Below are 57,671 nucleotides of genomic sequence, written 5' to 3' on the forward strand. Positions count from 1 at the left end.
ATGTATTAGGCACGCCGCCAGCGTTCATCCTGAGCCAGGATCAAACTCTCCAATAAAGTTAGTTTGTCTAGCATCTAAAATAAAAATTGACGTTTCACGTTGTTTGTTTCGTTTAGTTTTCAAAGTTCAATATCGCGTTTCAGCGACTTTTATAATATATCATACTATATTATTTTCGTCAACAAGTTTTTTCGATAAGTTGTATCTCTCATTTGCTGACTCTGCCTATTATATAGGCTTTCTCTTCCCTATGCAAGTATTATTATAAAAAAATAAAGAGAGGGAAAATCCCCTCTCTTATTCTTCTGAAGAAACCTCTTCACTCGTTTCTTCCCCTTCATCTTTTTGTGCTTTTGCTACCGTCGCTACCTCTTGGTCTTCCTCTAATCGAATTAGACGAACACCTTGTGTATTACGTCCCATTTGAGAGATTTGATCAACTGGCATACGAATAATAACGCCTGCCGCTGTAATTAACATAATATCTTCTTCACCTGTAACAGACTTAACAGCTACTAATTTACCGTTCTTATCTGTAATGTTACAAGTTTTCAGACCTTTACCACCGCGACTTTGCAGACGGTATTCATCAATCGGTGTACGCTTTCCGTAACCATTTTTCGTTACAATTAGAACATTTACATCCTCTTCGACAATTTCCATACCTACAACTTGGTCTTCATCGCCCAACGTAATAGCTTTAACACCTGCAGCATTACGTCCCATAGAACGAACATCTTGTTCATTGAAACGAATTAGCATACCGTTACTTGTCCCGACAATAATATCCTTATCACCCGATGTTAAACGTACAGATATTACTTCATCCTCTTCACGAAGAGAAATTGCAATTAAACCATTTGTACGTATATTTGCAAATGATGAAAGTGGTGTTCTCTTAGAAACCCCTTGTTTTGTCGTAAAGAATAAGAACTGATCGTCACCAAATTCACGAATCGGAATAATAGCGTTAATCCACTCACCCTTATCTACCCCTAATAGGTTAATAATTGGTAGTCCTTTTGCAGTACGACTATACTCTGGAATTTCATATCCTTTCGTACGGTATACTTTACCCTTGTTTGTAAAGAATAAAATATGATCATGAGTAGACGTTGTTAATAAATGTTCAACAAAGTCATCATCATTCGTACCCATTCCTTGCACACCACGTCCCCCACGGTTCTGTGTTTTGTACGTAGAAGCTGGTAACCTCTTAATATAACCGTTATGAGTTAACGTAATCGCAATGTTTTGTTCAGGAATTAAATCTTCATCTTCAATAAATTCCATACCGCCAATTGTAATTTCTGTTCGTCTCTTATCATTGAAACGCTCTTTTACTTCTGTTAATTCTTCACGAATAATCTCAAGAACTTTTTCTTCATCTGCTAAAATCGCTTTTAATTCAGCAATTAACTTCATTAAGTCTTGATATTCTTGCTCAATTTTTTCACGTTCTAATCCAGTTAAGCGTTGCAGACGCATATCTAAAATCGCTTGCGCTTGTTTCTCACTTAAACCAAAACGTTCCATTAAGCCTTGCTTTGCAATATCTGCCGTTTTTGAACTACGAATTAACGTAATAACTTCATCAAGATGATCTAAAGCAATTCGTAATCCTTCTAAAATATGAGCACGTGCTTCTGCTTTTTCTAATTCATAAGCAGTACGTCTACGAATTACTACCTTCTGATGCTCTAAATAATGATATAGATTTTGTTTTAAATTTAGTACTTGTGGCTCCCCATTTACAAGAGACAACATATTAATACCGAAACTTGTTTGAAGCGCTGTATGTTTATATAGATTGTTTAATAGTACATTTGCATTAGCATCACGACGTACTTCCATGACAATACGCATACCATTACGATCTGATTCATCACGTAAATCTGTAATACCTTCAATTTTCTTATCGCGAACTAATTCTGCGATTTTTTCAATTAATCGCGCCTTATTAACTTGATAAGGTAGTTCAGTTACGATAATAGATTGTTTACCGTTTGACTTCTCTTCAATTTCAACCCTAGCACGAAGCATAATGGAACCGCGACCTGTTTCATAAGCTCTTCGAATTCCACTTCTTCCTAAAATTAAACCTGCCGTCGGAAAGTCTGGACCAGGAATATATTCCATCAATTCTGCGATAGTAATATCAGGATTATGACTTAATGCCAGCACACCATCAATTACTTCGCCAAGCTGATGCGGCGGTATATTTGTTGCCATACCAACAGCAATACCTGTTGTACCGTTTACTAATAAATTAGGGAAACGCGCTGGTAGTACTATCGGTTCTCTTTCGGAACCATCATAGTTATCTTGATAATCAATTGTATTTTTTGAAATATCACGTATTAATTCCATAGAAATCTTAGACATTCTTGCCTCTGTATAACGCATTGCTGCTGCTGAATCTCCATCTACAGAACCGAAGTTACCATGCCCATCTACAAGCATATAACGTTGACTAAAATCTTGCGCCATACGTACCATTGTTTCATAAACGGCTGAATCACCATGAGGGTGATACTTACCAATTACTTCACCGACAATACGTGCTGATTTCTTATACGCTTTATCAGCTGTAATTCCTAAATCATTCATCGCATATAAAACCCTACGATGCACAGGTTTTAATCCATCACGAACATCTGGTAATGCACGAGATACGATAACACTCATTGCGTAATCTAAAAATGAGGTACGCATTTCATGACTAATATTAATTTCTCGAATTCGTGCTTGTTGTTGATTGTCTGACATCAACGAGCACCTCCTCTTACATTTCCGTTACACATACATTGATTTATATGTAGAAGACAGGAATACTTAGATTCCTGTCATTACTCATTTAAATATCAAGGTTCTTCACGTATTTTGCATTCTCTTGGATAAAGTTACGACGCGGTTCTACTTTATCACCCATTAAAATTTCAAACGTTTCGTCTGCTTCTATTGCATCTTGAAGAGAAACTTGAAGTAACGAACGTACTTCTGGATCCATTGTCGTCTCCCATAGCTGAGTTGGATTCATCTCCCCAAGACCTTTATAACGTTGAATTCCTGGTTTCGGCTGGGCTGGTAGCTCAGCTAAGATTTTTTCAAGTTCCTTATCGTTGTAAGCATATTGAATTTTTTTACCTTGTTGTATTTTAAACAATGGCGGCTGTGCAATATAGATATAACCACACTCAATTATTTGACGCATATAACGATAGAAGAACGTTAATAATAGGGTACGAATATGTGCACCATCAACATCGGCATCGGTCATAATAATAACTTTATGATAGCGTGCTTTTTCAATATCGAAGTCTCCACCAATATTTGTACCGATTGCCGTAATAATTGTACGAACTTCATCATTTGATAAAATCTTATCTAAGCGCGCCTTTTCCACATTAATAATTTTACCCTTCAGCGGTAAAATTGCTTGGAAATGACGATCGCGTCCTTGTTTTGCAGATCCACCCGCAGAGTCACCCTCTACGATGTAAATTTCACTAATTGCTGGATCTTTCGAAGAGCAATCAGCTAATTTACCAGGTAAACTTGAAACTTCTAACGCACTCTTTCGACGTGTCAATTCACGCGCTTTTTTCGCAGCTACACGTGCACGTGCAGCCATCGTACCTTTTTCTACAATTTTTCGCGCTACATTAGGATTTTCTAGTAAGAACTTTTCAAATGCCTCTGAGAATACAGACTCTGTAATTGTTCTCGCTTCACTATTCCCAAGTTTTGTCTTCGTTTGTCCTTCAAATTGTGGATTTGGATGCTTGATTGATACAATTGCTGTTAAACCTTCACGAACATCCTCACCAGTTAAATTACTGTCCGCATCTTTTAAAATGCTATTTTTACGACCATAGTCGTTGATTACACGAGTTAAAGCTGTTTTAAAACCTACCTCATGTGTACCACCTTCATACGTATGGATGTTATTCGTAAATGAGTAAATATTATTTGTGTATCCTTCGTTATATTGAAGAGAAACCTCAACCTGAATACCATCTTTTGAACCTTCTACGTACACAGGCTCTTCATGAATCGGTTGTTTTGAGCGATTTAAATGCTCAACGTATGATTTAATTCCACCTTCGTAATGGAATTCTTTCTTTTGCTTATGTTCACGTTTATCTTCAATTGTTAATTTAATATTACGATTTAAAAACGCTAATTCACGCATACGAGTTGCTAGCGTATCAAAATCGTATACTGTTGTTTCTTGGAAAATTTCCGGATCTGGTTTAAATCGAGTTATTGTTCCTGTTTGATCTGTGTCACCAATGACTTTTAAATCCGCAACCGGAATACCTCTTTCATATTTTTGGTAATGGATTTTACCTTCACGATGTACAAATACTTCTAATTCTGTTGATAGAGCATTTACAACCGATGCCCCAACACCATGTAAACCACCAGAAACTTTATAACCGCCACCGCCAAATTTACCACCGGCGTGGAGAACAGTCATAATAACTTCTACAGCTGGACGTCCCATTTTTTCTTGTATACCAACCGGAATACCACGCCCATTATCCGTTACACGAATACTATTATCTTCTTCGATACTAACATTAATTTCATCACAATAACCTGCAAGTGCTTCATCAATACTATTATCTACGATTTCCCAAACAAGATGGTGAAGCCCTTTTCCACTTGTAGATCCAATATACATACCAGGGCGTTTCCGAACTGCCTCTAGTCCTTCAAGCACCTGTATCTGACTTTCATCATATGCATTTTCTTGCATTTGCTTTTGTTCCATTGACACAAAGATCACCTACTTTTCCATTTAAACAGGGGTTATTCCCTATCTATTTCACAATCTACAGTGCCGTTCGTTACATGAATTGTTTTCGCTTCTTTTAATGTTTCGTGTTCAATTCCGTCGACACTCGTCGTTGTAACAAATGTTTGCACTTTTCCTTGAATTGTATTTAAAAGATGTGATTGACGATAATCATCTAATTCTGATAAAACATCATCCAACAAAAGGATTGGATATTCTTTAACCTCTGAATAAATCAATTCAATTTCAGCTAATTTTAGGGATAGTGCGGTCGTTCGTTGTTGTCCTTGCGAACCAAAGACTTGAACATTTTTACTATTAACGAAGAATTGTAAATCGTCACGATGAGGACCAATCAAAGTCGTACCACGGAAAATTTCACGTTGTTTCACAGATTGAAAACTTTCATAGTATACTTCTTTTATTTTCGACAAATCCATTGATTCTGATACATCTACACTTGGTTTATAGACAATTTCTAACTCTTCTAATCCACGGCTTATACCTCGATGAATTGGAGCTGCCCATTCCTGTAGCAAATGCAAAAATTCAAAACGTTTTTGCAGTATTTTCGCACCATGCTCAATTAGTTGAAGTGTAAATACATCCAACATCGTTTCCTCATTCTTACTATTCCCTTGCATTTTTTTCAACAAGTGATTTCGTTGCGTGAGCACCTTTTGATATTGACTTAATTCATACAAATATACAGGAGCTATTTGTCCTAATTCCATATCTAAAAAGCGTCTTCTTACTTGAGGGCTTCCTTTTACAAGATTTAAATCTTCTGGGGCAAACATGACAACGTTCATCACGCCAATATATTGACTTAACTTTTGTTGTTCAAGTTGATTTAATTTTGCCTTTTTACCTTTTTTCGAAATATTTAATTCCAAAGACAAAGAACTGTTTCTTTTTTGTAATTTCCCTTTTATTTGACCAAAATCTTCATCCCAGCGGATAAGTTCGCGATCATTAGAGGTTCTATGAGATTTCGCCATCGCTAAAACATAAATAGCTTCCATCAAATTTGTTTTCCCTTGCGCATTTTCGCCGATAATTACATTTACCTTATCTTCAAAGGAAAGCTCTAATTTTTCATAATTGCGATAGTTTTTTAATTGTATTTCTGAAATAAACAAAGGGCTCCCCCTTTATGCCTGAACTTGGAAAGTTCCGCTTCCTGGAATTTCAATAACATCATTCGCATATAGTTTGCGACCTCTTCTATTTTCAAGTTCGTTGTTCACGTACACTTCATATTCTTGTAAAAACCATTTTACAGCGCCACCTGTATCAATTACATCAGCTAACTTTAAAAATTGTCCTAGTGTAATATACTCTGTTGAAATTTTAATACGTTTCATAAAATCGCTCACTTTCTGAAAGTGTTCATTCTTTCATTGTACTAAATAAACTAGCATTAGGAAAGTAATACCCAAAAATCAAATAAGGGCCACTAGCATCTTTAAACTAGCAACCCTTATTCCTTACCTAGTAAGTACGAACAGGTAAAATTAATTGAATAATTGAATCATCATTTACTGTACGAATTAAGAACGGTCTCATCGCCCCAGTAAAGCTAACTTTAATCTCTGTACTATCCAAAGCTTTCAATGCATCCATCATATATTTTGCACTAAAAGATATTTTTAACTCTTCTCCATCTACTTTTTCGCATTGTACTTCTTCGACAACTTTTCCGATTTCTGGTGAATTCGAAGAAATCTCTAGCATTTCTTGCTCTAAAGTTGATAATTTAACAACGTTATTGCGGCCATCTCTTGCTAATAGTGAAGCGCGATCAATTGCTTGTAGGAATTCTTTTGTATTCACAAAAATATCCGTTTTACTCTCTGCCGGAATTAAACGTGTCGTATCAGGATAATTCCCTTCTAACAATCTTGAGAAGAATAATAAATGTTTTGTACGGAATAATACTTGATACTCCGTAATAACGATATCTACCATTTCTTCAGACTCATCTAAAATTTTACTTAATTCATTTAAGCTCTTACCTGGAATAACAACATTAGCTTGGAATTCATCTGCAATATTATGTCCTTCAATTTTTGCTTTTCGAAGTGCCAGCCTATGACTATCTGTTGCAATACAAGTTAACTCGCTGTTATATACCTTCCAGTTTACACCTGTCAAGATTGGTCTTGTTTCAGAAGTAGAAACTGCAAATACAGTTTGTCTGATCATATGTTTAAGTAAATCTGTTGGTATCTTAAATACATGATGTTCTTCAATCTGTGGCAATAACGGATATTCTGCAGAATCTAAACCATTTAAGTTAAACTCTGATTTTCCAGATTTTATTTTTGTCATAAAATGATTTTCTACAGAAATTTCGACAGTGTCTTTAGGTAGTTTTTTTACAATCTCACTAAAATATTTTGCCTGTAAAACAATGCTTCCTGATTGAGCTATTTCTACAATTTCTTTTCCATCTTCTTCGACTGGAATAAACGATTCAATAGAAATATCAGCATCGCTTCCTGTTAATGTAACTCCTTCTTCAGTTGCTACAACTTTAATTCCCGTAAGAATTGGGATTGTTGTACGAGAAGAAACTGCCTTCATTACATCTTGTACACCTCTTACAAGATAGTCTTTTTGTATTGTAAAACGCATAAAGAAAAACCTCCGGTAAGTATAAGATTTTATTTAATTAATAAAGATAAAAAGTAGTAGTAATAGTAATAGGGCTTGTGGATATGTGGATAACTCCGCTAAAGGATGTAAAAACAGTCTATCTACATGTGGATAGACTGTGCGTAAAACAAGGTAAGTTATTCACACTATTCAGCTACTACTTTAAAATACCATTAATTTCTTCAACTTGCTTTTGTAATTGCGTATCGGTTTTTAGTAGTTTAGAGATTTTTTCATGGGCATGGATAACTGTTGTATGATCACGTCCACCAAATTCTTCACCTATTTTTGGTAAAGAGGAATCTGTAAGCTCGCGCGATAAATACATTGCAATTTGGCGAGGAAACGCAACTGATTTTGTACGTTTTTTCGCTTTAAAATCTTCTAATTTCACTTGATAAACGTCCCCGACAGCTTTTTGAATATCATAAATAGAGATAATTTTCGGCTTAGAATTTGGAATAATATCTTTAAGTGCTTCAGCTGCTAAATCAGCATTAATATCTTTATTAATTAAAGATGAATAAGCTACAACTCGGATAAGTGCACCTTCTAATTCACGAATATTTGAATCAATTTGATTTGCGATATAAAGCATAACTTCATTTGGTATATCAAGCCCTTCAGCTTTTGCTTTTTTGCGTAAAATCGCAATTCGTGTCTCTAAATCTGGCGGCGTAATGTCTGTAATAAGTCCCCATTCAAAGCGGGAACGAAGACGATCTTCTAAAGTTGGAATTTCTTTTGGTGGTCGGTCACTAGAAATTACAATTTGTTTACTTTCTTCGTGTAATGCATTAAATGTATGGAAAAACTCTTCTTGAGTCTGTTCTTTTCCAGCAAGAAATTGAATATCATCTATCAATAAAACATCTACGTTGCGATATTTATTACGAAAATCAACAGCTTTATTATCACGAATAGAGTTAATAAATTCATTTGTAAATTTTTCTGATGATAAATATACAACTTTTGCATTTGGATTATGTTCAATTACATAATGACCAATTGCGTGCATTAAATGTGTCTTTCCAAGTCCAACTCCTCCGTAAATAAAGAGTGGATTATACGCTTTAGCTGGCGCCTCAGCTACAGCTAATGAAGCTGCATGGGCAAAACGGTTACCAGAGCCAATAACAAATGTATCGAATGTATATTTTGGATTTAACATGCTCTGTGGTAAATGAGCTGAATCATCTTGTGCTGGATTCGGCTTAACTGGAGGCAGATCAATGTCCTCTTCAGCTTGACTTTGGGGAATAATAAAGCGAATTGCTAATTTTGCCCCTGTTAAATCGTATAGTGTTTCTGAAATTAGTTCGGAGTAATGAGATTCTAGCCAGTCACGAGCAAATTCATTCGGAGCTGTAATCGTTAATACGTCTTTCTTCAAGTTATGAGCCGTTGTGGATTTTAACCATGTCTCATAACTAGGCTTGCTTACCTTTTTTTCTAATTCTTTTAAGGCACTATTCCATAAATCAGAGATATTTTCCAAAGGTGTCCCTCCTTTACTAAGTTGGTAAAAGAATAAGGTTGCGCAACAAATGTACAACCTAATAAATATAAAATGTATATTTATACGAAACGTATTTTAAAACCTAAAAACGTCGTTTGTATATGAGATAGGGTTTTCGACAAAAAAAGCAAATGTGGACAACTATTTACCCACATGTGATTAAAACTGTCCACATGTTATACACAAATTGTGGATAAGATAAAGATGTGGAAAACTTATTCAAAGTGAAAACACAACTATAATATCAAAAAAAAGTGGCTATAGCAATGAATTTAAGAAAGTTATCCACAAAATCAATACCTTGTGGAATAAACTTGTCCACAACACGATATACTGTGTAAAAGTGTGAAAAAAGTTTGTGGATATAAAAAACGCGAAAAAATATTTATCCACAAGGAAATATAGGTGCTGTGAAAAAGTATGTGAATAGGTTCAAAATGAATATTTGATGAAAATTTCTAGAACCATTGACATTTTCCTAGTTAATTAACTATAATTTATAGGACTGTCTTTAACAGATATTCCTCAGGGAGGTGTCATATAATGAAAAGAACTTACCAACCAAATAAACGTAAGCGCAGCAAAGTACATGGTTTCCGCAGCCGTATGAGCACAGCGAACGGACGTAAAGTGCTAGCAGCTCGTCGTCGTAAAGGAAGAAAAGTATTATCTGCGTAGACCACTGATCGTTCAGTGGTCTTTTTTTCTAATAATAGTGAATTTCCGCTGATGAAATACAGGAGTGTCAATTGATATGAAGAAAAAACATCGTATAAAGAAGAATGATGAATTCCAGGCGGTTTTTCAAAAAGGAAAATCAAATGCAAATCGTCAGTTTGTTGTATACCAATTAGATAAAGAAGAACAGCCAAACTTTCGCATCGGCCTTTCTGTTAGCAAGAAAATAGGAAATGCAGTAGTTCGTAATCGAATTAAGCGCATGGTCCGTCAGGCTATTACAGAGTTAAAAGATGAGATAGCTTCTGGAAAAGATTTTGTTATAATAGCAAGGAAGCCTTGTGCAGAGATGACATATGAAGAAGTAAAGAAAAGCTTAATTCATGTCTTTAAACGCTCTGGTATGAAAAGAATAAAAAAGTAGCGTAAGGAAATGAATTACACTATATACATACCGATACAAGGAGGAGTAGGCTTTGAAAAAGAAATTAGGTTTACTAGCCATGGTCGTTGCATTAATGGCGATTGCCACCGGTTGTAGTGAAACGGGTCAGCCGATTACATCGAAAAGTACTGGGATTTGGAATGAATATTTCGTATATCCGCTTTCTCAGTTAATCACGTATTTTGCCGAATTATTTAACAGTAATTACGGTTTAGCAATTGTTATTACAACTCTTATCATTCGTTTTGCATTATTACCATTAATGATTAAACAAACGAAGAGTACAAAGGCAATGCAAGCGTTACAACCAGAAATGGTGAAGTTAAAAGAGAAATATAGTTCTAAAGATCAAGCAACACAGCAAAAACTACAACAAGAAATGATGCAGTTATATCAAAAGAATGGTGTAAATCCATTGGCAGGATGTTTACCGATATTTGTTCAGATGCCTATTTTATTCGCGTTTTATCATGCGATTATGAGAACAACAGCAATTAGTGAACATACATTTTTATGGTTTGATTTAGGAAAGGCAGATCCGTTCTATATCTTACCAGTCGTTGCAGCAATTACGACATTTATTCAGCAAAAGCTTGCAATGGCAGGAACAGCTGGTCAAAATCCACAAATGGCAATGATGCTTTGGCTTATGCCGATTATGATTTTAATCTTTGCAATTAACTTCCCAGCTGCATTATCACTTTACTGGGTTGTTGGTAATATCTTTGGTATTGCTCAAATGTACTTTATTAAAGGGCCAGAGATTAAGGCTAGTAAGGCTGGTAAAGCTGGAGGCTCAAGCAAGTGAGTGTAATTACTGCTAAAGGACAAACAGTCGAGCTGGCAGTAGAGGATGCTTTAAGGCAATTAAATACATCAAAAGATCGAGTAGATATAAATATTGTCGATGAGGGTAAAAGGGGATTCTTAGGTTTATTTGGGAATCGCCCTGCAGTAGTAGAAGTTGTATTGAAGAAAGATCCAATTCAAGAATGTGAAGAATATTTAAGAAATGTTATTCACGATATGGGTGTGGAAGTCGAGATTAGTAAAATTGTAAAAGGACGCGAAATCGAATTCACAATTTCTGGTGATAATGTAGGTGTTTTAATTGGGAAAAGAGGTAATACATTGAACTCTTTACAGTATTTAACAAAACTTGTCGCGAATCGTAACACGAAGCAGTATATCGGTATTACACTAGATGCTGAAAATTATCGTAGTAAAAGAAAAAGTACGTTAGAATCACTTTCTTATCGATTAGCGAAACAAGTATTTAATACGAAAAAAAGAGTTATTTTAGAACCGATGCCATCTTTTGAACGAAAAATTATTCATCAGGCATTATCAAATCATCAAGGTATCAATACAACTTCTGAAGGAAATGAACCACATCGGCATGTTGTAATATCTCCTAAATGACCGGTTGCTCAAATGAGTGCCGGTTTTTTTGAGCGGAAAATAGATGTGGATAACTAAAAAACACTAAACTTATCCACTGTGAATAAGTTTAGTGTTTTTTACATGGGGATATAATAAAATGAGTTATTCTTCTTTTGTAGATAGGTTCGTTATGGTATCCTAATAATTTAGTGAAAGAAATAATCATGTTGAAATAGAGATAAATAAGCAAGTGAGGTGAAAGGACATGGAATTTGATACAATTGCTGCGATTTCCACAGCGCTTGGAGAGGGTGCAATTGCCATTGTTCGAGTAAGTGGGGATGATGCGGTTGAGAAAGTTGATCGTATTTTTAAGGGGAAGGATTTAACAGAGGTTCCTTCTCACACTATTCATTATGGTCATATTGTTGATTTAGATACAAATCAAGTTATTGAAGAAGTTATGGTGTCTATTATGCGCGCACCAAGGACTTTTACACGTGAAAATATAGTGGAAATTAACTGTCACGGTGGACTTGTTTCAGTAAATAAAGTATTGCAACTTATTCTAGCACAAGGAGTACGATTGGCAGAGCCGGGCGAATTTACAAAACGTGCTTTTTTAAATGGACGTATCGACTTATCACAAGCAGAAGCTGTTATGGATTTGATTCGAGCAAAAACAGATCGTGCGATGAATGTAGCAATTAATCAAATGGAAGGGCGATTATCTAAATTAATTGGTCTTTTGCGTCAAGAAATATTAGAAACATTAGCTCATGTTGAGGTAAATATAGATTATCCAGAATACGATGATGTAGAAGAGATGACACATAATATTTTAATTGAGAAAGCGACGCATGTTCGTTCGGAAATCGAAAAAATATTAGAAACATCAAAACAAGGGAAAATTTTACGTGAAGGTATTGCTACAGCAATTATCGGTAGACCTAACGTTGGGAAATCATCGTTATTAAATAGTCTTGTTCAGGAGAAAAAGGCAATTGTAACTGATATTGCAGGAACAACTCGTGATGTTATTGAAGAGTACGTTAACGTGCGTGGTGTACCTCTTAAACTTATAGATACAGCCGGTATTCGGGAGACAGAAGATGTTGTTGAACGAATTGGTGTGGAACGTTCAAAAGAAATGATGAGCCAAGCAGATTTAGTATTAGTTGTTGTCAACTATAGCGAGGCTTTAACAAATGAGGATGAAGATCTATTCCGTGCGGTACAAGGAAAAGACTTTATTGTTATTGTGAATAAGACTGATTTACCGCAAGCGATTGATATGGAACGTGTTACAGAGTTAGCCGCGGGAAATCGTGTTATTACAACATCCTTAATTGAGGAACAAGGAATAGATGAACTCGAAAAGGCAATAGCTGATTTATTCTTTGAAGGAACAATCGATTCTGCAGATATGACATATGTTTCTAATGCGAGACATATTGGATTATTAACACAAGCAGGAAAAACAATCGGTGATGCAGTTGAGGCGATTGAAAATGGTGTACCAATTGATATGGTACAAATTGATTTAACAAGAACGTGGGAAATACTTGGTGAAATTACTGGGGACACAGTGCATGAAAGCTTAATTGACCAGTTGTTCTCTCAATTTTGTTTAGGAAAATAATATAGTGAAGTTGTAGAAAGATAGAGATTATTAGGAGGAATAAACAATGGGATACAATGCCGGTTCATACGATGTCATAGTAATCGGTGCAGGTCATGCAGGATGTGAAGCTGGTCTTGCGGCAGCACGAATGGGCTCAAAAACATTAATGTTAACAATTAATTTGGATATGGTAGCATTCATGCCATGTAACCCTTCTGTTGGTGGACCAGCAAAAGGGATTGTTGTTCGTGAAATTGATGCATTAGGCGGAGAAATGGGACGTAATATTGATAAAACTCATATTCAAATGCGTATGCTAAATACAGGTAAGGGACCAGCCGTACGTGCACTTCGAGCGCAAGCTGATAAATTCGCTTACCAACATGAATTAAAGAAAACAATTGAAGAAACACCAAACTTAACGTTGTTCCAAGGAATGGTAGAGCGTTTAATCGTTGAAGAAGGTGTATGTAAAGGGGTAGTTACACAAGCTGGTGCAGAATATACAGCAAAAACCGTTGTAATTACAACTGGAACATTTTTACGCGGCGAGATTATCATGGGCGACTTAAAATATTCAAGCGGTCCAAATAATCAGCAACCGTCTATTACATTATCTGAGCATTTAGAAGAACTTGGATTTGATCTTGTTAGATTTAAAACAGGGACACCTCCGCGTGTAAACAGTAATACAATTGACTACAGTAAAACAGAAATTCAACCAGGTGATGATAAGCCACGTGCGTTCTCTTTTGAAACAACGAAATTTATTATGGATCAAATTCCATGTTGGTTGACATATACAAGTACAGAAACACACCGTTTAATAGATGAAAATTTACATCGTTCAGCTATGTATTCTGGTATGATTAAAGGAACAGGCCCTAGATACTGTCCTTCTATTGAAGACAAAGTAGTAAGATTTAATGATAAACCACGTCATCAAATTTTCTTAGAGCCAGAAGGGCGTAATACACAAGAAGTATATGTACAAGGTTTATCCACAAGCTTACCAGAAGATGTACAACGTGACATGCTTAGAACAATTCCAGGCCTAGAAAATGTTGAAATGATGCGTACAGGTTATGCAATTGAATATGATGCAATTGTGCCAACACAACTATGGCCAACACTTGAAACGAAAAAGATTAAAAATTTATATACAGCAGGACAAATTAATGGAACTTCTGGTTACGAAGAGGCGGCCGGACAAGGGCTTATGGCTGGAATTAATGCAGCATGCCGTTCTTTAGGTAAAAAAGAAGTTGTTTTAGGTCGCGAGGATGCTTATATTGGCGTCTTAATTGATGATCTTGTAACGAAAGGTACAAATGAACCATATCGTTTATTAACGTCTCGTGCAGAATACCGTCTATTATTACGCCACGATAATGCTGATCTTCGTTTAACTGAAGTTGGTCGTGAAATTGGACTAATTAAAGAAGAGCGCTATGAGCGATTTACAAATAAAAAATTACAAATTGAACAGGAAAAGGAACGTTTAAGCAGCATTATTATTAAACCACGTCCTGAAGTTCAAGAATTAATTCGCAATATTGGCGGAAGTGAATTGAAAGATGGAATACGTGCAAGTGACTTATTACGTCGTCCAGAGATGACATATGAGCATATTCATCTTTTAGTACCAAGTGAAGTAGAATTAAGTGATGAAGTTAAAGAACAAGTTGAAATTCAGATTAAGTATGAAGGGTATATTGAAAAATCTTTACAGCAAGTAGAGCGTATGAAGAAAATGGAGAGTAAAAAAATCCCTGTAGATATTGATTATGATGCGATTTCTAGCCTTGCTTCAGAAGCTAGACAGAAATTGAAAGATGTTCGTCCACTTTCAATGGGGCAGGCTTCACGTATTTCTGGCGTAAATCCAGCGGATATTTCCATTTTACTTGTGTATATAGAACAAGGAAAAATTGCACGCGTATCGAACCAATAAATAGTAAGGAGATATTGCTAGATGAACATAGAACAATTTCAATCTATGCTAGAAGAGAAGGGAATCACCCTCTCTTCTAGACAGTTAGAGCAGTTCAAAATCTACTTTGAAACATTAGTAGAGTGGAATGAAAAAATGAACTTAACGGCTATTACAGAAAAAGAAGAAGTATATTTAAAACACTTTTTTGATTCCATTACAGCTGCTTTTTATTATGATTTTTCAAAACCATTCTCAATTTGCGATGTTGGTGCAGGGGCTGGATTCCCAAGTATTCCTTTAAAAATTTGTTTCCCGCATTTAAAAGTAACAATTGTAGATTCGTTGCAAAAACGTATTAATTTCTTAAATCACTTAGCACAAAAGTTAGAATTAAGTGATGTTGCATTTTGTCACGATCGTGCTGAAACATTTGGGAAAAAAGAAGGTGTACGTGAATCATACGATATTGTAATGGCACGTGCAGTTGCGCGTCTTTCTGTATTAAGTGAGCTATGTTTACCGCTTGTAAAAGTTGGAGGAACATTCATTGCAATGAAAGGTGCAGCAGCAAACGAAGAAATTGAAAATGGCAAGTATGCTTTAGAGGTGCTAGGCGGAGAGTTGAAAGAGATGTCTACTTTCCAATTGCCGTTTGAAGAGAGTGAACGTAATATTTTATTAATCGAGAAAAAGCGCAAGACACCAAAGAAATATCCACGCAAACCGGGAACACCCAATAAATTACCTATTGAAAAATAAATCTTATTAGACGTAAGATTAAATTATATAAATGAAAACGTAAATGTTTCATAGGAAACATTTTATGGAGAATAGTCAATAGGCCTAAAAGGTGGTGGAATATGTATGAAAAATACGTTTTCTCGTTTATTTGGCTTTGGAGATAAAGAGAGCGAATTCGAATTACAAGACGAAAGCCATGAAGAGATAGATAAAAAGGTATATGAAGAAATACAAGAAATTCCGATAGTAAATATTACTCCTAACCGTTATCAACCAAGAACAGTTTTTGATGATGCGCGTATTGATGAGCTAGCATTAACAATTCGTACACATGGACTTATTCAACCGATTGTTGTAAGGCAATATGAGGATGATAAGTACGAGATTATTGCTGGAGAAAGACGTTTTCGCGCGGCAACAAAGTTAGGTTGGGAAAAGGTTCCTGCAATTATAAAGAATTTAAATGATACAGAGACAGCTTCTGTAGCTTTAATTGAAAACTTGCAACGTGAGGAACTAACGGCAATCGAGGAAGCTGTGGCATATCAAAAGCTGATTGAGTTACATAATTTAACACAAGAAGCATTGGCACAACGACTTGGAAAAGGACAATCTACAATCGCAAATAAGTTGCGCTTGTTAAAGTTGCCTGAAGAAATAAAAAGTGCATTATTAGAAAAAAGCATTACAGAACGTCATGCCCGCGCTCTCATTCCTTTAAAAAATGAGGAATTACAACTGAAGGTTTTACAGGAAATTGTGGAGAAACAACTAAATGTAAAGCAAACAGAAGAACGAATTGCGAAGTTACTAGAGGAAGCGAAACCGAAGCGTAAGGCAAAGCAAAAAGCAGTAAGTCGAGATACGAGGATTGCTATGAATACAATTAGACAATCTTTACAAATGGTTACTGAAAGTGGTTTGAATGTTAATTCTGAGGAAGAAGAATTTGATGAGTACTATCAAATTACAATTAAAATTCCAAAGAAAAAATAATAATGACGTGCTAGAGACCTTATCCTATTGGAGAGGTCTCTTTTACTATATTTTCTTGTTAAATGAAGAAGGAGTTTAGAAATAAATTTTGAAGTTTAATAAAGGACGTAAAAGAAAAAGTTTTATTTCATGTTACAATAAACGTAATTGTTACTAGAATAAGATAGAAAGGTTGAAAGTAGGTGACATCATGGGAAAAATCATTGCTATTGCTAATCAAAAAGGCGGTGTTGGAAAAACAACAACATCTGTTAATTTAGGGGCTGGATTGGCGCAAGTAGGTAAAAAAGTCCTTCTTGTAGATATTGATGCTCAAGGAAATGCAACGACTGGTGTGGGAATTGAAAAATCTGAATTAGATCAATGTATTTACAACGTTCTTGTGGAAGATGCAGATGTTCAAGGGGTTATACAGAAAACCGCAACTGAAAACTTAGATGTTCTACCCGCTACAATTCAATTGGCTGGTGCTGAAATTGAATTGGTACCGACTATTTCCCGGGAAGTACGTTTGCAAAGAGCATTACAGCCAGTTCGTGATAAATATGACTATATTATTATCGACTGTCCCCCATCTTTAGGGTTATTAACGATTAATGCATTAACAGCAGCAGATTCTGTTATTATTCCTGTACAGTGTGAATATTACGCACTAGAAGGGTTAAGTCAGCTATTAAATACAGTTCGACTTGTACAAAAACATTTAAATAAAAATTTAGCAATTCAAGGTGTATTGTTAACAATGTTGGATGCCCGTACAAATTTAGGGATTCAAGTTATAGATGAAGTGAAAAAGTATTTTAGGGATAAAGTATATCGCTCGATTATTCCGCGTAATGTACGCTTGAGCGAGGCTCCAAGTCATGGGAAACCTATTATGCAGTATGACGCTAAATCAAGAGGAGCAGAAGTGTATATAGATTTAGCAGAGGAAGTGATTGCAGGTGGCTAAAGGATTAGGAAGAGGAATTAATGTGTTTTTTCCTGATTTAGATGTGAAAGAAGAGGAAACAATTCAGGAGATTCTTGTAACTGAATTAAGGCCGAATCCATATCAACCGCGTAAACACTTTAATAAAGAGGCGATTCAGGAATTAGCAATTTCGATTAAGGAACACGGTATTCTACAACCATTAATTGCTAGGAAGAGTATTAAAGGATATGAAATTGTTGCAGGTGAAAGACGATTTCGTGCTGCAAAAGAGGCTGGTTTAGAAAAAGTACCTGCGGTTGTAAGACAATTAACTGAACAGCAAATGATGGAATTTGCGTTGTTAGAAAACTTACAACGAGAAGATTTAAATCCTATGGAAGAGGCAATGGCATACCAGATGTTAATGAATGAGCTAAATGTAACGCAAGAACAATTAGCGAAACGTCTTGGTAAAAGCAGACCTTACATTGCAAATTATACTCGGTTATTAAGCCTACCTTCTTTCGTACAAGATATGATTGCAAATGGTCAACTTTCAATGGCTCATGGGAGAACTTTACTTACGATAAAAGATGAAGAACAATTGAAGTCCTTATTGAAACGCATTGAAAAAGAAGGATTAAATGTTCGTCAATTAGAGAAAATCGTCCAAGAGATTAATCAACACGTTTCACGTGAAACAAAAAAAGTGAAAAAAGAGCGAAATATATTTTTCGTGGAACGTGAAACGTTCTTAAGAGAAAAGTTTGGCACAGATGTGAAAATTAAAGAGACGAAAAAAGAAAAAGGTAAAATCGAAATTGAATTTTTTAATAAAGAAGATTTAAATCGTATTTTAGAACTATTAGCACAGAAAAATTAAAAAGCAAACCATCTTATTATTTATAGATGGTTTGCTTTTTTTAATGCGGATAATTTTTGATCCGTCTCTTTTATACTTTTTGCGATTACATCAGCCATTTTCATGACTAAACTTAATCTTGTATTTTGAAGAACGAAAAACTCCATAAACCCATTTAGATTGACGATACCGTGTATGTGCAAATCACCAACTGCAGGTAATTTCTTATTCATAGCAGCTCCAGGTTTACTAGGTCCCTTTCCAGTAGTGATTGATCCGATATTTTGGGACTTTCCTAAACATGCATCAACAGCAATTATAAATGCAGTAGGATATTCTTTCTGTATATTCTGAATTTTCTCTTCTAAATTTAGCGCATGTACTGGCTCATCTAGTGTACCGAATACTTGGAGGTTTTGGATGTCTATTTGTTCAAGTTTTGTACCAACTAATGGGCCGAGTGCGTCACCTGTAGAGCGATCTGTGCCGATACAAACGAGAATGAGTGGTATATTAGTTTTAATAGGAATATGGGTAAGTAAGAAATTACTGATTATCTCAGAGGCTTCTAGATCTTGGTGCATAACGTTTTGAGTTTCTTTCTCAAAAAATGGTAAGCGAAAACTTCCAATATTCATGAAGCACCCATCCTTTTAATAAATTTTCAATATATGTTATATGGTGAGGAAAATGGAAAGTTATAAGTGCGTAATTTTTGCAAAATGTGAATGAAAACGGAAATAATAGTACTAGTATATATATATTCGTTCCATTTTATACCTGGATGTCGGGGATAAAATAGGATTAAAATCATAAAATTTTTTCAGCAATTAGGGGACTTCTGATACAATAATAAGGGTAACTAAAAAGAAATTTTAGCTAGAGAGGTAGAGGTACATGGATTTATTAGCGAATTGGTTTAATTCTATGAAACAGTATTTATTAGATGCTGATCGTTGGGCTCATATTGGAGTTGCGACATTAAAAATATGTATTATTTTAACAATTGGTGCAGTTGTTGTGCGAATTGCAAGGGCGGTTGTACGAAATGCGTTTCGTATGGGGAGTCGTTCTCCAATTCAAATTTCAGAACGTCGTACAGTTACAGTAGCGAAATTACTTGAAAATATTGTAGCGTACGTTGTTATGTTCATTATGCTAATTGCGATTTTAGGTGTGTTTGATATTAATGCATCAGGTTTATTAGCGGGTGCTGGGGTAATTGGTTTAGCAGTCGGATTTGGTGCTCAAAGTTTAGTGAAAGACGTTATTACAGGTTTATTTATTTTGTTAGAAGATCAGTTTTCAGTTGGCGATTATGTTAAAATCGGTCAATTTGAAGGAGTCGTTTTAGAAATTGGACTTCGTACAACGAAAGTAAAGAGTTGGACAGGTGAAATTCATACTTTACCAAATGGAAGTATTATTCAAGTTACTAACTACTCAGTTAGTAATAGTGTAGCGTTTGTTGATGTATCTATTTCATATGAGGCTGATATTGCGAAAGCAGAGCAAGTTATTGAAGATTTATTAGTAGAATTACCTTCAAAGTACGAAAAAATGGTAACAACGCCTCAATTATTAGGTGTGCAAACATTAGCAGCATCAGAAGTTATATTACGTGTTATTGCTGAAGTAGAACCGATGCAACATGCAGTTATTGCAAGGGCACTTCGTAAAGAGATTAAAAATCGTCTTGATTTACATGGAATTGAAATTCCATATCCACGTATGGTTTTATATAATCGTGAAGAATTAGTTAGTGGAAAAGCAATTTAGTATGGAGAGGAGTTTGGAGAATGGAGCAAAAGGAATATAACTTGTATGATGTTGTGGAAATGAAGAAAGCCCATCCATGTGGCGAGAATCGTTGGAAAATTATTCGTATGGGAATGGATATCCGCATTAAGTGCGAGGGGTGTGACCATTCAGTAATGATTCCTCGAAGAGAGTTTGATCGTAAGGTGAAAAAAATACTTGTGAAGCACGAAGAATAGAGGGAGAGTAACAGTTACAGTAGGTAACTGTTACTTTTTTTCGTTTGGCGGAAACTTGTCATTTTTTTCGTTACTATCTATAATGATGAAAGATTGAGACATAGGAGTGAAAAATATGGGATTAACGGCTGGGATTGTTGGATTACCTAACGTAGGGAAGTCCACTTTATTTAATGCAATTACACAAGCAGGAGCAGAATCTGCGAACTATCCATTCTGTACAATTGATCCAAACGTAGGGATTGTAGAAGTACCAGATGAGCGTTTAAATAAATTAACGGAATTAGTAGAACCGAAAAAGACTGTTCCGACTGTATTCGAGTTTACTGATATTGCAGGTATCGTAAAAGGTGCTAGTAAAGGTGAAGGTTTAGGAAATAAATTCTTATCTCACATTCGTCAAGTAGATGCAATTTGCCAAGTTGTTCGTTGTTTTGAAGACGAAAATATTACGCACGTTTCAGGGAAAGTAGATCCAATTGATGATATTGAAACAATCAATTTAGAGCTAATTTTAGCGGACTTAGAGTCTGTTGATAAGCGTATCGAGCGTGTTGCGAAATTAGCAAGACAAAAAGATAAAGAAGCGGTATATGAGCATGAAATTTTAGTTCGTTTAAAAGAAGCTTTTGAAGAGGGAAAACCAGCTCGTACTGTTGAATTTACAGAAGAGCAGATGAAGATTGTTAAAGGCCTTCATTTACTTACAACAAAAGAAATGTTATACGTAGCGAATGTAAGTGAAGACGATATTATCGATCCTTCGGAAAATAAATACGTACAAATGGTAAAAGAATTTGCAGCAAATGAAAATTCTCAAGTGATCGTTGTATGTGCAAAAATCGAATCAGAAATCGCTGAATTAGACGAAGAAGAGAAAAAAGTATTCCTTGAAGAATTAGGAATTGAAGAGTCTGGTTTAGATCAATTAATTCGTGCAGCATATGACCTATTAGGACTTGCTACGTACTTTACAGCTGGCGTTCAAGAAGTACGTGCTTGGACATTTAAACAAGGAATGAAGGCACCACAATGTGCTGGTGTTATTCATACAGACTTTGAGCGTGGATTTATTCGTGCAGAAACAGTTTCTTACGATGATTTAATGACAAACGGTTCTATGACAGCTGCAAAAGAAGCTGGAAAAGTACGTTTAGAAGGAAAAGAATATATCGTAAAAGACGGAGATGTTATGCACTTCCGTTTTAACGTTTAATTTAATATTTCCTAGGAAAAATAAAGATATGAACTTGGCAAATATATTATATGTTTGCCAAGTTTTTTATGTATTGGTGAGTTGATTCATATAACTTACTATGATATAATCTAAACTCGTGAGTAATTACTATAAATTAATTGCTCCTTGCCCATTACGGGCCGTTTAGACCAAAAGGAGGTGAAAGTGTAATGAGAAAGTACGAAATTATGTACATCATTCGTCCTGGCGTTGAAGAAGAAGCTCAAAAAGCTTTAGTTGAACGTTTTGCAGGTGTTTTAACAAACAATGGTGCAGAAATCATTAACACGAAAGAGTGGGGTAAGCGTCGTTTAGCTTACGAAATCAACGACTTACGTGAAGGTTTCTACATGATCTTAAACGTGAAATCTAACGCAGAAGCGATTAACGAATTCGACCGTTTAGCTAAGATCAACGAAGACATCCTTCGTCATATCGTTGTTAAAGAAGAAGAAAAATAATTGATATATAAGGGAGAGTGGTTCGATTGATGAATCGTGTTATCCTCGTTGGTCGTTTAACTAAGGACCCTGACTTACGTTACACGCCCAATGGTGTCGCAGTAGCTACTTTTACGTTAGCTGTGAATCGCGCATTTGCCAATCAGCAAGGTGAGCGTGAAGCTGACTTTATTAATTGTGTAATATGGCGTAAACAAGCAGAAAACGTAGCAAATTATTTGAAAAAAGGTAGCTTAGCAGGCGTAGATGGACGTCTTCAAACTCGTAATTACGAGGGACAAGATGGTAAACGTGTATACGTAACAGAAGTTCTTGCGGAAAGCGTGCAATTTTTAGAGCCGCGTAATGGCGGTGGGGAGCAACGTGGTTCATTTAATCAGCAACCATCAGGAGCTGGTTTCGGTAACCAAGGCTCTAACCCATTTGGTCAATCTAGTAATTCAGGTAACCAAGGTAACTCTGGATTTACGAAGAATGACGATCCATTTTCAAATGTAGGTCAACCGATCGACATTTCCGACGACGATTTACCGTTCTAATACAGTAAATTTGTTAGTTTTAACAAAGAATGGAGGGAAATAGACATGGCAGGACGCAAAGGTGGACGTGCGAAACGTCGTAAGGTGTGTTTCTTCACAGCTAACGGCATCACTCGCATTGACTATAAAGATGTTGATTTATTAAAACGTTTCGTTTCTGAGCGTGGTAAAATTTTACCTCGTCGTGTAACAGGAACAAGCGCAAAATACCAACGCAAACTTACAGTTGCAATTAAACGTGCTCGTCAAATGGCACTTTTACCATATGTTGGTGAATAATAGCGTATGAAATGCACAGTAGAGTCGGACTCTACTGTGCATTTTGCTATGCTTTTCTTTTTGAAAGAGAGGTTAAAATGTGAAACAAACAAAGTTTATTACAGAAGGTGCAGCATTATTAGCTATATATGCAATTTTATTGCTTATATCTATGTATGTTCCGATTTTGGGTACAGTTGTAACTTTTGCGTTGCCGTTACCATTTATACTATTAATGATAAGACATAAACTATCTAATGTGCTCGTGGTTTTTGTAGCAGCACTTTTTGTTACTATTATTGTGAGTCAACCGCTGAATTTAGTGAAGACAATTATGTTTGGATTGATAGGGATTGTTTTAGGATATATGTATAAAACAAGAAAAAAGCCAGTTGAAATCTTAATAGCGGGGACGCTTGCATACTTAATTGGTTTTGTACTTATTTATGTTGCGAGTATAAAGTTTTTCAACATAGATATAATGAAGCAAATGCAAAGTATGTTTAGTGAAAGTATGGCGAAAAGCGAAAAGATAGTAAGTGCTACAGGTATGCCGATTAGTAAGGAACAAAAAGAGCTACTTGCACAAATGAATGATATATTACAATCGTTACTTCCAAGTATACTTGTGCTAGTTTCAGTATGTTTTTCTTGGATTACAGTGATAATATCAGGTAGTGTTTTGAAAAAGTTAAAACATGAAGTTATATCTTGGCCTAAATTTAAAGATATACAATTACCAAAGAGTATCATTTGGTATTACGTTATATTTATTTTGTTAGCAACTTTTATAAAAGTAGAACCAACATCATATTTACATATGGTATTTTCTAACCTAAATGTCATATTTGCACTATTGCTTGTACTGCAAGGTCTGACATTTATCGCCTTTTTAGCGTATAGAAAAGGTTTTACTAAAGGGGTTCCTATTATTAGTTTTATTGCATGCATGTTTATTCCGATGCTGTTTCCTCTTGTGACGATCTTAGGTATAATTGACTTAGGGATTTCATTGCGTTCTAAAATAGGGGGATAAAATAATATTCCTTATACTATTTTAATCTGTTTAACTAACTGGAAGGTAAGTTAGTTTTACTTTATAGGAGTTGTATACATGCCTGAATTTGATAAGAAACAGTGGTTTTTATATCCTGTTTATGTATTGGCATTTTTTGTGTTTGTGCTCATTTCAATTCTCTGTTATTTTCATTTAATTATGGGTATAGCTGCTTTTGTCATTTTTTGTATCGTATTCTTTATCGTTATACGATTTGAACTTAATTTTCAAAGGAATTTCGAAAAGCATACGACAGATATGATTACAAGAGTAAAGAAAGTAAGTAATGAAGCATTTAACCAAATGCCGATTGGTATTTTGTTATACAATAAGGATTATGGGATTGATTGGGCAAATCCTTATTTATCTTCATGTCTGGGACAGCACGCATTAGCTGGATGGCACCTTTACGATGTATCAGAAACATTACTTCTTTTCATTAAAGGAGAAACTTCTGATGATATAGTCTCTTTAAATAATCGAAAGTTTCGCGTTTTTGTAAGGAAAGAAGAAAAGTTAATTTATTTCTTTGATGTAACGGAACAAACAGAAATCGAAAAGATGTACGAGGATCAAAGGACTGTTTTAGCTGTCATCTATTTGGATAATTATGATGAAGTTACACAAGGATTAGATGATCAATTACGTACGAATATAACAAGTCTTGTGACATCGCGACTAAATGAATGGGCACTTAAGTATGGTGCTTATTTAAAACGTGCATCTTCAGAAAGATTCTTCGTTGTGCTAAATGAAAGTATTTTGACGCAGATGGAGAAAGGGAAATTTAGCATTTTAGATCAGGTGCGTGAAGAAACATCTAAAAGGAATATACCACTTACATTAAGTGTGGGTGTCGGATCAGGTGATTTACCTTTATCAGAGCTTGGAGCAATGGCTCAATCTGGTTTAGATCTTGCGCTTGGGCGTGGGGGAGACCAAGTAGCTATTAAACAAGCGACAGGTAAAGTTAAGTTCTATGGAGGTAAGACAAATCCGGTTGAAAAACGTACCCGTGTACGCGCCAGGGTCATTTCGCATGCGTTAAAGGATTTAGTATTAGAAAGTAGTAATGTCATTATTATGGGGCATAGGGCTCCCGATATGGACGCAATTGGTGCTGCGATTGGTATTTTAAAAGTGGCTCAATTAAATGAGCGTAAAGGATATATTGTGTTAGATGAAAATGATTCCGATAAAGGAATTAAGCGTTTGATGGACAAAGTGAAACAAAATGAGGAGTTATGGTCTCATTTTATTACTCCAGAGCAAGCGATGGAATTTGCAAATGATGAGTCGTTACTTGTTGTTGTCGATACACATAAACCTTCTATGGTGATGGAGCAAAAACTGTTACATAAAATTGAAAATGTAGTAGTTATTGATCATCATCGCCGTGGAGAAGATTTTATTGAAGACCCATTGCTAGTTTATATGGAACCATATGCTTCTTCAACGGCAGAATTGGTTACAGAATTACTTGAGTATCAACCTAAAAATTTAAAGATGACAATGTTAGAAGCGACGGCATTGTTAGCGGGTATTATTGTCGACACGAAAAGTTTCACATTCCGGACAGGGGCTCGTACATTTGATGCTGCTTCTTATTTACGCTCACATGGTGCAGATACTGTACTTGTACAAGAACTTTTAAAGGAAGATATGGATCAGTATTTACGGGTTGCAAAAGCTATAAAAAATGCGTACATTTATAAAAATGGAATTGCGATTGCTAAAGTTGATAGTGATGATTACTACGATCAAGTGCTTATTGCGCAATCGGCAGACACGTTATTAACAATGACAGGGATTATTGCATCATTTGTTGTTGCGAAACGTGGCGAGAATCTCATTGGAATTAGCAGCAGGTCTTTAGGTGAAGTGAATGTGCAGCTAATTATGGAAAACTTAGGCGGTGGCGGGCATTTGACGAATGCAGCCACACAGATGAAAAATGTTACAGTAGATGAAGCTGAGGAGAAGCTTCGATTTGTTATTGATGACTATTTACAGGGAGGCACACAATCATGAAAGTAATTTTTCTAAAAGACGTAAAAGGTAAAGGTAAAAAAGGAGAAGTAAAAAACGTACCAGATGGCTATGCAAATAACTTCTTACTAAAACAAGGATTAGCTGCTGAAGCAACAAATAGCAGTATGAAAACTTTAGAAGCTCAAAAGCGTAAAGAAGAAAAAGATGCAGCAGCAGAGCTTGAAAATGCAAAAGAGTTAAAAGAGACTTTAGAGAAATTAACTGTAGAATTAAAGGCGAAATCTGGAGAAGGTGGCCGTTTATTTGGTTCTATCACCAGCAAACAAATCGTAGATGCAATGCAAAAATCACACAAGATTAAACTTGATAAACGTAAATTTGAAATGGACGATGCAATCCGCGCGTTAGGTTATACAAACGTTACTGTGAAATTGCATCCACAAGTAACAGCAACAGTAAAAGTTCATGTTAGTGAACAATAAAAATAAATTAAGCAAGGAGGATTGCGTATGAGTGATGTACTTGCTGATCGTACCCCTCCGCATAATATAGAGGCTGAGCAGGCGGTTTTAGGGGCCATATTGATTGATCAAGATGCGTTAACTTCAGCATCAGAGTTATTGGTACCTGATTCGTTCTATCGAACGAAACATCAAAAGATTTTTGAAGTCATGCTTGGGCTATCTGATAAGGGAGAGCCGATTGACTTAGTAATGATGACATCAGCAATGGCTGATCAAGGATTACTAGAAGAGGTTGGTGGGGTTTCTTACTTAGCAGAGTTAGCAGAAGTTGTGCCAACTGCAGCTAACGTAGAATATTACGCACGCATCATCGCTGAAAAGGCGCTTTTACGTCGTTTAATTCGCACGGCGACTCATATTGTATCGGATGGATACGAGAGAGAAGATGATGTGGATGGTCTTTTAAACGAGGCTGAGAAAAAAATATTAGAAGTATCCCATCAAACGAATGCAAAAGCATTCCAAAACATTAAAGATGTTCTTGTAGATGCTTATGACAAAATTGAACTTTTGCATAATCAAAAGGGTGAAGTTACTGGGATACCAACTGGGTTTACTGAATTAGATAAGATGACAGCAGGTTTCCAACGAAATGATTTAATTATCGTGGCAGCACGTCCATCAGTAGGGAAAACGGCATTTTCATTAAATATTGCACAAAACGTAGCGACGAAAACGGATGAAAATGTAGCGATTTTTAGTTTGGAGATGGGTGCTGATCAGCTTGTTATGCGTATGCTTTGTGCAGAAGGGAATATTGATGCACAAAGACTTCGTACTGGTTCATTAACTTCCGATGATTGGGCAAAATTAACAATGGCAATGGGGAGTCTCTCAAATGCTGGTATATATATTGATGATACGCCAGGTATTAAAGTAAATGAGATTCGAGCAAAATGTCGTAGATTAAAGCAAGAACAAGGTCTTGGTATGATTTTGATTGACTATTTGCAGCTTATTCAAGGAAGTGGGAAATCAGGAGAAAACCGTCAGCAGGAAGTATCTGAGATTTCTCGTACCTTAAAAGGGATTGCGCGTGAATTGCAAGTGCCTGTTATTGCTTTATCACAGTTATCTCGTGGTGTAGAATCCCGTCAAGATAAACGCCCGATGATGTCTGATATTCGTGAATCTGGAAGTATTGAGCAGGATGCTGATATTGTAGCTTTCCTATATCGTGAAGACTACTATGATCGAGAAACGGAAAACAAAAATACAATTGAAATTATTATTGCAAAACAACGTAACGGTCCAGTAGGTTCAGTGGAACTTGCATTCGTCAAAGAGTTCAATAAGTTCGTTAACTTAGAACGTCGTTTTGAGGATGGACATGCTCCACCGGCATAAAGGCAGTATAAAAAAGAAACACATTTCTTATAATAAGATGTGTTTCTTTTTTTTTATAAGAAAGATAAGGCTTTCATAAGTTAAATATATAATTCTTACGAACGAAAATGTTTTTTTGTGAAAAAATGTTCGCTTTTAGGTTGACTTCTCTTTCGGTTTTGGTACAATTATATTGTTTGAATAGATCGTTTGAAAATTGCGGAGGTGCTTTAATAATGTCTTCAGTAGTAGTTGTAGGAACACAATGGGGCGACGAAGGAAAAGGTAAAATCACTGATTTTCTTTCTGAGCATGCGGAAGTAGTTGCAAGATATCAAGGTGGAAATAACGCGGGACATACAATTGTTTTCGGCGGAGTTAAATATAAATTACACTTAATTCCATCTGGTATTTTCTATAAAGAGAAAATTTGTGTAATCGGAAACGGATTAGTAGTAGATCCAAAAGCATTACTTGAAGAGTTAAAATACTTACACGATCGTGGTGTAAGTACTGATAATTTACGTGTAAGTAACCGTGCACATGTTATTTTACCTTACCACTTAAAACAAGATGAGTTAGAAGAAGCAAGTAAAGGTGATAACAAAATCGGTACAACGAAAAAAGGTATCGGTCCTGCATATATGGATAAAGCTGCTCGTATTGGTATTCGTATGGCTGATCTTTTAGACCGTGAAGCATTTAAAGAGAAGCTTGAGCGCAATTTAGTAGAAAAAAATCGTTTATTTGAAAAAATGTACGATACAGAAGGTTTCACTGTAGAAGAAATTTTTGAAGAGTACTTCGAGTACGGGCAACAAATCGCGCAATATGTATGTGATACGTCTGTTGTATTAAATGATGCATTAGATAATAATCACCGTGTATTATTTGAAGGTGCGCAAGGTGTTATGCTTGATATTGACCACGGTACGTACCCGTTCGTTACATCTTCTAACCCAATTGCTGGTGGTGTAACAGTTGGAACTGGAGTTGGTCCTGCGAAAGTTACTCGCGTTGTAGGTGTATGTAAAGCATATACAAGCCGCGTTGGTGATGGTCCATTCCCTACTGAGCTTCATGATGAAATTGGTCATCAAATTCGTGAAGTTGGTCGCGAGTATGGAACGACAACTGGTCGTCCACGCCGCGTAGGTTGGTTCGATAGCGTTGTTGTAAGACATGCACGTCGTGTTAGTGGTTTAACGGATCTATCATTAAATTCTATCGACGTTTTAACAGGTATTCCAACTCTTAAAATTTGTGTAGCTTACAAATACAATGGCGAAGTTATTGATGAAGTTCCAGCTAACTTAAACATTTTAGCGAAATGTGAGCCTGTATATGAAGAGCTTCCAGGTTGGGAAGAAGATATTACTGGTGTAAAATCATTAGATGAACTTCCTGAAAATGCACGAAAATACGTAGAACGTGTTTCTGAGTTAACAGGAATTCAAATATCTATGTTCTCAGTTGGACCAGATCGTAACCAAACAAATATTGTTCGTAACGTATACGAAGCTTAATTAACATTTTTTAGAAAAAACTCATGTCTGCATGAGTTTTTTCTTATTCTTTTATAAAAAAACAAAAAAAGTATTGCAATAAATACAGAATACATGTTATGATACATCTTGTCGTCACGAAAATATGACGTTGGTGAGTATGAGCCATTAGCTCAGTTGGTAGAGCATCTGACTTTTAATCAGAGGGTCGAAGGTTCGAGTCCTTCATGGCTCACCATTTTATTTTTCGTGGCCCGTTGGTCAAGTGGTTAAGACACCGCCCTTTCACGGCGGTAACACGGGTTCGAATCCCGTACGGGTCATGTTTTTTTTTGCTTATTTTTGGTCCCGTGGTGTAGTGGTTAACATGCCTGCCTGTCACGCAGGAGATCGCCGGTTCGACCCCGGTCGGGACCGCCACTTTTGTTTATACCACCATTAGTGGTTTTATATATAGTTTTGGCTCGGTAGCTCAGTCGGTAGAGCAGAGGACTGAAAATCCTCGTGTCGGCGGTTCGATTCCGTCCCGAGCCACTCTCAGGATATTAAGTGGGCCCACTTAATATCCTTTTTATTTATGTAATTTTACAAAACTGAGTAGTTATTTTAAAATAGAACGAGGAGCCTCTAGCAGTTGAAGCTAGAGGTTTTTCTATAGATCGTATAGGATGCCGTGTAAAAGTGGATCATACATGAGTCTATGAGAATAGAGGAGAAAATACTTAAACAAAGGATGCGGTCATATAGGACATACTATGTAAACATCAATATGTTTAGGGATTATTGACCATATTTTTATAAGGAGGAAATAGACGATGATGGGAAAGAAAATTTTAGTAGTTGATGATGAAAAGCCGATTGCAGATATTTTGAAGTTTAACCTAGAAAAAGAAGGTTTTGAAATAGTAATGGCGCATGATGGTGATGAAGCAATTGAAAAGGCTAATGAAGAGCAACCAGATATGGTTTTATTAGATATTATGCTACCAGGTAAAGATGGCTTAGAGGTTTGCCGTGAAATACGTAAAAGCTCAGAAATGCCGATTATTATGCTTACAGCAAAGGATTCTGAGATTGATAAAGTATTAGGGCTTGAGCTTGGGGCAGATGATTATGTAACGAAGCCATTTAGTACAAGGGAATTACTTGCTCGTGTGAAGGCGAATTTACGCCGCCATCAACAAGGTGGTGCTGCGGAAAAAGAAGAAAATACAGAAATGGTTATTGGACCAATTGTGATTAATCCAAATGCATATAGTGTAACGAAGCGTGAGGAAAATATCGAGCTTACACATCGTGAATTTGAGTTGCTACATTATTTAGCGAAACATTTAGGACAAGTTATGACACGCGAACATTTATTACAAACAGTTTGGGGTTATGACTATTTTGGAGATGTGCGCACAGTAGACGTTACAGTACGTCGTTTGCGTGAAAAAATTGAAGATAATCCAAGCCATCCTACTTTAATTGTAACTAGACGTGGAGTAGGGTATTACTTGCGTGACCCAGAGCAGGAATAGTATATGAAGAAAGTTGGTTTTTTTCAATCTATTCATTTAAAATTTGTGCTTATATATATGCTATTAATATTAATAGCGATGCAAGTTATTGGAGTATATTTCGTAAGGGAATTAGAGAAGAGCTTAGTACAAGGTTTTAGGGATTCTTTAACGCAGCAAACAAACTTATTATCATATAATTTGAAGCAAGAGTTTAAAAAAAGTTATACAAAAGCAGAAACAGAGTCAACAGATGAAACGATTAAAACTTCAATTCGAAAATTTGCCTCTGATCAGAAGAAAGTTATACAAGAGGTAAGTGTATTTGATTCGCACAGAAAGTTACTGGCTATTTCAGATGAATCAAAGCAGAATAAGGTGAATCGAACATCAACTGATATAGCTGTTCAGCGAGTGTTAGTACAAAAAAAGCCGGAAGTGAAAATTGAGAAGGATGGTAGTACAGGTCATCGTGTTCAAGTTATGCTTACTCCGATTCTGGATGATAACGGTAAGGATGCGCTTGGTGTTATTTACATTGTGGCATCTATGGAAGATGTATATAAACAAATGAAGGATATAAATCAAATTTTTGCTACGGGAACAGTAATTGCTTTATTAGTAACGGCCGTACTTGGAATTTTATTGGCTCAAACAATTACAAGACCAATTTCAGATATGCGGAGACAAGCAATCGAAATGGCAAAAGGAAATTATTCGAGAAAAGTAAAAGTGCATAGCCATGATGAGATTGGACAACTGGCATTATCCTTCAATAATTTATCAAAAAAATTACAACAAGCTCGTTCTTCTACAGAAAGTGAAAGGCGTAAATTATCATCTGTTTTATCACATATGACAGATGGAGTAATTGCTACTGACCGAAAAGGGGATATTATTTTACTAAATGACCCTGCGGAAAAGATGTTAAATGTTTCTCGTGAAACAGCGCTCGATCAATCTGTTTTAGAGGTATTAGGAATACAGGAAGAATTTACGCTCGATCATTTATATGAAGAGCCAGATTCTGTTTTATTAGATTTTAGTACGAGAAACGAACCATATATTTTACGTGCTAGTTTCTCTGTTATTCAAAAAGAAACAGGGAAGGCAAATGGCTTAATTGCTGTACTATATGATGTAACAGAGCAGGAGCGTATAGAAAGGGAACGCCGTGAGTTTGTGGCGAATGTCTCTCATGAATTAAGGACGCCATTAACGACGATGCGCAGTTATTTAGAGGCACTTACAGATGGAGCATGGCAGGATCCAAATATTGCACCACAATTTTTAACGGTTACACAAGAAGAAACAGAAAGAATGATTAGACTTGTAAATGCGTTGTTACAGCTATCTAAACTTGATAGTACAGAGCATCGTTTAATGAAAGAATGGGTCGACTTTACTGATTTCTTTAATAATATTATTGATCGCTTTGAAATGTCTAAAGAGCAAAATGTAAGTTTCAAACGATCTTTCTCTAAGAAATCTAGATTTATTGATATGGATACTGACAAAATTACTCAAGTGCTGTATAACATTATTTCTAACGCATTAAAGTATTCACCAGAAGGTGGAACAGTAACATATCGTTTACGTGATCGCGGTGATTTATTAGAAATTAGTGTAAGTGACCAAGGAATGGGTATTCCAAAAGAAAACGTTGATAAAATCTTTGAACGTTTTTATCGCGTAGATAAAGCTCGTTCAAGACAAATGGGTGGTACTGGGCTTGGATTAGCAATTGCAAAAGAAATGATTGAGGCACATGGTGGCTCTATTTGGGCGAAGAGTGAAGAAGGAAAAGGGACAACTATTTATTTCACGTTACCAATGGCAGCAGATGAAGAGGACGATTGGGAATGAGTATGGAAAACTTTAAAACAATAGTTTTAATTAACCTAGTTGTAATTAGCCTATTTCTTACTTTTAACCTATGGACGTATGTGCCAGATTCTACATCCATGCAAAACGCGAAATTTGTGCAGGGAAATGAAGGAATGAACCAAACTAAAATTTCCGATGTTGTCCGTCCTACTTCTATCATCGTGCATAAAGATAAAAATCATTATGGGAGCAGAAGAGAGGCAGATATAGAATCAATCTATAAGCCTCTGGAAGTAGGGGAACTACATGATTTTAAAGAGATATCAATCACTAAGGGTGATTTCCTTTCATATGTGCATGGTGAAGGGAAAGTTGAACTTGTTTTCCCTACCGATATCCCATTTGATGCAGTAAAATCCATGTTTAACATGAAAGAGAAGAGTACAGATAAGCCTAAACATTTTAATCGTATTCTCCTCGATCCTTCTCGAAGTAAGGATCAAGAAATTAAAATTAACTTTGTTTCTGATGGTGATAACTTTAAAATATACGAGGCAAAATTAAGTGGCGTGTATTTAAAAGATATTGTAAATGCCCAAAATCAATTTATAGTATCAGCAAAGCCTTATTTTGATTATCAACTTAATGATATGAAAAAGTTATTTTTACCAGATGGAACGACAGAGTTAAACAATATAACATATATTTCATCTAATTTAGCAGTTGATACGTTTAAGAATGCTCTGTTTAGTGATCCTCGTTATTTAAGTCCGATTACCGAGATGTCGAAAGAAACATTTACAGATGGTATTAGATCCATGGAAATTGAAAACGATCGTCACATGCTAAAGTATAAAAACTCTTCTGTCTTAACTGAGAAAACGATAGATAATTTAATGCTTTTACAAAAAAGCTTTGAATTCGTAAGTGGTCACAGTGGAAGTTTGGATTCATATCGTTTGGACTATATGAATAAAGGAGAGACAGTATTTCGTTTAAATGAAGATGGATATTCAGTATTCAATGAAGATGGGTTAGCTGAATTGAGACAAATATGGGGATCAGAAGAAGTAATGGAATATGAAAGACCGTTGCTGTCTTTAAATACTAAAGGTATAGAACAGAAGGTTACTCTTCCGTCAGGGCATGTTGTAATAGCATCTCTAGAAAATAATCCAGAGATAAAGAAACAAGTAATTAAGGATATTGGTATTGGATACAAGTTATCACTAGATGGACAAGTAGTTCGATTACAACCAATTTGGTATGTAAAGCTTGTTGAAGATGAAACAGGTAAACAGAAAATCTATGAGTGGAGTGAGGGAGGACTAAATGGATTGGGATCGGATTAAAACCATATTTATTGTGACCTTTTTTGTTTTGGACCTCTTTCTCATTTTCCAATTCATTCAAAAGCAAGATAGTAATCAATTGGAGCTTATTGCAGAAACAAAGATAGATCAAGAATTAAAAGCAAACAAAATTACGATGGGAAATATCCCTAAAGAACCGAAAAAAGAGTCATTTATTAGAGCGGAAAATAAAGCTTTTAAAGAAGAAGATATACAGTCTTTGAAAAATCAAACAGTGCATATACAAAATATGTACAAGATAGAAAGTAAGCTAAAAGAGCCTTTTTTAAATACGAAATCATTATCAAAAGATAAGTATAATGAATTTTTGAAGAACTATGTATTGGATGGACAAAAGTATGAATTTGGAGCGGTGAAAGACTCTAAAATTTATTTCTTCCAAAAATATAAAGATAAGCCTATTTTCTATAATAATCAGGCGATGATTGTTGTGGAATTAAATGAAAAAAATGAACTTGTTTCATATACGCAGACAATGCTAACTGATTTAAAAGAAATGGGCGAAGGTGAAAAAACGAAAGAGCAAGAAATTATTACGGCTCAAACAGCTTTAGAAAATTTGTATTTAAAAAATAAAATTCATGGAAATACGCATGTTAAAGAAGCGCAAATTGGTTATGCCACTCTTACCGCATCTACTTCTAATAACCAAGTACTGGCTCCAACGTGGAATTTGAAAACGGAGCAGAAGCAGGACTTCTTTGTGAATGCAATTGAAGGACAAGTTATGGAATTAGGAGAAAAGGAAAATCAAGTGGTTGATGAACATACTGGAGTGAGAAAGAATGGGGTTGCATTTTAGCGTACTTGCAAGTGGAAGTACAGGAAATATGCTATACGTAGGAACCGATGAAAAAAAATTACTAGTCGACGCAGGTTTAAGTGGTAAAGCAACAGAGGCTTTATTTAAACAAGCAGAACTGAATATAAATGATGTATCAGGTATTCTTGTAACGCATGAGCATAGTGATCATATTAAAGGATTAGGTGTACTGGCACGTAAATATGATTTACCTGTTTATGCGAATGAGAAAACATGGAATGCAATGGAACATTTAATAGGAAATATCCCAACTGAACAAAAGTTTATTTTCTCAGTTGGTGATGTGAAAACCTTTGGTGATATTGAAGTCGAGTCATTTGGAGTTTCTCATGATGCGGCAGAACCGATGTTTTATGCTTTCCATAACAATAATAGGAAGTTAGCGCTTATTACAGATACGGGATACGTAAGTGACCGTATGAAAGGCGTTATTAAGGGAGCTAATGCTTTCGTATTTGAAAGTAATCATGATGTAGAAATGCTTCGTATGGGACGTTATCCATGGAGCATTAAACGACGTATTTTAAGTGACGTTGGGCATGTTTGTAATGAGGATGCTGCATTAGCGATGGCAGATGTAATTACAGATGAGACAAAGCATATTTATTTAGCCCATTTAAGCTTAGATAATAACATGAAAGAACTAGCGCGTATGTCAGTATCACAAGTACTAGAGGAAAAAGGATTTGGAGTGGGTGAATCCTTTGAAATTCACGATACAGATCCAAAAATGCCTACAAAAATTCAATACGTATAATTCTTCATTTTAGTAAACAATAAAGGTGAATATAGTTGTTTTCAGGAAGATAGGTGAACAAATATGTCCTTTATTGATGAAGAAAATTATCGTATGAAACGTGCAGGAAAAAAGAAGCACAAAGGTATAGTTCTTTCTAGTATAGCGGGAACAATTGTAGGAGCTTCTTTATTCGCGTTTGGAGCGCCTTTATTTTCAAATTCTGCTGATACGCTTCCGCAAGCTGAAGCAAGCGGAAGTAATATGGCCGAAGCTCAAGGGATTAAACAGATTAGCTTTGTAGATGCTGTTGATCGTGCATCTGAAGCTGTTGTGGGTGTTATTAACATTCAACGAGATAACTTTTCAGAGGCAGATTCAGAGGCCGGTACAGGATCAGGAGTAATTTATAAAAAGACAGATGGTCAAGCTTATATTGTAACGAATAATCATGTTGTAGCTGGAGCGAATCGTATTGAAGTAAGTCTAAGTGACGGTAAGAAGGTTCCTGGAAAAGTATTAGGAACCGATGTAGTCACAGACTTAGCTGTATTAGAAATAGATGCAAAGCATGTGAAAAAAATAATTGAAATTGGCGATTCTAATACTGTTCGCAGAGGAGAGCCAGTTATTGCGATTGGAAACCCACTTGGACTGCAATTTTCTGGAACAGTTACACAAGGTATTATTTCAGCTAATGAACGTATTGTCCCTGTAGATTTAGATCAAGATGGACATTATGATTGGCAAGTAGAAGTGTTACAAACAGATGCAGCAATTAATCCGGGGAATAGTGGCGGTGCGCTTGTAAATGCAGCAGGACAATTAATTGGTATTAATTCAATGAAAATTGCTGCAAAAGAAGTAGAAGGAATCGGCCTTGCTATTCCGGTGACTAGAGCTGTTCCGATTATGAATGAACTTGAGAAGTATGGAAAAGTAAGAAGACCATATGTTGGGATTGAACTTAGGTCATTAAATGAAATTCCAAACTATTATTGGTCAAAAACATTACATTTACCAGGTACTGTAACAGAGGGAGTTTGTATTTTGGATGTGAAAAGTCCTTCGCCAGGTGCGGATGCTGGTTTAAGAGAACATGATGTTATTGTGGCGGTAGATGGAAAACCGATTCGCGATATTATTGGATTCCGTACGGCCTTATATGATAAGGAAATTAATGATAAAATGACTCTTACGTTTTATCGTGGCACAAAAAGAGTAACAACAACAGTGAAATTAGGCATTCAAAAGTATTAAACAGGAGGGCCTACCTCCTGTTTTCTATTGTAGAAAAGTGAGGTGAAGAAAATGAATTTACCTTGTTGTTTAGAGCATGTTGAATTAGCGTTAGATATTATTGTGGATGAGTGTGAAGTTGCGCCAGTTATCAACAATGTGGATAACTCGGAAAAAGAGAAAAAAACATGTGAATTTTGTCAAAATGAGGCGACATATGTTGTATCGAACACAGATTCTCACACAATATGTGGGTAGTATTTGTGGATATGTGGATAAGTTTTGTGGATAACATGTTTGTAAGGTGGAGGATACGTGTGAATATCTCGATTATTTCAATTGGGAAATTAAAAGAAAAATATTTGAAACAAGGTATAGCAGAATACTTAAAACGATTATCTGCATACGCAAAAGTAGAAGTAATTGAATTGCCTGATGAAAAGGCGCCAGAAAATTTAAGTGAAGCAGAAATGTTAATTGTAAAGGAAAAAGAAGGTATACGTATACTGGATAAAATTTCTGATGACACGCATGTGATTGCATTAGCTATAGAAGGAAAGCAAAAGTCATCAGAAGAATTCGCGATAAGTCTAGATCGCCTTGCTACATACGGAAAGAGTAAAGTCGCATTTGTAATTGGTGGATCACTTGGACTAAGCTCAGAAGTGATGAAGCGTTCAAATGAATCACTTTCTTTTTCAAAGATGACATTACCACACCAATTAATGCGATTAGTGTTGCTTGAGCAAGTGTATAGAGCGTTTCGGATTAATCGTGGGGAACCGTATCACAAGTGATGGTAAACAGGAAAATTAAATTTACAGTACATATTAAAAAGCTAGAACAATTAAAAAGTTCATTTGTGGATTACTAATATTTAACATTATCTATATAAAAGAGCAGGAAATTTGTCTACGGATAAACCTCCTGCTTTTTTCTGTTTTGATTGTAATTTAAAATATAGTCAAATTTGTACTGGTATTTTGTATCTGTTACTTCAATAAGTAAATTGTAAATATTGTTTAAATTGAATGTTATCATTAAACACATAAAAGATTAATTAAAATCAAATTATAAACATGTACATTTAATACCTTTTAAGGACCAATATCGTTCTGGTTAAACAAAAAAGAAGTCGAAAACTTCCTCGACTTCTTAGCCACAAGTAGAACTTGATATTTCTCCGAATAAAACCTTATTTAGTAAAACATATTTCTGAGGTTCTGGTAAACTGCTTGCTTTTACAAATTGAGGATGCTCATAAAAGAATACATATAATTCATCTAGTATGTTATCCTTCACCTTGGAGAAAGCCTCAATCTTTCCAATATTAAGTTGATTACCGTCAAAATCTGTTTTTAAAAACCTATTGCTTGAAAAACCATTTGATAATACAAGATCAAATATAACTTCACCTTTATAATCAACAGATTTTAATTCATTTGCAATAGCGTATACTTGAGAAAGAGGACTGACGTATGAAGTAGCTACCACTACTTTACATGAGTCACTCTTCAAATTTAAAATATGATATCTTTTCATACGTCAGTTCCTCCTTTAATTTATTTGTCTTACAGTATATGTTAATGATTGTTCTATTTTTTCACAAGCCCCTATGATTAGTTGTAATGCTTCATCTCTAGTTCCAACTAACCTTATACCAGCCAAAATTTGAGTAGCATGGAACATCTCATGGCGATTTTTGCGTAAAAAATCGTAACATTCTACAATTGCATCCTTAGCTCCCTGAGGCATATTTGTAATATTTGGATTAACACCTGTTACAGAATCACTTTGGAAATCCATCATAAAAATCCATTCCATATCATTAGTGCCTGCACTGTTTGTGTAATATCTGAATCCTTTGGTATCATCAATTATTACGTTATAGTCTAAACAAATTCTTTTGATTCTATACTCTAGAACTCTTAGAACAGGCATAACCCATGCAGCATAATCACTAAGTCGTGTATTAACTTCCACTAAAGTGAAACTATCTTTAATAAATCCCTGTATAGTGGGTTCTAAAGAATCCCAACCTTGTGGGAAATGCATTTTTAACTGTTGTTGAACCTTGTCTTCAAGCTCTTGCTCGCCAATTTCTGTTTCTGTAATTGTATTATTTTCTACAATTGTATTATTTAGTGGTAATAAATATGATTTAATAATTGAATGGAGCTTCATCAGAAGACCCTGATATAACATTCTACTGGTTGTTTTGAAATATGTCAAAGTAACAGAATCCCCAAAATCTGTTTTCACTCTGTATACAATACCATTCGTCCCTTTATCCTCTGGTTCTGATACTGAAACATTAGATAGTTGCCCTAAAAAATCTATTAAAGATTTAAAATAGCTTTCGGACACTTTGGCTGAAAAACTTCCATTGCTAACCTCTTTATATTCTATACTATTAATAATAGCTTGTTCTAGTTCCTGACCATCCTCGCAACTAGCTAATACTGTAGTTTTTCTTTTTTTTGTGTAGAATACATCTAAGGAGAATTCTTTACCTTCTTTTTCTACATGGTATCTATAAAATCCTTGTCCTTGATTTTTTAATTCTATTAGTTTTAAAGTACAATTCGCGTTTAGTGTTCGCTCCAATTGCTCTCTATTTATGAATAAACCTTTAGCCATTTTCTTTAAACTCCTTTATATCGAACTTGAAAATTTCTTCATCATTACTTGTATTTACTTTAAAAAGAATTTGTCTTCTTTCCATATCTACAAGAGTTTTAAACTCTATAATGTCTTTCAATTTATTACCCCTGGATTTCCATTTTTCCTTAAAAATCCTATAGATTCTATCGCTGTCATATATCTCATCTTCAATTAAAAGATTCAGATTCACTGATTTTTTATTAGCATTTAAACCTTCAAATATTTTGTCATACTCTCTATTTGGAGATGGCACAGGTTCATTTGTTGTTTCATAATTTTCTATAGCTTTTTTGGCTAATAAATCCACTTCATCATTATATTTAATTCCAGAATGCGATTTTACTTTTTTAAAATAGATATCAATTTTTGATTTGACAGTCTCGATGTATTCTACATATTTTTGGGTAAAGGGATTGTTGGCCCTCCAACTTTTATTTGCCCAGTTTTCAATTCCCGCATAATCATAATAAATGTCAATAGACTTAGCTTCATTTTTTAAGGCTAAATCAATAACATGCATTGCAGCCTTAATCTCACCTGCAACATTTCTTAAAGAAATTAGAGAACTATTGGAATCTGCATATGAAAACTCTGTTCTTTCATTATTCTTCAAAAATATAATCCCAGCATAACTATATAGTTTTTTTCTATCATCATAACTACCATCTATATAAGCGGTTATATCCGATATCTGCCCTTCTTCTTTTCTTTCAGGGGGATTACTTATACTCTTTCCATCTATAAAACTTTTGGCTTCTTCGTATGTAGGAAATGATTTATATAATGCGTTTGGAAAACCAGTAACCTGTTCCTTGCATTCATCCCAAGAAGTAAAAATCCCTTCTTTTCTTCCCCTTTTTACTGCATAAAATTTAGCCATTAACTCACCTACTTATCTATATACTAACAATATTTCCATTTTACTATTTTAAATATGAGAAAGCTTCGAATTTTTGTGAAAAATATTTATTTAGCGGTTGAACCCATTTTCAAAGGTAGATTGTTCTTATAATTTTCATTAATAACACTTAATCATATTTTACCATATTTTTGATGATTGGTAATTTTAACTTATATTAACAATTTATTTGAAAGGGAATATATATGAGAGATAAATTTATATGAAAAGAAATTTACATCCTAATCAAGATAGAATAAGGAATAAACTAATTTATGGAAAGGAAAAAGCGAGAGCGGAAAATTCATTTAAAAATGAATGTACATTATGTAAGAGGAGCCCATTTTTATTAGGATTTATGAGTTGTTTAAACCATATGCCGAGTGCAGAGCATACATAAAAATTTAAATTATCTATATATTTTATTAGAATTATCATGATACTGTTTACCGTTGAAGATGAGGGTCCTGAACCGTATCACGTGTGATAGTAAACAGTAAACTAGAATCAACTGTTGGAGTAAAAACTGTATTAACTATAAGGTTATTTGGTAAAAGGAAAAAGAATGTGGTAGTAAGGAGGTCCTCCCTTGATGGATGTAAAATTATATAGGTTAAATATGTAATTTTAGGGGGGATAAGATATTGAACAAATATGAAACAGGGCGCTATGGAGCAGAAATTGCAAAATTGGAATTTAAGCGTTATGGTTTTGGTATTTGTACATCTCAATTGAATGATAAAGGTTTAGGGTTTAGAGTGAAAAAAGATGGTATGGAATATGAAATTAAAGTAAGTACACGTAATAATTTAGAATATGTATTTTTTCAAAAAGAGAAAATGCCAATAAGAGATAATATATTTGTTATGCTTGTTTTACTTAAAGAAGAAGGGAGGAAATCAAATTCGTACCTTATCCCTTCGACAGTATGGAGGAATCCAAATGGTGTTTTCAAAAACGCTAATTATGATGAAAGAGGACTAAAAACTAAGCCAGAATGGGGGATAAATATTTCCGAAAGGAATTTATCGGAAATTGAACAGTACCGTTTTAATAAAATTATATTGACTATGTTGTAATAAAGAAAACAATACATGTATACAAATACGAGAAATGGTTATGATGACATTTTATTGGACAGCGAGTACAAATATATGATGAGAAAGGAAAACCCATGAGATCATAAAATCTCGTTGGTTTAAGCACTATATTTGTTAATACGTGCAAAATTGTTATACTATCGCTATCAGTTATTACTACTTAATCAACTGAATCATACTTATAAACTTAAAAAATTTACTAGCTTAAAGCACTTGATTGTCTATTATAGGCAATAAGTGCTTTTTTATATTTTACGGTTAATGGTGTCGCAAATACTATAATTAATAAGTGCAATAAGTGTTAAATTTCTTATAAATAAGGAGCGTAAAAGTGATAGAAGGGATGGTTATATGCTAGAAGTAGAAGTGACAATTGACAAGTTTGTTACGGAGTATAAAGATATTCCATATTCAGTATTTTTACATTTGTATATGATTGTATCGCAGCAGTATAAGGTAAGGAAAAAGACATATACATGTTCATATGGACATGAAATATACATACAGAAATGTAATGGTGCATATATGTATCTGTATTATAAAAATCTTAGAGAAACTGAAGGATACTTGCATACTCTAAGGATAGAGACAAGGCCAGAGTATTATGCACATTTTCAAGAAGTATTAGGGATGATAGTGGGTAAGGCAAGTCGAATAGAATTTGTAAGTTGTGACGTAGCGTATGATATACAAAAAGTACTAGAGGATATAGTTGTGATACCGACAGATGCGCGAAGGAAAATGAGTCACTATGAGACAACACGCTATTTTGGTAAACCCGAACAACGAAAGCAAAATGGATACTGTCGAATTTATGATAAGAATCTAGAGTTGAAACAAAATCAAGGTGTTCATATAACATATGATTTAAGCAGAATAGAGATTGTATATAAAATTAGTGAGAAAATTCTATTGAACGATATTGTAAAATATCCACCGACGCAGAATGAACATTATTTTGCAGCAGTGGTAATGGATTGGGAAGCTTTAAAAAAGAAACAAATGGAAAGGATAATAAACCTAAGAGATGGGAAGGAGATGTATACACAGTATGTGAGAAGAGAAATAAAAAAGAACCTTACCAACCAGTATCGAGTGGACTTCGACGAGTTGGCAAGGATAAATTGGGAAAAGTTAATACAAGAGCCGTGTTCAATTATACTTGGGGTAGCATAATGAATGTGTTCCTACATTAATGAAATTTAAATAGATTTTAATGATTATGTATAGTGTACGATTTTACTAGAGGAAAAACGACTATAAAATAAGATATCGTGCGGATTTTAGATTAGTTTGTATGGGGTGAACTGGATTAATGACTAAGAAAGAGCATATCGAAAGTGATATGCTCCTTTTTAATGGTGGTTAATTAACTTATACTTATAATAACTTGTATGCAATAAATACAATTAGTAATATATTAATTGTACCAAGGCAGGTAGCTATTTTGTTTTTTGAGAGCCATTTACCTACTTTAGGGAAAAGTTTTGGGAATAAATAGTTTGTTAGCATAAAAATAAATGTTATTACGGGTAAGTATGTCATCATGATAAATTCCTCCTTTTAAGCATAAGCGTCGAGACTTTTATATTTGTGCATTATATTTATTTATCTCTCTCTTTTTAAGTCCTAATGCTCATTTTTTATATTTTTTGAGTTTGATAAGATTATTATTTAAATTTTTACTAGAATCATAACTGGTTAGTGGTCGGAGCAAGTTTTATAAAAGAAAATTATTAAAACGTATTAACTTTTTATGAATAAGTGTTATACTATTTCCACTAATTGGAATATCTAACTTGAAATAACTTATAAGCCTTAGTTCCCTTGTATTAGGAGAAGTAAGGCTTTTTCTGTACATATAACTATTTTTAGGAGGAATAAATATGGCAAGGATAAAGAAATTAAGTGCTGTTGAATAGGTAAAGCATGAATTACAAGAGGTACTAGAAGACAATGATTACAAAAAAATCGCCCAATTCAAATTTATAGAATTTAATGTAACAGAAGAACAATTTGAAAAGGACTTTGATTATGTGCTAGATATTGCAGAGCGCTGAGGAATTGAATTACTTGAATATATAATAATCATAAAAATTAGAATTAGAAGAAGAGTTTCTAAAGAAACGCTTGGCATTAAGAAAACAAATAACAAAGATTAGGGAATTAGACCAGGAGATAAAAGCGGTGGGGCAAATAGCTTCCACTTATTTTTAAAAACGATACTCCATGTATTACGGTTTGGGGGAGAAAGATGGAAAAGCAAGTGTGTGGAGCTATGACTCGCAAAGGAACGCCATGCCAAAAAGCAGGGATAATTAAGAATGGACGTTGTCGTCTACATGGAGGCAAAAGCACAGGACCAAAGGATAAAACAAAGCATAGTGCAAGTTTACGGGGGAATAAGAACGCTCTTAAGACAGGCGAACATGAAAGTATTTACTATGACACACTATTAGAAGATGAAAAGTTACTTTATGGCAATATGTCTACTGATTGTATGGAAAGTGTAATAGAGCGAATTAAGTTAATAGCATTCCGTACTAGACGTATTATGCAACGTTATCAAGAGGAATTACTAAAAGATAAACCAAACGATAAAAGAATAAAGCAATTAGAAGATGCATTAACCCGTATTGATGGTAGGTTTATTGAATTAATGAGGGAAAAGAGGGAATTAATGAAAGACAAGCCACATGAAGAAGATGGTTCATTAGACCAACTGTGCAATATACTTAATGATTTACGTGAACAGCGTGAGAAATAATTGAACGGCCCGTGAGGGTATTTATTTGGTTTGTACAGATGTTTTAAATTGTTCGAGTGTAAAACTATTGATTTGTTTTTAAAACACGATGCAAGTTGAATATAAACGTTATTCTTTAAAACACGTCTAGTTAGTCGTGTTTTTTATTTTTAAAAAAATTTTCAATTTTACTTAAAAAAATGAGATCTAATACTATAGGTAATTAAAAAGAGAGGAGAATGATTAAATGAAATTTACTGTAATTGATATTCAACAAATTGAAGGCGATAAGAAGGTAAAAAGATTTTTTGAAAAGAGTGGTGAAGACTTAAAAGGATTGTCTAAATTAAATCTTAATCCATGTGTAGTTACTAAAAATACATTTAAGTATTTAGGGGAAATGAATAAAAAGCAACGAAATCATCTTCTTTATGAGTTGCAATGTGTAGTTGAGTATATAAACCTTACGGAAGGAGAATTGCAATCATTTCAAAAATGGAAGTAGGCTTGTTAAAGGATTTTTATAATTTATTGTTTGTTATGTAAGAACTAAAAAGGAGAGATGACAGAATGAAAAAAGAAAAACCTTATTTTGACCCTTACGTTTTTCAAAAAGTACTAGAGGATGTTTGGCTTCCACCATATTCTAATCAAGTATTGAAACCGTGGAATGTATCAGCAAAGCAGAAATTTCTATTTTGTGGATTTGAAAAAAAGGCAAAAAGGTATCTAGAGGAAGAACAGAAATTAATTAGAAATATTGTGAATGAGGAGATGAATCATTATCTTTCTTGTGTAGAGAATTATATAAGGCCGAGTGAAGAGGACAGAAAAAGGTGGTTTGAGAAACTTAGAAGGGATCTTGAATTACCACCTAATTATAAATTTGAATGAGCCATTATGGCTCTTTTTTATAACTGGATTTAAAGTGATTTATAAAAAATCGGATTTTTAATATTGAAAACTTTAGCAATAAGCCTATAGTTCAATGGTTTAACTATTTATTTAATATAAAGTATTGTAATTCTTTATATTAAATCGTAAACTAAACTACAAATAAATGGTATTTTTTAGGAGGTAGTATATGAAAGTAGTTGGATATGTACGAGTAAGTTCGGAATCACAAATTGAGAACACATCAATTGTTGAGCAAGAAGAACGAATACAAGCATATTGCAAGGCTCGAGGATGGGAACTAATAAAGATATTTAGAGATGAAGGTTTAAGTGGTAAACAAACTGAAAAGCGTCCCGGTTACAATGAAATGATTGAATACGCAAAAAGAACAACTGAAAATATAAAAGCAGTTTTGGTACTGAAGTCAGATAGAATTCATCGCATGTTGAAGAACTTGCTTGTCATGATACAAGATGAGTTGAAACCTTTGGATATATCCTTTATTAGTGTTACAGAGATGTTTGATACAAGTTCACCACAAGGCATGATGTTCTTACAAATGATTGGTAGCTTTGCTGAATTTGAGAGAGAATTAATTTACCAACGTACAAAGGGGGGACGTATTAGCACAGCTAAAAACAATAAGTTTGCGGGTGGGGAATTACCTTATGGATATGAAATTATAGATGAGGGAGTCATAAAACATAAAACACAAGCATCGATTATAAAACGTATCTATCAAGATTACTTAGAAGGGCATTCGATGTATAAAATTGCAAAGAAACTAAATAATGAAGGAATAAGTCCTAAAAGAAGTACTAAATGGACGTCACAAGGTATTAAGAACGTACTTTTAAATCAAGTGTATAAGGGAATTAAAATATATGACGGTAAAATTGAAAAAAACGGAATTGTACAAAAGGGAGTATTCCCTAGAATTGTTAGTTCTCAGCTTTGGAACTCGGTGAATGCGATTATAAAAAGAGGGGGACATATACAGGGAATAAGGAATGAGAACATTAAAGGGGTACGCTTATATGAGACTAAAGTGTCTAAGTGGTCATGACTTTGTAGATAAGTTTGATAAATTTATTGAAGCGCCTAAATTTGATAGATTATTTATAAAAAGGTGGTTTATTGAAAATGAAAATGGTTCAGGAGTTTATGTAATATTTAATAAGCAATTTGAGCCATTATATGTTGGCTGCTCTAAGGATTTAAAAACAAGATTGCCATCACATTTACATAAGGGTAAACGAAAATTAGAAGGATATTTTGATGAAGTGCTTTTTATAGGAATAAAATATACGCAAGGTGATCCAACAGTATTAGAGCGTAAATATATAAAAAAGTTTGAACCGCTTTTAAATGAGTATAGATACCTTTCTAGTCATTAAAAAACAATAAATGTTAATATATAGATTTATTTATTTCTGGGTTGAAAAAGGACCTTATTTAGATATGTATAATTCCGGAAACAAATAAAAAGTTTATGAAATAACTTAAAAAATAAGGTGCTTTTCTTATACATACTACTAGAGGATAAATAAAGCTAAAAATTTATATGTTTTTTAATAAAGCACAGTAAGGATGGGAGATTTATGGAGAATAGTCAGTATGTAACAGAGTTAAAAAAGAATGAAGCAATTAAAATAATGGCACACCTTATCAGAAAATATATGGAGGAATTAAAGAAAGAAGGACAGGATTAAGTGTTAAGGGAAGGGAAAAAAATGAATAAGAAGGTTAAGGCAGGAATTTATATAAGGGTATCAACAGAGGAGCAAAAACAAGGTCATTCATTAGAAGCACAAGAAAGTATGTTAAAGGAATTTGCAGATAAAAAGGGTTATGAAATATATGATGTATATAATGACGGTGGATACTCAGGAAAGAACTTTAATAGACCTGAAATTCAAAGATTATTAAGGGATTTAAAGGACGATAAAATTGATGTGATTTTAGTATGGAAGGTTGATCGCTTATCTCGTAACAATACCGATGTTATGTCACTAATAGATACTGAATTAACACCAAGGAAGAAGAGTTTAATTATTACTTCCATTGATATGGATTCATCTTCACCGACAGGACATATGTTTATATCGTTACTTAGTACATTTGCGCGGTATGAAAGGGCAACTATTATAGACCGTGTAAAAGCAGGAATGCAAAAGAGAGCTGAAAAAGGCTACTGGAACGGTGGTTCAATTTTAGGGTATGATTCAGTAGATAAAAAGTTAATTATTAATGAGAATGAGAGTAAAATTGTTAGAGAAATATTTCAACTTAGGGCAGAGGGAAAGGGATATAAATTTATAGTTAATATCTTGAATGACAAGGGGATTAAAACTAAGACAGGTAAAAACTTCAGTATTCCAGCAATTAAATTAATTGTTAATAATTATATATATAGTGGTAAGATGGTATGGAAAAAACATCAAGACTGGAGTACAAGGAGAAGAGCAGGAAAGGCAGATCCTATAATTGTAGAAGGTATACATGATGCTATCATAGACGAGGGATTATGGGAAAGGGTACAAAAAGTTAATGAACTCCAAAAGAACTCATTTTCTTCTAATAGAAATTTTAATGGAAACTTTCTTTTAACTGGAATACTAAAATGCCCTAAATGCGGGGCAGGTACTGTCATGAGTAAAACAAAGAAGAGAAATAGTGATGATTACTATCTATATTACATGTGTCAAGCGTATCATAATAAGGGATCAAGTGTATGTAGTGCAAATTTACTAGAAAAAGCCCAAGTTGAACAACAAGTATTAAATGTAATATCACTTTTAGTGAATGAAAATGATATTATAAATGCATTAATAGATGAATTGAATAGTGATAATAATAATGCTAATGGGATACATATAGTAAATATAAAAATGTTTAAAAAACAACTTGGCAAAGCATATGATAAACGTAAAAAATTGGATAATGATTACTTTGAGGGTAATATAGAAAGTAGTACTTATAATCGTTTAATGAATGAACTACAGCTAGAAATTAATAAATTAAAAAGAAATATTAGAGAATCTGAGAGGGAAATTATAAAAAATGACTCTATAATAAACAAAGAAGAAGTAATACATGTTCTTACAAATTTTAATAAGCTTTTTAAGATAGTAAATGATGAAGAAAAAAAGTTACTTATAAGGTCTTTAATTAGAGAAGTTCAAATGGAAGCAAATCGGAAGGATATAAAAGAAATAACCTTCTGGTTTTTGCCTGATAGTATTTTACCATCTAATAAGGTGCGCAGAACCGTATCATAAGTAATGTATTCTATATAAAACACTGATATTATCATATTTATTTTATTATGCCTATAACTGGAGGCTATGTGAATGGTAAGTGATCAGACGAGATATTCTAGGCTCGCGAATATAACAAAAATAATAAATACGAAATTAGAACTACGTGACGTATTGCAGCGTGTGACAATGGCGATATCAGAGGAGATTGTTAGGTGCGATGCTGTTGGAATTTATTTACCCCAGGAAGATGGAACATTTAGAGGGTTTGCAGGAAAACCAGAGACTATAAATGGTGTAACGCTCGATACTCAAGTAATTGATCCTGAAATAGACTTACTGGCAAAAGAAGTTATTGAAACGAAAAGAACCATCTATATTCCTGATACCTCAAAGGATCATCGACCAGATCCGAGACCGGTTAATGCATTCAAAATTAAGTCCTTATTAGCTCTGCCTATCTCATTTGGGCAAGAGTTATTTGGTCTGGTTTTTTTATTTGATTATGGAATTCCGATGAACTTAACAGATTCAGAAATTCAAAGTGTTGAAGCTTATGTAAATATGGCTGCGGTTGCAATTCAAAACGCAAATAATTTAAAACAAAAGGAAAACCTTATTGCTGAGAAACAACTGTTACTAAATGTTACACGTGATTTATCGATGTGTTCCTCGATACAGGAGAGTTTTGATAAATGCTTTTTTTACCTAGAACAGATTTTAGAGAGTAAAAATATGACTGCTCATCTTCTAGATCCGCTAGATAAAACAACAATTAAAACAACGAAATTAAGTAAGGACTGTCATTGGACAGAAGCGGATTGGACAGAGAAAAGCTATGAAGACAAGATCCAAGAGGTTATTCAAACAAAAAATATAGATAGTAAGGGTCTATTGATGATTCCATTGGTTTCAATGGGAGAAGTATTAGGGGTAATCGTCGTTGGCAAAGAAGGAAAAGCTCACAATTATGATGATTCCCAACTTCAACTAGCAAAATCTATCGTTGATGCCACAGCCCCTACGTTTTCGAATTTGTTGTATATGGATCAACTAGAGAGCATAGTGGAAGAGCGAACGAGAGAGTTAGCTGCTGCTAATGAAAAAGTTACAAGTGTGATTGAATGTATTACGGATGGATTTTTTATTTTAAATAATAAATGGGAATTTACGTACGTAAATAAGTACCAATATTTTCCGCAAAGAAAAACAGCAAAAGATGTATTAGGAAAGAATATATGGAATGTTTTCCCGAGTGAAATTGACACAGTTATGTATAAGGAATTTCATCGTGCGATGTCAGAGCGAACTACAGTTCATTTCGAATTTCTTTCTACTGCAGATGAATATTGGCACGAAGTTATTGCATACCCATATGATGATGGTATTTGTTGTATTTTTAAAAACATAACGGAAAAAAAGAAATATGAACAGGAATTGAAAAGATTATCCAATATAGATTTAATAGGGCAAATGGCAGCAGGTATCAGCCATGAAATTAGAAATCCAATGACAACAGTACTGGGATTTTTACAGTTATTAAAAGAAGAGAATACCTATGAGAAACATAATAAGTACTTTTATTTAATGATTGAAGAACTTAACCGTGCCAATTCTATTATTACTGAATTTCTCTCAATGGGTAATACAAGGAAATTGGATTTGCAGATGTTAGATTTAAATTCAATTATCCGCGATATTATTCCTTTAATAAAGATTGATACGTACAATCAAAATAAATATATTCAAGTCGATACAAATGACATTCCAGAATTACTTTTAAATCGTAATGAGATACGGCAATTATTAATGAATCTATATCGTAATGGCTTAGAAGCGATGAATACAGGGAAAGTTCTAACCATTAGCACTTACAAGGAAGGTCAAAATTGTGTGGTGCTTGCAGTGCGGGATCAAGGAAAAGGTATCAGGCCTGAAGTATTAGAGAAACTGGGTACGCCGTTTTACACGACCAAAGATAATGGAACTGGATTGGGGTTAGGTGTATGTTATGCCATCGCTGCCCGCCATAATGCAAAAATAGAAATTCAAACAGGATCGGAAGGCACTACCTTTTTTGTTAAATTTAATTATGAAAATAATAAAAAATAACCTTATTTAGAATAGTTACGATGAACCGTATCATAAATAAATTTATTCTTTGTATATAAAAGGATAAAAAGACCATTGGACAAAAATTACCGATGGTCTTTTAAATATTATTAGATGGTATGTAGATTTCCTAAAATAAGTATGTTTCTATTTCCATAAAAATATGCTGTAATATGAAGAGGAAAAAGTATAAGTAGTTAGAGAAGTGAGGAATTAAAGGTGAAGAAGTTTAAGAAGTTTTACTTGGAGATTACGAGTGTATGTAATCTTGCGTGTAGCTTTTGTCCGCCGACGGAAAGGCAGAAGCAATTCATTTCTGTGGAGGATTTTGCTAAAAGATTAGACCAAATTAAACCTCACACAGACTACATTTATTTGCACGTGAAGGGTGAGCCGTTGCTCCATCCGAAAATAGATCAACTATTAGACTTAAGTCATGAAAAAGGGTTTAAAGTTAATATTACAACGAACGGAACGTTAATTAATAAGAGAAGACATAGGCTGTTAAATAAGCCTGCGTTAAGACAAATGAATTTTTCACTGCATAGTTTTGATGGACATCCAGGTTCGCAAGATAAAGAGGGCTATGTAAGGAGTATACTTTCCTTCATTAGGGAAGCGACAAGTCAATCAGATTTAATTGTATCGTTAAGGTTATGGAATTTAACTCAGGATAATAAAACAAATGCTGAAATCCAGAAAAATAGAGAGTTATTATCTATAATTGAAAATGAATTTGATCTATCTTATCAAATTGAAGAGAAGCTTACACCAGGAAAAGGTATAAAAATTGCAGAACGTGTCTTTATTAATCAAGACTATGAATTCCAGTGGCCAGCATTACATGAGGAAGAGGATGATGGGAAAGGATTCTGCCATGGACTTCGTAATCAAGCGGGTATTTTAGCGAATGGAACAGTTATTCCTTGTTGTTTAGATGGTGAAGGGATTATTAACCTTGGGAATATTAATAATGATTCATTTTCTAACATTATTGAAGGTGAAAGAGCAACAAACATTGTCGATGGATTTTCGAAAAGAGTTGCGGTTGAAGAACTTTGCAGGAAATGTGGATATCGCAAACGGTTTGGGAAGTAAATATGAAATAAGCCCTCATTAAAGCGAGGGCTTATTTTTTTATTCTTGATAAGAATGCTCTAATTCATCAATTAATGAACCAACGTAAGAAACAGCTTTACGGATTGCATCTGGTTTTGACATATCTACTCCGGCATGTTTCATTAGTTCAAGTGGTTTCATTGTACCACCAGCACGAAGCACATCTAACCAGCGATCAATAGCAGGTTGTCTTTCCTCTTTAATCATTTGAGCTACTGCAGTGGATGCAGTGAGGCCTGCGGAATATGTATAAGAATATAGACCCATATAATAATGAGGTTGACGCATCCAAGTTAAGCCTGCACCTTCATCGATTTCTACAGAATCTCCCCAGAATGTCGATAGGACATTCGTTTTGATTTCAGTTAAAGTTGTAGCTGTAAGGGCCTGTCCTTCTTCTGCTAGAGCATATACTCTACGTTGATATTCACCCTCAAGTAAGTGAGTAACAAAGTTGTGATAATATGTGCCAAGTAGTTGCAGAATAACCCATCTGCGCATTCTCTTATCGTCAGTAGTCGCTAGTAAATGCTGAGCTAATAGTAATTCATTCATAGTTGATGGTGCTTCAACAAAGTACATAGATGGGCGTACGTTCATAATACGTTGATTTTTATTTGCTAAATAAAAATGACCAGCATGTCCAAATTCATGTGCTAATGTAAAGCATCCGCGCATCGTATTTTGCCATGTAATTAAAATATAGGGATGAGAGCCGTATGGACTTGAGCAAAATGCTCCTGTTGATTTACCTACGTTATCTGCAAGATCTACCCATCTTTCTTTGAATCCTTTTTCGATTATGGAACTATATTCATCGCCTAATATTTTTAAAGAATCTTGAATGAGCGTGCCTGCGTCTTCATAAGTAATCGACGGATTAAATTCGGGATCTAAAGGTGCATGTAAGTCACAGAAAAGCATTTGATCGAGTCCTAATACTTTCCTTTTTAAATCTGCAAAACGGCGCATATGAGGTGCTAGTTCTTTATAAATAATATCAAGTTGGTTGTTATACATTTCAAGTGGAACCTTTTGTGGTTCTAATAGCATATGGGTAACGGATTCATATTTACGTAAACGAGAAAGTGTTACTTGTTTTTTTACTTCAGTAGCATATGTTGTGGCAATTGTATTTTTATATCGTTTTAGTGTGGAAACAAATGATGAATATGCTTTTCGACGTATATATGTGCTTGGAGAAAATTCATATTTGCTTTCAACTAATGAGAATGAAACAGGAAGTTCGTTTCCTTGTTCGTCTTGTATAGAAGTGAAATCCATATCGGCCAATTTAGTCATGCCGTAAATTTTGTATGGAGAACTATGAACTTCGCCAAGTGCAGCAAGTGCTTCTTCTGTTTCAGGAGAGAGTGTGTGCTGTCTTTTTTGTAGTATTTCTAGTAACGATTTACGGAAAGGTTCGAGTTTTGTTTCTTCAGTTAAATATTTTTCAATTGTTCCTTCGTCGAATGAGAGGATTTCATTATGAATAAAGGATAGTGCAGTATGTACTTTCGTCCATAAAGCAGAAATTTTGGAAGAGTTCGCTTGAATACTTGGATTTGTACGATCAGTAGATTCTTTTAAATTTGCATATGAGTATAGTTTTGTTAACGTCATTAAAAGCTCTTCTTCTAAAAGTAGGCAATTTAATAAAGTGTGGGAGCTAGTATGTAAATGCCCTTTAAATGAATCAAGTTTCTGTATATCATTTTCCAATGCGTTTAATGCAGCATGCCATTCGGCATCAGAATTATACAAATCGGATAAATCCCATGTTAGTTCAGCAGGTACCTCTGCGCGATTAAGGCGATTTTCCATTACATTTTTCAAGTCGTATCTCCTCCTTATTAAGACTATCTAAACACATGATACTAGAAAATTCAGTTAAATTAAAATATTTTATATTTTTATATACAAAAAAGAAGGACAAGCATGAAAATGCTTGTCCTTCGAGTTAATTTAAGAATTAATATACTTTGTCACCATTGAAAATCGAGTTTTTCACGACAACATAATCTACAGTACGAATAGCGTCTAATTTTGTTCCGCCAGCGTAAGAGATAGAAGATTGAAGATCTTGTTCCATTTCGATTAACGTATCTTCTAAAGAACCTTTATGCTCAACGAACATTTTCTTACCTTCAACGTTTTTCTTCTCACCCTTTTGGAATTCAGAAGCAGAACCGAAGTATTCTTTATAAAGTTTGCCATCTCTTTCAATTGTTTCCCCTGGAGACTCTTCGTGACCAGCGAATAGAGAACCGATCATGACCATAGTTGCCCCAAATCGAATAGATTTAGCTACGTCGCCGTGTGTACGAATACCACCATCAGCGATAATTGGCTTACTTGCAGCTTTTGCACACCAGCGAAGTGCAGCTAGCTGCCAACCACCAGTTCCGAAGCCTGTTTTAATTTTAGTAATACAAACTTTACCAGGTCCAATACCAACTTTTGTTGCATCGGCACCAGCATTTTCTAATTCTCTTACCGCTTCTGGAGTTCCAACGTTTCCAGCGATAACGAAGCTCTCTGGTAAATGTTTTTTAATATGTTGAATCATGTTGATCACAGCATTAGAATGACCGTGTGCGATATCAATCGTGATATATTCAGGTGTAAGTTGCTCAGCAGCTAATTGTTGTACGAATTCATATTCGTCCTCTTTTACACCAACGCTGATAGAAGCGATTAATCCACGTGATTGCATATCTCTAATGAATGAGATTCGTTTCTCTGGTTGGAAACGATGCATGATATAAAAGTAGTTGTTCTCAGCTAAATAAGTTGCAATTCTTTCATCAATAATCGTTTGCATATTTGCAGGCACGACAGGTAATTTAAATTTATGTTTTCCTAAAGTGACAGTTGTATCACATTCAGAGCGGCTATTTACAATACATTTTGCAGGAATTAATTGAATATCTTCATAGTCAAATACGTTTTCCATCATTTACACCCCTAAAATACGAATATTTTATTTTTATTAATCAAAAATGTTCGTCCATAGGATAATTTACATTATTTTTATTAAGAAGTCAAAGGATTTCTTAACATTTTTTAAAAAAGTAGATTTTACATCTGAAAAAAAACGTTAAAAACGAATTTAAAACGTTTTTTTGTTTTTATTGTTCGTTTATGGGAAGGGTTGAAAAATTAAGATAATTATACAGGGGTGTATGTATTCTTTTTATTTTTTTGAGTGGATGTAGGATACTATAAAAAGATGAATCTGGCATGATTCACCTTTTATGTGAGGTTTCAAGTATAATAAGTAGGGTGATAGTAACGTATACAAAAGATAAAAAAGAAAATAATACAGAATAAAATGAGGTTAATATATGAGTGAAAAAAGTTTTTCTGATTATAAATTAAGTAAGGAAATTGTAAGGGCACTTACTGGGTTAGGGTATGATCATCCAACGGAAGTACAAGGTGAGGTTATTCCAGTTGCATTACAAAAGAAGGATCTTGTTGTGAAATCCCAGACTGGAAGTGGAAAAACAGCTTCATTTGGTATTCCACTTTGTGAAATGGTGGAGTGGGAAGAGAATAAACCACAAGCATTAGTTTTAACACCAACGAGAGAGCTTGCGGTACAGGTAAAAGAAGATATTACAAATATAGGTCGATTCAAAAGGATTAAGGCTGCGGCAGTTTATGGGAAATCTCCATTTGCACGTCAAAAATTAGAATTAAAGCAAAAGACACATATTGTAGTTGGGACTCCTGGTCGTGTGTTGGATCATATTGAGAAGGGTACCCTTTCTTTAGAGTGTTTGAAGTATTTAGTTATTGATGAAGCAGATGAGATGCTAAATATGGGCTTTATCGATCAAGTAGAGGCAATTATTGATGAATTACCTACAAAAAGAATGACAATGTTATTTTCAGCAACACTTCCAGAAGATGTTGAGAAATTGTCTCGTACATATATGAATTCACCAACTCATATTGAAATTAAAGCGGCTGGGATTACGACGGATAAAATTGAACATACTCTTTTTGAGGTGATAGAAGACGAGAAGCTTTCACTACTTAAAGATGTAACAACGATTGAGAATCCTGATAGCTGTATTATTTTCTGCCGTACACAAGAAAATGTAGATCATGTATATAGACAATTAAAACGAGCTAACTATCCTTGTGACAAAATACATGGTGGTATGGTACAAGAAGATCGTTTTGAAGTCATGGATGATTTTAGAAAAGGAAAATTCCGTTATTTAGTAGCAACAGATGTAGCTGCGAGAGGAATTGATATTGATAATATTACACATGTTATTAATTATGATATTCCACTTGAAAAAGAAAGCTATGTACATCGTACTGGAAGAACGGGACGAGCTGGAAATAGTGGAAAAGCTATTACATTTATAACACCATATGAAAATAGATTTTTAGAAGAGATTGAGGAGTATATTGGATTTGAAATTCCAAAGGCAATTGGACCTTCAAAAGAAGAAGTTATGAAAGAGAAAGCTGCATTTGAAGAAAAGATACATGCTAAACCAATTATAAAGAAAGATAAAAATGCAGACATCAACAAAGGCATTATGAAGCTGTACTTTAATGGCGGGAAGAAAAAGAAAATTAGGGCGGTAGATTTCGTCGGTACAATTGCTAAAATTAAAGGTGTTACAGCAGAAGATATAGGCATTATTACGATACAGGATAATGTTTCTTACGTTGAAATATTAAATGGAAAAGGACCACTTGTCTTGAAAGTCATGAAGACTACAACGATTAAAGGGAAACAACTAAAAGTTCATGAAGCAATTAAGTAAATAAAAAACTATCCACTTTAATAGGTGGATAGTTTTTTATTTATGATTCTTTTAAATCATCCACTAGTTGCTCCGCTAAACGTCTATACATATTACTCATAGTCACGAAGGATGTTAGTAGTAGAAATTTTTCTAGCTTTGTATCTTCTAAGGAAGAAATCTCATTTACTTCTGTAACACGGTTATTTACGTCTTGTTTAAAGCTTTCGACATTGCTTTCAGTAAGAGCAAGATAATTTTTGTATAACGTATTTAATTCGAATGAATCATCATTTAATAAGGAGTCATTTATAGTTTCTAATGAACTTTTTATGTCGTTAATGGAGAGAGCTCCCTTTAATTGATAAATTAGGCTAATTAAAATCATATGCTCTTTTGAATACTTTTTATTTTTGATGGGGATGAATAGTTTTCCTTTTGCGTAATTATTAATCATCGTTTTGGTTAATACTTTTTCATCATCAGTTCTCGTTGTATCTGCATAAGTATTCTCAAATAGTTGAACAACTTGATCTACATATAAGTCAACATTTGGAATATCCTCAAGTTTAATGTTTTTTTCTAAATGCAATGTCTCAAGTAATTCATTTATATTTTCCACGTAGAATCCCTCACTTTTATAACTTAGTGGAACTTAATGTTTAATATATCTTTAAATATGGTATTACGAAACAAATGAATTGTAAATGTTGACCTTAAAAAGAAATGTGTATATAATTACATGTAGTTATTAAAACTACATGTAATTATATGAGGGGTGTTATTATGAATGCTTATGTAAGGGAACCAGTTAATGCATTTACTCACTTAGGTGGAGCGATATTATCATTTATTGCCTTATTAGCTATGCTTGTGAAAGTTTCTATCAAGATGCCATCATTTGCTGCAATTACAGCTGTTATTTTGTTTGGTATTGGAATGATGGTCCTTTATACGGCGTCAGCTGTGTATCATAGTGTTGTGGCCAATGAACGTGTTATTTACTTCTTTAGGAAGCTAGATCATTCTATGATTTTTATATTAATTGCAGGTACATATGCACCCTTTTGCTTAATTACATTAAATTCAGCAAGTGGTTTACTATTATTTTGTTTAGTCTATGCAACTGCGATTTGTGGCATTGT

General features: G+C 34.4%; 54 protein-coding genes and 4 tRNA genes (1 of these 58 running past the window's edge). 45 read left to right on the forward strand and 13 right to left on the reverse strand.

Going from position 1 to position 57,671, the window contains the following annotated elements:
- Nucleotides 1–297 precede the first annotated feature (297 nt).
- From gyrA to dnaA, 6 genes are all read right to left on the reverse strand, one after another.
- Nucleotides 298–2,769 (reverse strand): DNA gyrase subunit A, encoded by a 2,472-nt coding sequence (gene gyrA / locus HMAS_RS20570; protein WP_025710392.1) that lies wholly within the window; start codon nucleotides 2,767–2,769, stop codon nucleotides 298–300.
- A gap of 88 nt (nucleotides 2,770–2,857) precedes the next feature.
- Nucleotides 2,858–4,780, reverse strand: a complete 1,923-nt coding sequence (gene gyrB, locus HMAS_RS20575; protein WP_000435982.1) for a DNA topoisomerase (ATP-hydrolyzing) subunit B — start codon at nucleotides 4,778–4,780, stop codon at nucleotides 2,858–2,860.
- A gap of 38 nt (nucleotides 4,781–4,818) precedes the next feature.
- Nucleotides 4,819–5,946: a DNA replication/repair protein RecF gene (gene recF / locus HMAS_RS20580; protein ID WP_000470745.1), complete on the reverse strand. Its 1,128-nt coding sequence runs from the start codon at nucleotides 5,944–5,946 to the stop codon at nucleotides 4,819–4,821.
- A gap of 12 nt (nucleotides 5,947–5,958) precedes the next feature.
- On the reverse strand, nucleotides 5,959–6,171 hold the full coding sequence (yaaA, locus tag HMAS_RS20585) for a S4 domain-containing protein YaaA (protein WP_000821364.1): 213 nt from the start codon (nucleotides 6,169–6,171) through the stop codon (nucleotides 5,959–5,961).
- A 127-nt stretch (nucleotides 6,172–6,298) separates the two neighbouring features.
- Nucleotides 6,299–7,444, reverse strand: coding sequence for a DNA polymerase III subunit beta (gene dnaN, locus HMAS_RS20590; protein WP_001212884.1), 1,146 nt, complete (start codon nucleotides 7,442–7,444; stop codon nucleotides 6,299–6,301).
- Between the two features lie 178 nt (nucleotides 7,445–7,622).
- Complete coding sequence (gene dnaA / locus HMAS_RS20595) at nucleotides 7,623–8,963, reverse strand: chromosomal replication initiator protein DnaA (protein WP_000428017.1); 1,341 nt, start codon at nucleotides 8,961–8,963, stop codon at nucleotides 7,623–7,625.
- A gap of 564 nt (nucleotides 8,964–9,527) precedes the next feature.
- On the opposite strand from dnaA, the gene rpmH reads away from it, so the two are divergent.
- The 10 genes from rpmH to spo0J all read left to right on the forward strand — a co-directional run bounded on the left by rpmH (nucleotide 9,528) and on the right by spo0J (nucleotide 18,583).
- Nucleotides 9,528–9,662 carry a 50S ribosomal protein L34 gene (gene rpmH / locus HMAS_RS20600; RefSeq protein WP_000831901.1) on the forward strand — a complete coding sequence of 45 codons (135 nt, stop codon included), beginning with the start codon at nucleotides 9,528–9,530 and terminating at the stop codon, nucleotides 9,660–9,662.
- A gap of 76 nt (nucleotides 9,663–9,738) precedes the next feature.
- The gene (rnpA, locus tag HMAS_RS20605) at nucleotides 9,739–10,086 is read left to right on the forward strand and encodes a ribonuclease P protein component (protein ID WP_000726619.1); all 348 of its coding nucleotides are present in this window, start codon (nucleotides 9,739–9,741) and stop codon (nucleotides 10,084–10,086) included.
- Between the two features lie 52 nt (nucleotides 10,087–10,138).
- Complete coding sequence (gene spoIIIJ, locus HMAS_RS20610) at nucleotides 10,139–10,915, forward strand: YidC family membrane integrase SpoIIIJ (protein ID WP_025710390.1); 777 nt, start codon at nucleotides 10,139–10,141, stop codon at nucleotides 10,913–10,915.
- A complete protein-coding gene (jag, locus tag HMAS_RS20615; protein ID WP_000111516.1) occupies nucleotides 10,912–11,529 on the forward strand; it encodes an RNA-binding cell elongation regulator Jag/EloR in 618 nt (205 codons plus the stop codon). The genes spoIIIJ and jag overlap by 4 nt, the downstream gene beginning before the upstream one ends.
- Before the next feature lie 226 nt (nucleotides 11,530–11,755).
- Complete coding sequence (gene mnmE, locus HMAS_RS20620) at nucleotides 11,756–13,132, forward strand: tRNA uridine-5-carboxymethylaminomethyl(34) synthesis GTPase MnmE (RefSeq protein WP_000393757.1); 1,377 nt, start codon at nucleotides 11,756–11,758, stop codon at nucleotides 13,130–13,132.
- Between the two features lie 46 nt (nucleotides 13,133–13,178).
- A complete protein-coding gene (gene mnmG / locus HMAS_RS20625) occupies nucleotides 13,179–15,068 on the forward strand; it encodes a tRNA uridine-5-carboxymethylaminomethyl(34) synthesis enzyme MnmG (protein WP_000541031.1) in 1,890 nt (629 codons plus the stop codon).
- Between the two features lie 21 nt (nucleotides 15,069–15,089).
- On the forward strand, nucleotides 15,090–15,809 hold the full coding sequence (gene rsmG / locus HMAS_RS20630) for a 16S rRNA (guanine(527)-N(7))-methyltransferase RsmG (RefSeq protein ID WP_001019628.1): 720 nt from the start codon (nucleotides 15,090–15,092) through the stop codon (nucleotides 15,807–15,809).
- A gap of 105 nt (nucleotides 15,810–15,914) precedes the next feature.
- The gene (noc, locus tag HMAS_RS20635) at nucleotides 15,915–16,787 is read left to right on the forward strand and encodes a nucleoid occlusion protein (protein WP_000799016.1); all 873 of its coding nucleotides are present in this window, start codon (nucleotides 15,915–15,917) and stop codon (nucleotides 16,785–16,787) included.
- Between the two features lie 190 nt (nucleotides 16,788–16,977).
- Entirely contained in the window at nucleotides 16,978–17,739 is a 762-nt protein-coding gene (gene soj, locus HMAS_RS20640) for a sporulation initiation inhibitor protein Soj (RefSeq protein WP_000516115.1), read from the forward strand.
- Nucleotides 17,732–18,583: a stage 0 sporulation protein Spo0J gene (spo0J, locus tag HMAS_RS20645; RefSeq protein ID WP_001051832.1), complete on the forward strand. Its 852-nt coding sequence runs from the start codon at nucleotides 17,732–17,734 to the stop codon at nucleotides 18,581–18,583. The genes soj and spo0J overlap by 8 nt, the downstream gene beginning before the upstream one ends.
- Before the next feature lie 20 nt (nucleotides 18,584–18,603).
- Here the strand turns inward: spo0J and yyaC are convergent, their stop codons facing one another.
- Complete coding sequence (yyaC, locus tag HMAS_RS20650; RefSeq protein WP_001020714.1) at nucleotides 18,604–19,200, reverse strand: spore protease YyaC; 597 nt, start codon at nucleotides 19,198–19,200, stop codon at nucleotides 18,604–18,606.
- Nucleotides 19,201–19,459: 259 nt separating this feature from the next.
- On the opposite strand from yyaC, the gene HMAS_RS20655 reads away from it, so the two are divergent.
- The 23 genes from HMAS_RS20655 to rlmH all read left to right on the forward strand — a co-directional run bounded on the left by HMAS_RS20655 (nucleotide 19,460) and on the right by rlmH (nucleotide 37,755).
- Nucleotides 19,460–20,341 (forward strand): mechanosensitive ion channel family protein, encoded by an 882-nt coding sequence (locus HMAS_RS20655; RefSeq protein ID WP_116344997.1) that lies wholly within the window; start codon nucleotides 19,460–19,462, stop codon nucleotides 20,339–20,341.
- A gap of 20 nt (nucleotides 20,342–20,361) precedes the next feature.
- On the forward strand, nucleotides 20,362–20,559 hold the full coding sequence (locus HMAS_RS20660; RefSeq protein WP_000435485.1) for a DUF951 domain-containing protein: 198 nt from the start codon (nucleotides 20,362–20,364) through the stop codon (nucleotides 20,557–20,559).
- A gap of 115 nt (nucleotides 20,560–20,674) precedes the next feature.
- A complete protein-coding gene (gene ychF, locus HMAS_RS20665) occupies nucleotides 20,675–21,775 on the forward strand; it encodes a redox-regulated ATPase YchF (protein WP_000524657.1) in 1,101 nt (366 codons plus the stop codon).
- Between the two features lie 191 nt (nucleotides 21,776–21,966).
- Nucleotides 21,967–22,257: a 30S ribosomal protein S6 gene (rpsF, locus tag HMAS_RS20670; RefSeq protein WP_001233778.1), complete on the forward strand. Its 291-nt coding sequence runs from the start codon at nucleotides 21,967–21,969 to the stop codon at nucleotides 22,255–22,257.
- A gap of 26 nt (nucleotides 22,258–22,283) precedes the next feature.
- Nucleotides 22,284–22,796, forward strand: coding sequence for a single-stranded DNA-binding protein (ssb, locus tag HMAS_RS20675; protein WP_000981966.1), 513 nt, complete (start codon nucleotides 22,284–22,286; stop codon nucleotides 22,794–22,796).
- A 45-nt stretch (nucleotides 22,797–22,841) separates the two neighbouring features.
- The gene (gene rpsR, locus HMAS_RS20680; protein ID WP_000918873.1) at nucleotides 22,842–23,075 is read left to right on the forward strand and encodes a 30S ribosomal protein S18; all 234 of its coding nucleotides are present in this window, start codon (nucleotides 22,842–22,844) and stop codon (nucleotides 23,073–23,075) included.
- A gap of 79 nt (nucleotides 23,076–23,154) precedes the next feature.
- Entirely contained in the window at nucleotides 23,155–24,090 is a 936-nt protein-coding gene (locus HMAS_RS20685) for a YybS family protein (RefSeq protein ID WP_000814840.1), read from the forward strand.
- Between the two features lie 78 nt (nucleotides 24,091–24,168).
- Complete coding sequence (locus HMAS_RS20690) at nucleotides 24,169–26,142, forward strand: DHH family phosphoesterase (protein ID WP_001113785.1); 1,974 nt, start codon at nucleotides 24,169–24,171, stop codon at nucleotides 26,140–26,142.
- Nucleotides 26,139–26,585, forward strand: a complete 447-nt coding sequence (gene rplI, locus HMAS_RS20695; protein ID WP_000864228.1) for a 50S ribosomal protein L9 — start codon at nucleotides 26,139–26,141, stop codon at nucleotides 26,583–26,585. Before HMAS_RS20690 ends, rplI begins: the two co-directional genes overlap by 4 nt.
- Nucleotides 26,586–26,612: 27 nt before the next feature.
- Nucleotides 26,613–27,974 carry a replicative DNA helicase gene (gene dnaB, locus HMAS_RS20700; protein ID WP_001286148.1) on the forward strand — a complete coding sequence of 454 codons (1,362 nt, stop codon included), beginning with the start codon at nucleotides 26,613–26,615 and terminating at the stop codon, nucleotides 27,972–27,974.
- A 215-nt stretch (nucleotides 27,975–28,189) separates the two neighbouring features.
- A complete protein-coding gene (locus HMAS_RS20705) occupies nucleotides 28,190–29,479 on the forward strand; it encodes an adenylosuccinate synthase (protein WP_000100238.1) in 1,290 nt (429 codons plus the stop codon).
- Nucleotides 29,480–29,620: 141 nt separating this feature from the next.
- A tRNA-Lys gene (locus HMAS_RS20710) sits at nucleotides 29,621–29,696 on the forward strand.
- 13 nt (nucleotides 29,697–29,709) lie between these two features.
- Nucleotides 29,710–29,781, forward strand: a tRNA-Glu gene (locus HMAS_RS20715).
- A 21-nt stretch (nucleotides 29,782–29,802) separates the two neighbouring features.
- Nucleotides 29,803–29,878, forward strand: a tRNA-Asp gene (locus HMAS_RS20720).
- A 41-nt stretch (nucleotides 29,879–29,919) separates the two neighbouring features.
- Nucleotides 29,920–29,992, forward strand: a tRNA-Phe gene (locus HMAS_RS20725).
- 281 nt (nucleotides 29,993–30,273) lie between these two features.
- Nucleotides 30,274–30,981 (forward strand): cell wall metabolism DNA-binding response regulator WalR, encoded by a 708-nt coding sequence (walR, locus tag HMAS_RS20730; RefSeq protein ID WP_000971865.1) that lies wholly within the window; start codon nucleotides 30,274–30,276, stop codon nucleotides 30,979–30,981.
- Between the two features lie 3 nt (nucleotides 30,982–30,984).
- Entirely contained in the window at nucleotides 30,985–32,826 is a 1,842-nt protein-coding gene (walK, locus tag HMAS_RS20735; protein WP_000755367.1) for a cell wall metabolism sensor histidine kinase WalK, read from the forward strand.
- The gene (locus tag HMAS_RS20740) at nucleotides 32,823–34,139 is read left to right on the forward strand and encodes a YycH family regulatory protein (RefSeq protein WP_000061560.1); all 1,317 of its coding nucleotides are present in this window, start codon (nucleotides 32,823–32,825) and stop codon (nucleotides 34,137–34,139) included. Before walK ends, HMAS_RS20740 begins: the two co-directional genes overlap by 4 nt.
- The gene (locus tag HMAS_RS20745) at nucleotides 34,120–34,962 is read left to right on the forward strand and encodes a two-component system regulatory protein YycI (RefSeq protein ID WP_000383740.1); all 843 of its coding nucleotides are present in this window, start codon (nucleotides 34,120–34,122) and stop codon (nucleotides 34,960–34,962) included. The genes HMAS_RS20740 and HMAS_RS20745 overlap by 20 nt, the downstream gene beginning before the upstream one ends.
- Nucleotides 34,946–35,740: an MBL fold metallo-hydrolase gene (locus HMAS_RS20750; RefSeq protein ID WP_000522837.1), complete on the forward strand. Its 795-nt coding sequence runs from the start codon at nucleotides 34,946–34,948 to the stop codon at nucleotides 35,738–35,740. The genes HMAS_RS20745 and HMAS_RS20750 overlap by 17 nt, the downstream gene beginning before the upstream one ends.
- Nucleotides 35,741–35,803: 63 nt before the next feature.
- A complete protein-coding gene (locus HMAS_RS20755) occupies nucleotides 35,804–36,979 on the forward strand; it encodes a S1C family serine protease (RefSeq protein WP_000008031.1) in 1,176 nt (391 codons plus the stop codon).
- A 51-nt stretch (nucleotides 36,980–37,030) separates the two neighbouring features.
- On the forward strand, nucleotides 37,031–37,216 hold the full coding sequence (locus tag HMAS_RS20760) for a CxxH/CxxC protein (protein WP_001052827.1): 186 nt from the start codon (nucleotides 37,031–37,033) through the stop codon (nucleotides 37,214–37,216).
- A gap of 59 nt (nucleotides 37,217–37,275) precedes the next feature.
- Nucleotides 37,276–37,755: a 23S rRNA (pseudouridine(1915)-N(3))-methyltransferase RlmH gene (gene rlmH / locus HMAS_RS20765; protein ID WP_001027000.1), complete on the forward strand. Its 480-nt coding sequence runs from the start codon at nucleotides 37,276–37,278 to the stop codon at nucleotides 37,753–37,755.
- A 358-nt stretch (nucleotides 37,756–38,113) separates the two neighbouring features.
- On the opposite strand, the gene HMAS_RS20770 is transcribed toward rlmH, so the two are convergent.
- The 3 genes from HMAS_RS20770 to HMAS_RS20780 are packed head-to-tail and all read right to left on the reverse strand — an operon-like array spanning nucleotide 38,114 to nucleotide 40,502.
- Nucleotides 38,114–38,500, reverse strand: coding sequence for a type II toxin-antitoxin system RnlB family antitoxin (locus HMAS_RS20770; protein WP_053090664.1), 387 nt, complete (start codon nucleotides 38,498–38,500; stop codon nucleotides 38,114–38,116).
- A 15-nt stretch (nucleotides 38,501–38,515) separates the two neighbouring features.
- Nucleotides 38,516–39,598 carry an RNase LS family HEPN domain-containing protein gene (locus HMAS_RS20775; protein ID WP_116344998.1) on the reverse strand — a complete coding sequence of 361 codons (1,083 nt, stop codon included), beginning with the start codon at nucleotides 39,596–39,598 and terminating at the stop codon, nucleotides 38,516–38,518.
- A complete protein-coding gene (locus HMAS_RS20780; RefSeq protein ID WP_116344999.1) occupies nucleotides 39,591–40,502 on the reverse strand; it encodes a viroplasmin family protein in 912 nt (303 codons plus the stop codon). The genes HMAS_RS20775 and HMAS_RS20780 overlap by 8 nt, the downstream gene beginning before the upstream one ends.
- Nucleotides 40,503–41,164: 662 nt before the next feature.
- On the opposite strand from HMAS_RS20780, the gene HMAS_RS20785 reads away from it, so the two are divergent.
- The 10 genes from HMAS_RS20785 to HMAS_RS20830 all read left to right on the forward strand — a co-directional run bounded on the left by HMAS_RS20785 (nucleotide 41,165) and on the right by HMAS_RS20830 (nucleotide 51,733).
- Nucleotides 41,165–41,599 (forward strand): hypothetical protein, encoded by a 435-nt coding sequence (locus tag HMAS_RS20785; RefSeq protein WP_049114158.1) that lies wholly within the window; start codon nucleotides 41,165–41,167, stop codon nucleotides 41,597–41,599.
- 372 nt (nucleotides 41,600–41,971) lie between these two features.
- A complete protein-coding gene (locus HMAS_RS20790) occupies nucleotides 41,972–42,796 on the forward strand; it encodes a replication initiation protein (protein ID WP_116345000.1) in 825 nt (274 codons plus the stop codon).
- Nucleotides 42,797–43,874: 1,078 nt separating this feature from the next.
- Nucleotides 43,875–44,387, forward strand: a complete 513-nt coding sequence (locus HMAS_RS20795; protein WP_116345001.1) for an HGGxSTG domain-containing protein — start codon at nucleotides 43,875–43,877, stop codon at nucleotides 44,385–44,387.
- A gap of 226 nt (nucleotides 44,388–44,613) precedes the next feature.
- On the forward strand, nucleotides 44,614–44,871 hold the full coding sequence (locus HMAS_RS20800; protein ID WP_116345002.1) for a hypothetical protein: 258 nt from the start codon (nucleotides 44,614–44,616) through the stop codon (nucleotides 44,869–44,871).
- Between the two features lie 65 nt (nucleotides 44,872–44,936).
- Nucleotides 44,937–45,260: a hypothetical protein gene (locus HMAS_RS20805; RefSeq protein ID WP_049114164.1), complete on the forward strand. Its 324-nt coding sequence runs from the start codon at nucleotides 44,937–44,939 to the stop codon at nucleotides 45,258–45,260.
- Nucleotides 45,261–45,450: 190 nt separating this feature from the next.
- Entirely contained in the window at nucleotides 45,451–46,329 is an 879-nt protein-coding gene (locus tag HMAS_RS20810; RefSeq protein WP_116345003.1) for a recombinase family protein, read from the forward strand.
- Complete coding sequence (locus HMAS_RS20815; protein WP_049114169.1) at nucleotides 46,301–46,660, forward strand: GIY-YIG nuclease family protein; 360 nt, start codon at nucleotides 46,301–46,303, stop codon at nucleotides 46,658–46,660. Before HMAS_RS20810 ends, HMAS_RS20815 begins: the two co-directional genes overlap by 29 nt.
- Nucleotides 46,661–46,996: 336 nt before the next feature.
- Complete coding sequence (locus HMAS_RS20820; protein ID WP_116345061.1) at nucleotides 46,997–48,544, forward strand: recombinase family protein; 1,548 nt, start codon at nucleotides 46,997–46,999, stop codon at nucleotides 48,542–48,544.
- Between the two features lie 72 nt (nucleotides 48,545–48,616).
- Nucleotides 48,617–50,635, forward strand: coding sequence for a GAF domain-containing sensor histidine kinase (locus tag HMAS_RS20825; RefSeq protein ID WP_069604375.1), 2,019 nt, complete (start codon nucleotides 48,617–48,619; stop codon nucleotides 50,633–50,635).
- 219 nt (nucleotides 50,636–50,854) lie between these two features.
- Nucleotides 50,855–51,733: a radical SAM/SPASM domain-containing protein gene (locus HMAS_RS20830; protein WP_000713633.1), complete on the forward strand. Its 879-nt coding sequence runs from the start codon at nucleotides 50,855–50,857 to the stop codon at nucleotides 51,731–51,733.
- A gap of 39 nt (nucleotides 51,734–51,772) precedes the next feature.
- On the opposite strand, the gene pepF is transcribed toward HMAS_RS20830, so the two are convergent.
- Complete coding sequence (gene pepF / locus HMAS_RS20835) at nucleotides 51,773–53,590, reverse strand: oligoendopeptidase F (protein ID WP_000800228.1); 1,818 nt, start codon at nucleotides 53,588–53,590, stop codon at nucleotides 51,773–51,775.
- A 136-nt stretch (nucleotides 53,591–53,726) separates the two neighbouring features.
- Nucleotides 53,727–54,710 carry a GMP reductase gene (guaC, locus tag HMAS_RS20840; RefSeq protein WP_000432447.1) on the reverse strand — a complete coding sequence of 328 codons (984 nt, stop codon included), beginning with the start codon at nucleotides 54,708–54,710 and terminating at the stop codon, nucleotides 53,727–53,729.
- Between the two features lie 391 nt (nucleotides 54,711–55,101).
- On the opposite strand from guaC, the gene HMAS_RS20845 reads away from it, so the two are divergent.
- The gene (locus HMAS_RS20845) at nucleotides 55,102–56,547 is read left to right on the forward strand and encodes a DEAD/DEAH box helicase (protein ID WP_001291575.1); all 1,446 of its coding nucleotides are present in this window, start codon (nucleotides 55,102–55,104) and stop codon (nucleotides 56,545–56,547) included.
- Nucleotides 56,548–56,587: 40 nt separating this feature from the next.
- Here HMAS_RS20845 and HMAS_RS20850 read toward each other — a convergent pair whose 3' ends face one another.
- Nucleotides 56,588–57,148, reverse strand: a complete 561-nt coding sequence (locus HMAS_RS20850) for a DUF1836 domain-containing protein (RefSeq protein WP_000427879.1) — start codon at nucleotides 57,146–57,148, stop codon at nucleotides 56,588–56,590.
- Nucleotides 57,149–57,312: 164 nt separating this feature from the next.
- On the opposite strand from HMAS_RS20850, the gene trhA reads away from it, so the two are divergent.
- Nucleotides 57,313–57,671 carry the 5' portion of a PAQR family membrane homeostasis protein TrhA gene (gene trhA / locus HMAS_RS20855; protein WP_000995363.1) on the forward strand. 289 nt of this gene lie beyond the right edge of the window, so the window shows 359 of its 648 coding nt (coding positions 1–359); the start codon lies at nucleotides 57,313–57,315; its stop codon lies off the right edge, out of view.

The sequence above is a fragment of the Bacillus sp. HMA207 genome (assembly GCF_003402455.1).
GTDB classification, from domain to species: Bacteria; Bacillota; Bacilli; order Bacillales; family Bacillaceae_G; genus Bacillus_A; species Bacillus_A cereus.

Bases quoted from the DNA above. Each gene is read 5' to 3' on its own strand.
- HMAS_RS20780 (WP_116344999.1), bottom strand. From the start codon at position 40,502: ATGGCTAAATTTTATGCAGTAAAAAGGGGAAGAAAAGAAGGGATTTTT.
- dnaN (WP_001212884.1), bottom strand. From the start codon at position 7,444: ATGCGTTTTACAATACAAAAAGACTATCTTGTAAGAGGTGTACAAGAT.
- walK (WP_000755367.1), top strand. From the start codon at position 30,985: ATGAAGAAAGTTGGTTTTTTTCAATCTATTCATTTAAAATTTGTGCTT.
- HMAS_RS20845 (WP_001291575.1), top strand. From the start codon at position 55,102: ATGAGTGAAAAAAGTTTTTCTGATTATAAATTAAGTAAGGAAATTGTA.
- gyrA (WP_025710392.1), bottom strand. From the start codon at position 2,769: ATGTCAGACAATCAACAACAAGCACGAATTCGAGAAATTAATATTAGT.
- HMAS_RS20820 (WP_116345061.1), top strand. From the start codon at position 46,997: ATGAATAAGAAGGTTAAGGCAGGAATTTATATAAGGGTATCAACAGAG.
- soj (WP_000516115.1), top strand. From the start codon at position 16,978: ATGGGAAAAATCATTGCTATTGCTAATCAAAAAGGCGGTGTTGGAAAA.
- HMAS_RS20705 (WP_000100238.1), top strand. From the start codon at position 28,190: ATGTCTTCAGTAGTAGTTGTAGGAACACAATGGGGCGACGAAGGAAAA.
- HMAS_RS20795 (WP_116345001.1), top strand. From the start codon at position 43,875: ATGGAAAAGCAAGTGTGTGGAGCTATGACTCGCAAAGGAACGCCATGC.
- gyrB (WP_000435982.1), bottom strand. From the start codon at position 4,780: ATGGAACAAAAGCAAATGCAAGAAAATGCATATGATGAAAGTCAGATA.
- HMAS_RS20825 (WP_069604375.1), top strand. From the start codon at position 48,617: ATGGTAAGTGATCAGACGAGATATTCTAGGCTCGCGAATATAACAAAA.
- walR (WP_000971865.1), top strand. From the start codon at position 30,274: ATGATGGGAAAGAAAATTTTAGTAGTTGATGATGAAAAGCCGATTGCA.
- HMAS_RS20690 (WP_001113785.1), top strand. From the start codon at position 24,169: ATGCCTGAATTTGATAAGAAACAGTGGTTTTTATATCCTGTTTATGTA.
- HMAS_RS20770 (WP_053090664.1), bottom strand. From the start codon at position 38,500: ATGAAAAGATATCATATTTTAAATTTGAAGAGTGACTCATGTAAAGTA.
- HMAS_RS20805 (WP_049114164.1), top strand. From the start codon at position 44,937: ATGAAAAAAGAAAAACCTTATTTTGACCCTTACGTTTTTCAAAAAGTA.
- dnaB (WP_001286148.1), top strand. From the start codon at position 26,613: ATGAGTGATGTACTTGCTGATCGTACCCCTCCGCATAATATAGAGGCT.
- HMAS_RS20755 (WP_000008031.1), top strand. From the start codon at position 35,804: ATGTCCTTTATTGATGAAGAAAATTATCGTATGAAACGTGCAGGAAAA.
- rnpA (WP_000726619.1), top strand. From the start codon at position 9,739: ATGAAGAAAAAACATCGTATAAAGAAGAATGATGAATTCCAGGCGGTT.
- rpsF (WP_001233778.1), top strand. From the start codon at position 21,967: ATGAGAAAGTACGAAATTATGTACATCATTCGTCCTGGCGTTGAAGAA.
- HMAS_RS20655 (WP_116344997.1), top strand. From the start codon at position 19,460: ATGGATTTATTAGCGAATTGGTTTAATTCTATGAAACAGTATTTATTA.
- HMAS_RS20775 (WP_116344998.1), bottom strand. From the start codon at position 39,598: ATGGCTAAAGGTTTATTCATAAATAGAGAGCAATTGGAGCGAACACTA.
- rpsR (WP_000918873.1), top strand. From the start codon at position 22,842: ATGGCAGGACGCAAAGGTGGACGTGCGAAACGTCGTAAGGTGTGTTTC.
- mnmG (WP_000541031.1), top strand. From the start codon at position 13,179: ATGGGATACAATGCCGGTTCATACGATGTCATAGTAATCGGTGCAGGT.
- HMAS_RS20800 (WP_116345002.1), top strand. From the start codon at position 44,614: ATGAAATTTACTGTAATTGATATTCAACAAATTGAAGGCGATAAGAAG.
- HMAS_RS20750 (WP_000522837.1), top strand. From the start codon at position 34,946: ATGGGGTTGCATTTTAGCGTACTTGCAAGTGGAAGTACAGGAAATATG.
- noc (WP_000799016.1), top strand. From the start codon at position 15,915: ATGAAAAATACGTTTTCTCGTTTATTTGGCTTTGGAGATAAAGAGAGC.
- rplI (WP_000864228.1), top strand. From the start codon at position 26,139: ATGAAAGTAATTTTTCTAAAAGACGTAAAAGGTAAAGGTAAAAAAGGA.
- yyaC (WP_001020714.1), bottom strand. From the start codon at position 19,200: ATGAATATTGGAAGTTTTCGCTTACCATTTTTTGAGAAAGAAACTCAA.
- HMAS_RS20760 (WP_001052827.1), top strand. From the start codon at position 37,031: ATGAATTTACCTTGTTGTTTAGAGCATGTTGAATTAGCGTTAGATATT.
- HMAS_RS20660 (WP_000435485.1), top strand. From the start codon at position 20,362: ATGGAGCAAAAGGAATATAACTTGTATGATGTTGTGGAAATGAAGAAA.
- mnmE (WP_000393757.1), top strand. From the start codon at position 11,756: ATGGAATTTGATACAATTGCTGCGATTTCCACAGCGCTTGGAGAGGGT.
- HMAS_RS20815 (WP_049114169.1), top strand. From the start codon at position 46,301: ATGAGACTAAAGTGTCTAAGTGGTCATGACTTTGTAGATAAGTTTGAT.
- yaaA (WP_000821364.1), bottom strand. From the start codon at position 6,171: ATGAAACGTATTAAAATTTCAACAGAGTATATTACACTAGGACAATTT.
- rpmH (WP_000831901.1), top strand. From the start codon at position 9,528: ATGAAAAGAACTTACCAACCAAATAAACGTAAGCGCAGCAAAGTACAT.
- rsmG (WP_001019628.1), top strand. From the start codon at position 15,090: ATGAACATAGAACAATTTCAATCTATGCTAGAAGAGAAGGGAATCACC.
- guaC (WP_000432447.1), bottom strand. From the start codon at position 54,710: ATGGAAAACGTATTTGACTATGAAGATATTCAATTAATTCCTGCAAAA.
- HMAS_RS20740 (WP_000061560.1), top strand. From the start codon at position 32,823: ATGAGTATGGAAAACTTTAAAACAATAGTTTTAATTAACCTAGTTGTA.
- HMAS_RS20790 (WP_116345000.1), top strand. From the start codon at position 41,972: ATGCTAGAAGTAGAAGTGACAATTGACAAGTTTGTTACGGAGTATAAA.
- HMAS_RS20810 (WP_116345003.1), top strand. From the start codon at position 45,451: ATGAAAGTAGTTGGATATGTACGAGTAAGTTCGGAATCACAAATTGAG.
- ychF (WP_000524657.1), top strand. From the start codon at position 20,675: ATGGGATTAACGGCTGGGATTGTTGGATTACCTAACGTAGGGAAGTCC.
- HMAS_RS20745 (WP_000383740.1), top strand. From the start codon at position 34,120: ATGGATTGGGATCGGATTAAAACCATATTTATTGTGACCTTTTTTGTT.